At 47.3% G+C, this 57671-nt stretch carries 51 protein-coding genes and 1 pseudogene (2 of these 52 cut by a window edge); 47 read left to right on the top strand and 5 right to left on the bottom strand.

The window, feature by feature from the left end; translation table 11 throughout:
• The 6 genes from QP860_RS02725 to trxB all read left to right on the top strand — a co-directional run.
• Positions 1–31 carry the 3' portion of a PspC domain-containing protein gene (locus QP860_RS02725; RefSeq protein ID WP_070616473.1) on the top strand. It extends 266 nt beyond the left edge of the window, so 31 of the gene's 297 nt are visible here — the last part of the coding sequence; its start codon lies off the left edge, out of view; the stop codon is at positions 29–31.
• Positions 32–185: 154 nt separating this feature from the next.
• Positions 186–1121 (top strand): HPr(Ser) kinase/phosphatase, encoded by a 936-nt coding sequence (gene hprK / locus QP860_RS02720; protein WP_070616475.1) that lies wholly within the window; start codon positions 186–188, stop codon positions 1119–1121.
• Position 1122: 1 nt separating this feature from the next.
• On the top strand, positions 1123–1983 hold the full coding sequence (gene lgt / locus QP860_RS02715; protein ID WP_070616477.1) for a prolipoprotein diacylglyceryl transferase: 861 nt from the start codon (positions 1123–1125) through the stop codon (positions 1981–1983).
• Positions 1984–3057, top strand: coding sequence for an NAD(P)H-dependent glycerol-3-phosphate dehydrogenase (locus tag QP860_RS02710; RefSeq protein ID WP_070616479.1), 1074 nt, complete (start codon positions 1984–1986; stop codon positions 3055–3057).
• Positions 3058–3079: 22 nt separating this feature from the next.
• Entirely contained in the window at positions 3080–3961 is an 882-nt protein-coding gene (gene galU, locus QP860_RS02705; protein WP_070616481.1) for a UTP--glucose-1-phosphate uridylyltransferase GalU, read from the top strand.
• A gap of 4 nt (positions 3962–3965) precedes the next feature.
• A complete protein-coding gene (gene trxB, locus QP860_RS02700) occupies positions 3966–4892 on the top strand; it encodes a thioredoxin-disulfide reductase (protein ID WP_070616484.1) in 927 nt (308 codons plus the stop codon).
• A gap of 71 nt (positions 4893–4963) precedes the next feature.
• On the opposite strand, the gene QP860_RS02695 is transcribed toward trxB, so the two are convergent.
• Positions 4964–6013, bottom strand: coding sequence for a hypothetical protein (locus QP860_RS02695; RefSeq protein ID WP_070616486.1), 1050 nt, complete (start codon positions 6011–6013; stop codon positions 4964–4966).
• Positions 6014–6378: 365 nt separating this feature from the next.
• Here QP860_RS02695 and QP860_RS02690 point away from each other — a divergent pair, with 365 nt between their 5' ends.
• The 14 genes from QP860_RS02690 to QP860_RS02625 all read left to right on the top strand — a co-directional run bounded on the left by QP860_RS02690 (position 6379) and on the right by QP860_RS02625 (position 19735).
• Positions 6379–7260 (top strand): DegV family protein, encoded by an 882-nt coding sequence (locus QP860_RS02690; RefSeq protein ID WP_070616488.1) that lies wholly within the window; start codon positions 6379–6381, stop codon positions 7258–7260.
• A gap of 17 nt (positions 7261–7277) precedes the next feature.
• Positions 7278–7739: an NUDIX hydrolase gene (locus QP860_RS02685; protein WP_083294261.1), complete on the top strand. Its 462-nt coding sequence runs from the start codon at positions 7278–7280 to the stop codon at positions 7737–7739.
• Positions 7740–7766: 27 nt separating this feature from the next.
• Positions 7767–8549: a CpsB/CapC family capsule biosynthesis tyrosine phosphatase gene (locus tag QP860_RS02680; protein ID WP_070616490.1), complete on the top strand. Its 783-nt coding sequence runs from the start codon at positions 7767–7769 to the stop codon at positions 8547–8549.
• A gap of 17 nt (positions 8550–8566) precedes the next feature.
• On the top strand, positions 8567–9307 hold the full coding sequence (locus QP860_RS02675) for a YveK family protein (RefSeq protein ID WP_070616493.1): 741 nt from the start codon (positions 8567–8569) through the stop codon (positions 9305–9307).
• Between the two features lie 12 nt (positions 9308–9319).
• Positions 9320–10054, top strand: coding sequence for a CpsD/CapB family tyrosine-protein kinase (locus QP860_RS02670; protein ID WP_083272439.1), 735 nt, complete (start codon positions 9320–9322; stop codon positions 10052–10054).
• Positions 10055–10256: 202 nt separating this feature from the next.
• The gene (locus tag QP860_RS02665; protein ID WP_284912142.1) at positions 10257–11978 is read left to right on the top strand and encodes a phospho-sugar mutase; all 1722 of its coding nucleotides are present in this window, start codon (positions 10257–10259) and stop codon (positions 11976–11978) included.
• A gap of 62 nt (positions 11979–12040) precedes the next feature.
• On the top strand, positions 12041–12931 hold the full coding sequence (rapZ, locus tag QP860_RS02660; RefSeq protein ID WP_070616497.1) for an RNase adapter RapZ: 891 nt from the start codon (positions 12041–12043) through the stop codon (positions 12929–12931).
• A complete protein-coding gene (locus QP860_RS02655) occupies positions 12928–13956 on the top strand; it encodes a gluconeogenesis factor YvcK family protein (protein WP_284912141.1) in 1029 nt (342 codons plus the stop codon). The genes rapZ and QP860_RS02655 overlap by 4 nt, the downstream gene beginning before the upstream one ends.
• Before the next feature lie 15 nt (positions 13957–13971).
• A complete protein-coding gene (gene whiA, locus QP860_RS02650; protein ID WP_070616501.1) occupies positions 13972–14904 on the top strand; it encodes a DNA-binding protein WhiA in 933 nt (310 codons plus the stop codon).
• A 189-nt stretch (positions 14905–15093) separates the two neighbouring features.
• A complete protein-coding gene (locus tag QP860_RS02645; RefSeq protein ID WP_284912140.1) occupies positions 15094–15693 on the top strand; it encodes an NfeD family protein in 600 nt (199 codons plus the stop codon).
• Positions 15686–16666 (top strand): flotillin-like protein FloA, encoded by a 981-nt coding sequence (floA, locus tag QP860_RS02640; protein ID WP_067974708.1) that lies wholly within the window; start codon positions 15686–15688, stop codon positions 16664–16666. Before QP860_RS02645 ends, floA begins: the two co-directional genes overlap by 8 nt.
• The gene (locus tag QP860_RS02635; RefSeq protein WP_284912138.1) at positions 16666–17130 is read left to right on the top strand and encodes a hypothetical protein; all 465 of its coding nucleotides are present in this window, start codon (positions 16666–16668) and stop codon (positions 17128–17130) included. Before floA ends, QP860_RS02635 begins: the two co-directional genes overlap by 1 nt.
• 95 nt (positions 17131–17225) lie before the next feature.
• Complete coding sequence (locus tag QP860_RS02630; protein ID WP_067974713.1) at positions 17226–18197, top strand: GMP reductase; 972 nt, start codon at positions 17226–17228, stop codon at positions 18195–18197.
• Between the two features lie 128 nt (positions 18198–18325).
• Positions 18326–19735 (top strand): aldehyde dehydrogenase family protein, encoded by a 1410-nt coding sequence (locus QP860_RS02625; protein ID WP_284912137.1) that lies wholly within the window; start codon positions 18326–18328, stop codon positions 19733–19735.
• A 351-nt stretch (positions 19736–20086) separates the two neighbouring features.
• Here the strand turns inward: QP860_RS02625 and QP860_RS02620 are convergent, their stop codons facing one another.
• Positions 20087–20440 (bottom strand): single-stranded DNA-binding protein, encoded by a 354-nt coding sequence (locus tag QP860_RS02620; protein WP_067974720.1) that lies wholly within the window; start codon positions 20438–20440, stop codon positions 20087–20089.
• Between the two features lie 164 nt (positions 20441–20604).
• On the opposite strand from QP860_RS02620, the gene QP860_RS02615 reads away from it, so the two are divergent.
• From QP860_RS02615 to QP860_RS02605, 3 genes are read left to right on the top strand one after another with little or no spacing between them, the layout of a single operon-like run.
• Complete coding sequence (locus QP860_RS02615; RefSeq protein WP_070616511.1) at positions 20605–21348, top strand: response regulator transcription factor; 744 nt, start codon at positions 20605–20607, stop codon at positions 21346–21348.
• A gap of 1 nt (position 21349) precedes the next feature.
• Positions 21350–22789, top strand: a complete 1440-nt coding sequence (locus QP860_RS02610) for an ATP-binding protein (protein WP_284912136.1) — start codon at positions 21350–21352, stop codon at positions 22787–22789.
• Entirely contained in the window at positions 22767–23954 is a 1188-nt protein-coding gene (locus tag QP860_RS02605) for a class I SAM-dependent rRNA methyltransferase (protein ID WP_284912135.1), read from the top strand. Before QP860_RS02610 ends, QP860_RS02605 begins: the two co-directional genes overlap by 23 nt.
• A 51-nt stretch (positions 23955–24005) precedes the next feature.
• On the opposite strand, the gene QP860_RS02600 is transcribed toward QP860_RS02605, so the two are convergent.
• A complete protein-coding gene (locus tag QP860_RS02600; protein WP_284912134.1) occupies positions 24006–25274 on the bottom strand; it encodes a BaiN/RdsA family NAD(P)/FAD-dependent oxidoreductase in 1269 nt (422 codons plus the stop codon).
• A 109-nt stretch (positions 25275–25383) separates the two neighbouring features.
• Here QP860_RS02600 and QP860_RS02595 point away from each other — a divergent pair, with 109 nt between their 5' ends.
• From QP860_RS02595 to QP860_RS02520, 16 genes and pseudogenes are all read left to right on the top strand, one after another.
• The gene (locus tag QP860_RS02595) at positions 25384–26085 is read left to right on the top strand and encodes an ABC transporter ATP-binding protein (RefSeq protein ID WP_284912133.1); all 702 of its coding nucleotides are present in this window, start codon (positions 25384–25386) and stop codon (positions 26083–26085) included.
• Between the two features lie 8 nt (positions 26086–26093).
• Positions 26094–28880, top strand: a complete 2787-nt coding sequence (locus QP860_RS02590) for an FtsX-like permease family protein (protein ID WP_284912132.1) — start codon at positions 26094–26096, stop codon at positions 28878–28880.
• A 203-nt stretch (positions 28881–29083) separates the two neighbouring features.
• Positions 29084–30253 carry an ABC transporter substrate-binding protein gene (locus QP860_RS02585; protein ID WP_284912131.1) on the top strand — a complete coding sequence of 390 codons (1170 nt, stop codon included), beginning with the start codon at positions 29084–29086 and terminating at the stop codon, positions 30251–30253.
• Positions 30254–30379: 126 nt separating this feature from the next.
• Positions 30380–31258: a branched-chain amino acid ABC transporter permease gene (locus QP860_RS02580; RefSeq protein WP_284912130.1), complete on the top strand. Its 879-nt coding sequence runs from the start codon at positions 30380–30382 to the stop codon at positions 31256–31258.
• An 8-nt stretch (positions 31259–31266) separates the two neighbouring features.
• Positions 31267–32253 (top strand): annotated as a pseudogene (locus QP860_RS02575) (branched-chain amino acid ABC transporter permease).
• A 1-nt stretch (position 32254) separates the two neighbouring features.
• Positions 32255–33019, top strand: a complete 765-nt coding sequence (locus QP860_RS02570) for an ABC transporter ATP-binding protein (RefSeq protein WP_070616523.1) — start codon at positions 32255–32257, stop codon at positions 33017–33019.
• Position 33020: 1 nt separating this feature from the next.
• Complete coding sequence (locus tag QP860_RS02565; RefSeq protein WP_070616525.1) at positions 33021–33728, top strand: ABC transporter ATP-binding protein; 708 nt, start codon at positions 33021–33023, stop codon at positions 33726–33728.
• A gap of 133 nt (positions 33729–33861) precedes the next feature.
• Complete coding sequence (locus tag QP860_RS02560; RefSeq protein ID WP_284912129.1) at positions 33862–34503, top strand: glycoside hydrolase family 73 protein; 642 nt, start codon at positions 33862–33864, stop codon at positions 34501–34503.
• Positions 34504–34579: 76 nt separating this feature from the next.
• Positions 34580–35236 carry a GntR family transcriptional regulator gene (locus tag QP860_RS02555; RefSeq protein WP_070616530.1) on the top strand — a complete coding sequence of 219 codons (657 nt, stop codon included), beginning with the start codon at positions 34580–34582 and terminating at the stop codon, positions 35234–35236.
• 426 nt (positions 35237–35662) lie between these two features.
• On the top strand, positions 35663–38137 hold the full coding sequence (locus QP860_RS02550; protein ID WP_284912128.1) for a UvrD-helicase domain-containing protein: 2475 nt from the start codon (positions 35663–35665) through the stop codon (positions 38135–38137).
• A gap of 20 nt (positions 38138–38157) precedes the next feature.
• The gene (gene ligA / locus QP860_RS02545) at positions 38158–40152 is read left to right on the top strand and encodes an NAD-dependent DNA ligase LigA (protein WP_070616534.1); all 1995 of its coding nucleotides are present in this window, start codon (positions 38158–38160) and stop codon (positions 40150–40152) included.
• A gap of 67 nt (positions 40153–40219) precedes the next feature.
• Positions 40220–41353: a CamS family sex pheromone protein gene (locus QP860_RS02540; RefSeq protein WP_284912127.1), complete on the top strand. Its 1134-nt coding sequence runs from the start codon at positions 40220–40222 to the stop codon at positions 41351–41353.
• Positions 41354–41538: 185 nt separating this feature from the next.
• A complete protein-coding gene (gene gatC, locus QP860_RS02535) occupies positions 41539–41844 on the top strand; it encodes an Asp-tRNA(Asn)/Glu-tRNA(Gln) amidotransferase subunit GatC (RefSeq protein WP_067974773.1) in 306 nt (101 codons plus the stop codon).
• Positions 41844–43298 (top strand): Asp-tRNA(Asn)/Glu-tRNA(Gln) amidotransferase subunit GatA, encoded by a 1455-nt coding sequence (gene gatA, locus QP860_RS02530; protein WP_070616538.1) that lies wholly within the window; start codon positions 41844–41846, stop codon positions 43296–43298. Before gatC ends, gatA begins: the two co-directional genes overlap by 1 nt.
• Positions 43299–43309: 11 nt before the next feature.
• The gene (gene gatB / locus QP860_RS02525) at positions 43310–44737 is read left to right on the top strand and encodes an Asp-tRNA(Asn)/Glu-tRNA(Gln) amidotransferase subunit GatB (protein WP_070616539.1); all 1428 of its coding nucleotides are present in this window, start codon (positions 43310–43312) and stop codon (positions 44735–44737) included.
• Between the two features lie 304 nt (positions 44738–45041).
• Complete coding sequence (locus QP860_RS02520) at positions 45042–46295, top strand: YkvI family membrane protein (RefSeq protein WP_284912126.1); 1254 nt, start codon at positions 45042–45044, stop codon at positions 46293–46295.
• 113 nt (positions 46296–46408) lie between these two features.
• Here QP860_RS02520 and QP860_RS02515 read toward each other — a convergent pair whose 3' ends face one another.
• Together QP860_RS02515 and QP860_RS02510 are read right to left on the bottom strand one after the other, a co-directional pair.
• A complete protein-coding gene (locus tag QP860_RS02515; RefSeq protein ID WP_284912125.1) occupies positions 46409–47473 on the bottom strand; it encodes a methyltransferase domain-containing protein in 1065 nt (354 codons plus the stop codon).
• A 44-nt stretch (positions 47474–47517) separates the two neighbouring features.
• Positions 47518–47880 carry a TIGR02328 family protein gene (locus tag QP860_RS02510; protein ID WP_284912124.1) on the bottom strand — a complete coding sequence of 121 codons (363 nt, stop codon included), beginning with the start codon at positions 47878–47880 and terminating at the stop codon, positions 47518–47520.
• A 117-nt stretch (positions 47881–47997) separates the two neighbouring features.
• Between QP860_RS02510 and QP860_RS02505 the strand changes: the two genes are divergently transcribed.
• The 8 genes from QP860_RS02505 to QP860_RS02470 all read left to right on the top strand — a co-directional run.
• The gene (locus tag QP860_RS02505; protein ID WP_070616661.1) at positions 47998–48825 is read left to right on the top strand and encodes an exodeoxyribonuclease III; all 828 of its coding nucleotides are present in this window, start codon (positions 47998–48000) and stop codon (positions 48823–48825) included.
• 417 nt (positions 48826–49242) lie between these two features.
• Entirely contained in the window at positions 49243–50709 is a 1467-nt protein-coding gene (locus tag QP860_RS02500) for a C40 family peptidase (protein ID WP_284912123.1), read from the top strand.
• A 226-nt stretch (positions 50710–50935) separates the two neighbouring features.
• Positions 50936–51643 (top strand): response regulator YycF, encoded by a 708-nt coding sequence (gene yycF, locus QP860_RS02495; protein WP_067974791.1) that lies wholly within the window; start codon positions 50936–50938, stop codon positions 51641–51643.
• A 3-nt stretch (positions 51644–51646) separates the two neighbouring features.
• Positions 51647–53509, top strand: coding sequence for a cell wall metabolism sensor histidine kinase WalK (walK, locus tag QP860_RS02490; protein ID WP_284912122.1), 1863 nt, complete (start codon positions 51647–51649; stop codon positions 53507–53509).
• The gene (locus QP860_RS02485) at positions 53506–54969 is read left to right on the top strand and encodes a YycH family regulatory protein (RefSeq protein ID WP_284912121.1); all 1464 of its coding nucleotides are present in this window, start codon (positions 53506–53508) and stop codon (positions 54967–54969) included. Before walK ends, QP860_RS02485 begins: the two co-directional genes overlap by 4 nt.
• A gap of 10 nt (positions 54970–54979) precedes the next feature.
• Positions 54980–55828 carry a two-component system regulatory protein YycI gene (locus tag QP860_RS02480; protein WP_070616554.1) on the top strand — a complete coding sequence of 283 codons (849 nt, stop codon included), beginning with the start codon at positions 54980–54982 and terminating at the stop codon, positions 55826–55828.
• Positions 55829–55840: 12 nt separating this feature from the next.
• Positions 55841–57490, top strand: coding sequence for a DUF2207 family protein (locus QP860_RS02475; protein ID WP_284912120.1), 1650 nt, complete (start codon positions 55841–55843; stop codon positions 57488–57490).
• 123 nt (positions 57491–57613) lie between these two features.
• Positions 57614–57671 carry the beginning of an MBL fold metallo-hydrolase gene (locus QP860_RS02470; RefSeq protein ID WP_284912119.1) on the top strand. It continues 755 nt past the right edge of the window, so 58 of the gene's 813 nt are visible here — the first part of the coding sequence; the start codon lies at positions 57614–57616; its stop codon lies off the right edge, out of view.

Below are 57671 nucleotides of genomic sequence, written 5' to 3'. Positions count from 1 at the left end.
TGATCAACAGGAAAATTGGAATGACTTTTAACCTATAACAAAAAGAAGCTAATTTGTTTCAGCTTCTTTTTTATTTTCTTTGCCTGCCTAAGGAGCGGTCCTTGATGTCGGTGAAGCTTCTTGGGGGAATCTATGGTAAAATAGGAGAAAAACAGCATTGATGCGAAGGATGGAAGGAGTTCTACATGGCGGTAGTTACAGTTCGTGAGCTAGTAGAGGCACTCAAGATGAATATTATTTCTGGCGAGGACTATCTAGATCGAGAGATCATAGTATCAGATATTTCACGCCCGGGATTGGAATTGACCGGTTATTTTAATTATTATCCTGAAGAACGGATCCAACTTTTTGGCCGCAATGAGCATTCTTTTATGAGCAAGATGACCAGTGAAGAACGTTTATTGGTGATGCGGCGTCTGGCCCGGGATAAGACACCGGTCTTTGTTTTTTCTCGCGACTTGCGGCCGGAGTATGAGGTGATCCAGGCAGCTAATGAAAACCATATTCCGGTGATTGGAATCAATACCTCGACCACCCACCTCTCTTCTCGTCTGACGACCTATCTTCAGGAACGTTTGGCAACCCGTACCTCGCGCCATGGCGTCTTTGTTGAGGTTTATGGTTTAGGTGTGCTCATTATGGGCGAGAGTGGCGTTGGTAAGTCGGAAGCTGCCCTCGAGCTGGTTAAGAATGGACACCGCCTGGTTGCCGATGATCGGGTTGAACTCTATCAAAGAGATGAGTATACAATTATGGGGGAGGCACCCGCTATTCTTGAAAACATGATGGAAATTCGGGGCCTGGGTATTATTAATATTATGACCCTCTACGGCGCAGGAGCTGTTCGCCAGAAGCAGCAGGTGAACTTGATTATCCAGTTGAAACTCTGGCACAAAGGGGACAAGTATGACCGTTTGGGAACCGCTGCCGAAGAGGAGGATATCTTTGGAGTGAAGGTGGCTAAGATTACTGTTCCGGTTCAGATGGGGCGGAATATTTCGAGCATCGTCGAAGTGGCCGCCATGAATTTCCGAGCCAATGATCTTGGCTATAATTCTGCCAAGGAATTTGAGGATCGTTTGACGCATTTAATCGAAACTAACAGCCAAGAGGAAGGATAATATGTTGAGTGACTATGTTTTAGCAGCCATTGATCCCGTCGCTTTCGAGCTATTTGGCTGGCCCATTCGTTGGTATGGGATTATCATAGCTGGTGGAATCCTTTTAGCTATTCAATTGGGTAGCCGTGAAATTAAGCGGCGGGGCTGGTCTGAGGATTTAATTTTAGATGTCTTGGTATGGGCCATTCCCATTGGCTTTATCGGAGCCAGACTGTATTATGTGATCTTTGAATGGGATTATTATAGCCAGCACTTGGATGAGATTATCCAAATTTGGAATGGTGGGATTGCCATCTATGGGGGAGTTTTAGCAGCCCTATTGACTATTTACCTTTATTGTCGGTCTAAGGGCTGGCGCTTCCTGCTTTTGACGGACGTGATGGCTCCTTACCTCCTGCTTGCCCAAGCTATTGGTCGCTGGGGAAATTTTGTTAACCAGGAGGCCCATGGAGGCCCCGTGTCGGTAGAATTTCTTCGTGACCGCCTCCACTTACCTGATTTTATTGTGGAAGGTATGCAGATCGACGGGGTTTACTACCATCCGACCTTTCTTTACGAGTCATTATGGAACCTTTTAGGGGTTGCGGTTCTCTTGTATTTACGTAATATTAGGGGCAGACTGAGAGTAGGGGAGACGACCTTCCTCTACTTGATCTGGTATGGGATCGGACGCTTCCTTATTGAGGGGCTGCGGACAGATAGCCTCTATTGGGGCCCCTTCCGTGTCTCTCAAGTCTTATCCTTAGTCTTGGTGCTTATTGGCCTAGGCGCAATTATCTGGCGGCGCTGGAAAAAAGCTCCCACTCCCTACCAGGAAGCGAGTCTCTATGCGATTGAACAGAAGAAAACGGAGGAGAACTAAATGCAAAGTTATCGTGTTGCTGTACTAGGCGCTGGCTCTTGGGGGTCGGCTCTAGCCATGGTATTAAATGACAACCAACACCAGGTTCGGCTCTGGACCATTGATGCAAAGCAAGCAGAAGAGATCCGTCAGACCCGGATTAATGCTGGCTACCTGCCCGACCTGCACCTGGCTGAGGATATCTTAGTGACGACGGATCTAAGCGAGGCACTCAAGCAAGCTGATATGGTCTGCTTTGTGGTGCCGACCAAGGCTATCCGGTCTGTCAGTCAACAAGTGAAGGAAGTTTTAGCTTCTGATCAAACTTCGGAAGCAGACAAGCCGCCGCTTATCCTCCATGCTTCTAAGGGCTTGGAACAAGGCAGCCATTTGCGGATCAGTCAAATTATCGAAGAAGTCCTAGAAGACTGCGACTACCGTGGCATCGTGGCACTGTCTGGACCAAGTCATGCAGAAGAGGTGGCTGTCCGCCATATCACAACGATCACAGCAGCGAGCCAAGACTTAGAAGCGGCCAAGGAAGTCCAAGCCGTCTTCCTCAACCGCTATTTCCGGGTTTATACCAACACTGACTGTATCGGTGTGGAATTGGGTGGGGCCCTGAAGAATATTATTGCGGTCGCGGCCGGCGGGGTAGATGGCTTAAACTATGGGGATAACACCAAGGCAGCCTTGATCACACGTGGTTTAGCCGAAATTACCCGCTTGGGCCTGGCTATGGGTGCAGATCCTCTAACTTTTTCTGGCTTAAGCGGGGTGGGCGACCTCATTGTAACCTGTAACAGCGTCCACTCTCGGAATTGGCGGGCCGGCAACCAGATTGCTCAGGGAGCTAGCCCTGAAGAAGTAGAAGCTAAGATGGGTATGGTCGTCGAAGGGATTCCAACCACCAAGGCGGCATATGAATTAGCGGCTGACTTGGGTGTCGATATGCCCATTACCAATGCTCTCTACGCTATTCTCTATGAAGGCATGCCGGTGGAAGAAGCCCTAACCCAGCTGATGATGCGGGAGGGTAAGGAAGAAGCCCAATTACGAAGCGCATTAATTGACTATCTGGCGAAAAGAACTTAAAGTAATTTCTTAAGGAGGACTTATGAAAAAAGTACGTAAAGCAATTATTCCAGCAGCTGGTTTTGGCACCCGTTTCTTACCGGCAACCAAGGCCATGGCTAAAGAGATGCTACCGATTGTCAATAAGCCAACCATCCAATTTATTGTGGAAGAGGCATTAGCGTCGGGAATAGAAGATATTTTAATCATCACGGGTAAGAGTAAACGCCCTCTAGAAGACTACTTTGATTCGAATATTGAACTCGAGGGCGTCCTCAAGCAGAAGGGTGAGGACCAATTACTAGAACTAATTCAGGAGAACGTTGGGCTTAACCTCTACTTTAAGCGCCAATCCTACCCACTAGGCCTCGGCCATGCGGTCCTTCAAGCCAAGGCTTTTGTTGGCGACGAACCCTTTGTGGTCATGCTCGGGGACGATTTGATGGTAGATGAGGAACCTTTAACCAAGCAATTAATTGGCGCCTATAATGAGACCCATGCTTCCAACATTGCCGTGATGCCTGTTGCCGAGGAAGATACCGATAAGTATGGAATCATCGATCCTGAAGCTAAGTTCCGTGATGGCATCTACAATGTCCGTCGCTTTGTCGAAAAACCGGATCCTTCTGTAGCGCCTTCTAACTTGGCTATTATTGGGCGTTATTTATTAACACCTGAAATCTTCGGCCTTTTAGAAACCCAAAAAGCAGGAGCAGGCAATGAGATCCAATTGACCGACGCGATTGATCGTTTGAATCGTACCCAGCGAGTATTTGCTTACGAATTTACGGGCCAACGCTATGATGTCGGGGATAAGCTTGGCTATATGAAGACAACCATCGAGTATGGTTTAGGCCAAGAGAGTATCCGCCAAGGCCTGACCGACTACCTCCTGAGTCTTGAGGACGAATTAAATAAGGAGTGAGAGAATGACTGAAGAAATTAAACAATATGACGTCTTAGTTATTGGCTGTGGGCCAGCGGGGATGACCGCAGCCCTCTATACCTCACGGGCAGCCCTATCGGTTTTAATCTTAGAGCGGGGTGTACCGGGGGGCGAGCTCTTGAATACAGCTGAAGTGGAAAACTATCCAGGCTTCCCTAGCATCCAAGGGCCAGACCTGGCGACCAGCATGTATGAAGGGGCCATGCGTTTCGGGGCAGATTATGCCTACGGGAATGTTAAAGCGATTCATCCTGGCCAACCCTACCATACGATTGAAACCGATACTGAAACCTACCAAGCTAAGGCGATTGTGATTGCAACGGGGTCCACCCACCGCCTCCTGGATGTGCCTGGTGAGGCTGACTATGCTGGGCGCGGGGTTAGCTACTGTGCTGTTTGCGACGGAGCTTTCTTCAAGGATGGTAAGTTGATCGTTGTAGGTGGAGGAGACTCAGCTGTTGAAGAAGGGGCTTACTTGACCCAGTATGCCAAGCAAGTGACCATTGTCCACCGACGCGACCAGTTGCGGGCCCAAGCGATTCTTCAAGAGCGGGCCTTTGCTAATGAGAAGATTGATTTCACCTGGGATGCCCAAGTCCAAGAAATTCTAGGCGACGGTCAGAAGGTGACGGGGGTTCGAATTGTTAAGAAGGATGGGAGTTCGTATGTCGAAGACTGTGATGGGGTCTTTATCTATATTGGCCTCCTCCCCAACCAAGCTGGCTTTGATGACCTTGGCATCACCGATGAGGAAGGCTGGGTCATTACTGACGAGAACATGTTGACGAAAATTCCTGGTATCTTCGCTGCTGGAGATATCCGTCAAAAGAAATTGCGGCAAATTTCAACCGCAGTTGGTGACGGTGGTCAAGCTGGCCAAGAAGCCTACAATTATATTCAAAGCTTATAACAAAATAATGCCAACAAAAAAAGCGCCCGGCTAAAGGCGCTTTTTGTCTGCCTAGCAATAGCTAGTTTAGACTAGATATGATTTTCATTGGCTTCTTCTGTGACGAATTTTGTCCCGAAGTAACCACCAAGAGCTGAGAGAATGGCACCAAGTAAGAGTCCGACAAAGGCCCAGATTGAAGCTTGAGCAGTCGTGTCAGAAGCTTTGTTGGCTTCATTCCGTAATTGTGCAATCGCGTCTTGAGCCTCAGACTTGGTTTGGTCAAGCGCTTGGCTAGCTTGGTCAATTTGTTGACGGGCTTCGCTTGCTGCACGGTTATAACCCTCGACAATATTTTGAGTCGTTTGTTCAGCTTCCGCTTGGGATAAATCAGAGTTAGATTCGATGGCATTGGCAACGGCTTGTTCATCCACGTTTTCCGTGATGCTTTCTGTCCGTGCTTGCAATTGATTACTTAATTGGTCAAAGATAGCATCTGAATTCTCAGGATTCGTTACCAAGTCTTTAGCAGCTTGGCTGATGTCGTCACTTGCCCCTTGGAGCTGCCCCTTCAAGTATTCTGGTTGAAGCTCTTTAATATTGGTATCACGTAGGACGTCGTTGACATCGTTTTCTAGGCTTTGGATGTCGCTTTGGTTCACATCAATTTGGTCAGTGAGGGCATTAACGCCATTGGAGACACTATCAGCTGCTGAGGAAGTTACACTTTCAAGGCTTTGACCGGCTGTCTGTGCTACTTGGCCAAAGAAAGTCCCCACAGATGACAGGATCGACACGGTAGCGACTGAAAGTAAAATAAAGGTTGCGATGGTTGATACAGCCCAGGTTAAGAAACCGTGAACCACACCCACGCGACGGGCGGTAATCCCAGAAACAAAGCCAGCCCCTAAGAACGAAAGGATTAATTGGATAACGGTCCAAATCAAGACCCCGGTTCCAACGCCTGACATTGGGTCGCTCGCTTTAGGACTCACTGTCCCGAAGCCAATGGCATTACCAATAAAGCCGAGGGTGATCATTAAGGCGATAAAAGTAACAACGCCTGCAAAGATCGCTCCCCATGATAGGTTGTAGCCGGCTTCTTTGTCGCCAGCTCCTAGATAACGATTAAATCTATGCATAAATAATTCCTCCTTTTTCATTAATTTAATCTTTATGTATGATAAATTCAAGGCATAAGCCTTGCCATGACGGGCATTTGGAGCATTCTCTCGTGTAAGCGCCCTCTTTTAAGAGAATAAAAACAATAATTGTATTGAAATTGAAGAAGAAAGCCAATGAAAAAACTTGCCTCAGTGAGTATTTATATATTTTTAAAAATTAATCAGGAGGCATGAAGACAAGATTGTGCTAGACTTAGGAAGAGGCTTTACCCGCCGCTTTCATATCATTTAAAGGTCAGATTTGTTATAATAAACATATACGCTTGCTTGCAAGCGAGACTCTATGAATGAAGTTATTTTGCGATAACTTGGAAAGGTTAGATATGAAAACAGCTTATATTATTGACAGTACAGCGTCCTTACCGGAAGCTTACCAAGACCATCCCGATGTCTATCAAGTTTACCTATCGATTCATTATGCGAATGGCAATAGCTTGCGTGACACGACCGACCCCGAAGCCCTACAGCGTTTCTACGAAGACTTACCCAAAGAAGAAGAGATTCCGACGACTTCCCAGCCCCAACCCCAGCAGTTCTACGATATTATGGACGACTTAGTGGCGGAAGGCTATGAAGCAGTTTACGGTTTTTTCTTGTCTGCGGACTTGAGTGGGACCTATCAAACCGCCTATTCAGTCATGCACGAGTATGATGATCGCTTAAGAGTCCATGTGATTGATTCTAAGTCGATTTCTCTAGCTATTGAAGCCCTGCTTGACCATACGATACGGCTTCAAGAAGCCGGGGCTAGTGAAGCAGAGATCCTTGACCACCTGGAAAAAATGGTTGATCAGACAGCACTTTTATGTTGCTTTGAAGACTTGTCTTACCTGGTTAAGGGAGGGCGAGCTGGTAATGCTTCGGCCCTCATTGGGAAAATATTGAATATCTTCCCTGTGCTAGAGGTCCATAGCAAGGTAGAAGTTTTTGCTAAGGTGCGGTCGCGTAAACGTGTTTATGCGACAATTGTTGATGAAATCGAGAAGCGGATCCAGGACTATCCTGATGGGGTGGAGCGGCTGATCGTTTTGGATGCCCTCAATCCAGAAGGGGTGGCAGCCCTAGAGCAAGCTTTTACAGCTGCCTATCCCCATATTAAGGTGGAAAAGACTTATCTAACCCCAGTAATTGGTATCCATGCAGGTCGGGATGCTTATGGCGTGATTGCCGTTCCTAATTTACCCCGCCGCTACCAAGCCAATTAAAGAAGAGGAGGCAGGACTTGCAATTAACGAGTTTAGTTTATCTGATTGATGGCGATGAGGTCCTTATGCTCCATCGAACTAAGAAAGCTAATGATATCAACCATAATAAATGGTTAGGTGTAGGCGGTAAGTTCGAATGGGGTGAGAGCCCTTTAGAATGTGCCCAAAGAGAAGTGAAGGAAGAAACGGGTCAAGAGCTTCTAGAAGCCCAGGCCCGGGGCGTGATCACTTTTTTCTTTGCGGATGATGCTCCCCTCTACATCTTCCTCTATACTGGTCGCTTGGCTTCTCGGCAAGTGATCCAGACCTATGAAGGGGACTTGGAATGGGTTAAGCGCGACCAGATTCCCGATTTAGAACTCTGGGAAGGGGATCGGATTTTCCTTAAGAAATTATTTGAAAGCGACCAGTATATCGATATGAAATTAAGCTATGATGGGGAGAGCCGTTTGCTTGCTTGTGAAGATTTCTCCCAGTAGCCGAGTGACTGAGAGGAGTTGATGCGTGTGCTTGTTGATGTTCATACCCATATTCTTCCGGAAGTGGAGGAAGGCCTGCGTTTTGAAGATACCTTACCCAGGGTCAATCAAATCTTACAAGCAGGCACTAGCCATGTCTTGTCGCTAGCTCCCTACCAGCACGATACGACCACCGCGCCGCTCGCTAAATTAGAAGCTGTCGCTGAGGCCTACCAGGAGGCGCTCGACCGCAGAGGCTTGCCCCTCCTTCTTTATCCAGGGCACGAAGCCTTGTTAGAAGCAAGCTTAGCTGATGATGTCTTGGCGGGTAAAGTTTCTTTCGCAGACCTCAACCAACGCTATTTATTCATTCGTTTTCCCGACCAAGATTTGCCCGCCTGTACCCAGGAAGTTCTCTTCAGCTTGCTTGCCCATAATATTCGGCCCATTATTAGCCAACCTGAAAAGCAAGCCTGCTTTCAAAAAAACCCTCAGCTCCTCTATGATATTTGTGAGCAGGGGTGCAGTATTCAAGCTTCAGCGACTTCCTTGCTCCCCTCCAGCCCAGCTCCCGCTTACCGTTTGGCCTGGGACCTAGTTGAGCGCCGCTATCTCCATGTGATTGCCTCAGGGGCTTTCTGTGCTAGCGATTCCTGGCGAGGGGACAGTTTGGCTAGCGTTTACCAATACTTAGAAGAAAAATATGGTGAAAGTTTTAGCTTTGATTTAAAACAAAATGCCATTAGTTTATTGAATGGCGATCCCATGGTGACCCATTATCAGTTGAAGAAGAAACGGACATTTTTTGACTTCTTCAAGCGCCAAAAGTAAGAAGAAAGGTGGTTCTTATGGCGAAGAAACAGCGCAAACCTCTAACCGAGATTCTAAAAATTATGAAAAATAAGCTGGCCTTTATCATTATGGCAACGGTTATCGGGATGATCCTGGCCAGCCTTATCTCCTTCCTCGTTCTTGAGCCCAAGTATGAAGGGACTGCCCAAGTGATTGTCCACCAAAATACGGAGGAACAAACGACTGCGCCCCTAGCTGATCAGGCTAAGACACTGACAGATACTTATAAGGAAATTATCGTAACACCAGCGGTTCTGGAACCGGTCGCTCAAGGAGCGGAGGAGGACTTGTCCTACCAGGCTCTGCGTGATCGGGTGCGTGTGACGACCAATGAGGAGTCCCTCGTGCTACAAATTGCAGTGGTCGACCATTCGCCCTACACGGCTTCCAACTTAGCCAACCAGATTGCCTCAAGCTTCGGCAAGCAGGTGAATGAAATCTATCCCAATAGCCAGGTCAAGCAAGTAGCTGATGCTAAAACCCATACGAAAAAAATCCGTCCTAAACCCGTTTGGGATATCTTGATCGGTGGTGGGCTAGCCTTCCTTCTCGCCTCGCTTTGGGCCCTCTGGCAGGCCTACCGCGATAAGACAGTCCGCAGCGAAGAGATTGTCAGCGAGATGGGTTGGCATTTAATTGGGGTCCTACCCGAAATGAGCCAGACTGAAGTGCGGGAAACCCGCTTCAAACGGAAGGGCCGGTCAGCTAACTATGATGACAATAAACGTCGCATCTAGGAGGTGTTAAGAATGTTTTCTCGTTTCAAACAAAAAGAAATCGTCAAAAAGAACCGGGAACAGCGCCAAGGTTCCAGCTTGATTACCCTCCAACGCCCTAATGATATTGTCTCGGAACAGTTTCGGACTATTCGGACCAATATTCAATTCGCCATGGAAGAACAGAAATTCAAATCCATTATGTTTACATCCTCGGGAGCTTGGGAAGGGAAGTCGACCATTGTAGCCAATATTGCAACGGTAATGGCCGACCTGAACTTACGGGTCTGCATTGTGGACTGTGACCTGCGTAAGCCTACGATTCATAAGACTTTTGATGTGGATGAACCTTCTGGCCTGACCAGTTTGCTGACCCAAAGAGAGCTGAAGACCATGAATTATGTCCAATATGTCCCTGAGGCTAATCTCTATGTCTTGCCGGCTGGTCCTAAGCCGCCAAACCCTGCCGAACTCCTGAGTTCCCAGCGGATGGCAGATATCATTGATGAACTGGAGCAGCTCTTTGACTTGGTGATTATTGATACGCCACCGATCCTCTTGGTGACCGATGCCCAGATCATGGCATCACGGGTCGATAATGTCATCTTCGTATTGCGGGAGAATGTCTCCCAGATTCGTAATGTCCAAAAGTCCAAAGAGCTCCTCGATGCCGTCAATGCCAATGTCCTCGGTGCCATCTATAATGGGGCCGTAGGGGATGCGATCAACTCCTACTACGGTTACGGTTACCACGACGAAGAAGTTTAAAAAATCCTGATTAAGCATGGTCAAGAGCCTAAGTAACTAGGCTTTTGACTATGTTTTTTATTTGCTTAGGCTAATAGCTACCGTAAAAGAGACTGATTTTTGTTAAGGGCTTACATCTTTTGAAAATTAGGATAAGATTAAAAGCCTTTACGGGTAAAATTTGCTATAATATAGGAAAAGAATATGATGAGGAGTGTTAATCATGACTTGGCAAGAAAATTTTAAACACTGGGACGACTTTGAAGACCTCGATCCAACTCTAAGAGAAGAATTAGACACTTTAAAAGAAGATTCCGAAGCTTTGGAAGATGCCTTCTACCAACGAATTGCTTTTGGGACAGCAGGTATGCGCGGACTCATGGGCCCAGGAATTAATCGCTTGAACATCTATACGGTTCGCCTATCTACAGAAGGCCTGGCCCGCTTAATGGAGGACTATGGGGCCGAGGCCAAGGAAGCTGGGGTGGCGATTGCCTATGATGGCCGTCACGATAGCCAGCGCTTTGCCTATGAGTCAGCAGCGGTCTTGGCCAAGCATGGCATTCCAACTTATGTTTATGAATCCCTGCGTCCAACCCCAGAGCTTTCCTTCACCGTGCGTGAACTGGAAACCTTTGCGGGGATTATGATTACTGCCAGTCATAATACCGCTGAATATAATGGCTACAAGGTCTATGGCGCGGATGGCGGCCAGATGACGCCTGAAGATGCCGATGCCCTGGTGGCCCACACGGAAGGGGTTGACCTCCTAACGATCCCTAGCTTGTCTCAAGAAGAGCTGAAGTCGACTGATCTCTTAACCATTATTGGAGAAGAGCTTGACCAGAAATACTTGGCCCGGGTAGCGGAAGTGACCATTGACCAAGACCTGGTTAAAGAAATGGGCGACCAAGTGACCATCGTATACACCCCCCTGCATGGGACCGGCCAGATGCCTGTTTCACGGGCTCTAGACCACGCCGGTTTCGAGTCAGTTGTCTTTGTGGACGAACAGAAGAATCCAGACCCTGACTTCACCTATGCGCCAGATCCTAACCCTGAGGATGCGGCAGCCTTTGAATATGCTATCAAGTACGGGGAAGCAGAAGCAGCCGATATTCTGCTAGCAACCGACCCCGATGCTGACCGGATGGGGGGCGCTGTCCGCCTACCTAATGGCAAGTACCAAATCTTAACCGGGAATCAGATTGGGGCACTCATGACCCACTACATTCTCCAAGCCAAGAAGGAAGCGAATGATCTGCCCGCTAATGGCGTGATTTTGAAATCGATTGTTTCTTCTGACTTGCCAGCTAAGATCGCAGCGGCTTATGGGGTTGAGACTGTTAATACCCTGACTGGCTTTAAGTGGATTGCGGATAAGATCAAACAATATCAAAAGGACCAAAGCAAGACCTTCCTCTTTGGTTTCGAAGAGAGCTATGGCTACCTGGTTAAGCCCTTTGTCCGCGATAAGGATGCCGTGCAAGCTATTCTTCTAATGTCAGAAATGACCGCCTATTATAAGAAGCAAGGCAAGACGCCTTATGATGGCCTGCAAGAAATCTTCCAGGAGTATGGTTACTTTAAAGAAAAGACCATTTCTGTTAAACTACCTGGACAGGCAGGTGCCGCTAAGATTGAGCAATTGATGAAGGGCTTAAGAGAAGAACCCCTCAAAGAAATTGCGGGGGTTCAAGTTAAAGCAACTTCTGATTTTGCTGACCAGACCAAGACTTATGCGGATGGCAAGCAGGAAAGTTTAGACCAAGCCCCATCAAATGTCTTAAAGTATGAACTTGAAGATGGGACCTGGATTGCTGTTCGCCCAAGTGGGACCGAGCCTAAGATTAAGTTCTATATTGGCGTAGAGGCAGAGAATGAGTTAGCTGCTCAAAAAGCTCTCGACCAATATGAAGCAGCGATGAAAGAATTTACAGCATAAAAGTTGAATCCAAGCTAGGTCAAAGACCTGGAAAGTCCCATCTTTATTATAGGAGTGATCGAATGACAAAAAATAATATTAAACTTGTGATAATTACAGGGATGAGCGGGGCCGGCAAGACGGTCGCCTTGCAATCCTTTGAAGATATGGGATATTTCTGTGTCGATAACTTGCCCCCATCCCTCTTGACTTCTTTTTGGGACCTCTTACAAGGTTCGAATACGATCAGTAAGGTTTGCCTAGTGATTGACCTGCGTTCGCGTGATTTCTTTACCGAACTCAACCAAGTCCTCACGAATATGGACCATAAAGATTTTATGAAATTACAAATCATCTTCCTTGAAGCTAGCGACAGCAAGTTGGTATCGCGTTATAAGGAATCTCGTCGCAGCCACCCGCTCCAGCAAGACGGTACGGTTTTAAACGGTATCCAGCGTGAACGCGAGCAATTAGCTGCCGTTAAGGAAAACTCTCATTTAGTAATCGACACCTCGTCCTTGTCACCGAGGGAGTTGCGGGCAACCTTAATACGTGAATTCCATAGCGGGGATGATGCCATTTTTACGGTAGAAGTGATGTCCTTTGGCTTCAAATATGGAATTCCGATCGATTCAGATATTGTCATGGATGTCCGATTCCTACCCAATCCTTATTACCAGACAGATCTCAGACCGCTGACGGGTCAGGATGCACCGGTTTATGATTATGTCATGGCCCAGTCCGATACCCAGACCTTCTTTGATAAATTTACAGATATGATCGACTTCACTCTGCCACTCTACGAAGCAGAAGGAAAGAGCAGTGTGACGATTGCCATTGGCTGTACGGGAGGCCAGCACCGGTCTGTCGCTTTGACCGAGCGCATTGGAGACCATATCAAAGCGTTGGGCTACAATGTCCATGTTTCCCACCGGGATGCCAGTAAGAGTCAGGCGGCGGTGAAGCATTCATGATTAACCGCGACTTGCTTAACCAAGCCAAGAACGATAAGCTAAAAATTACTGTCATTGGAGGGGGGACAGGCCTCCCCATCCTCCTATCCGGTCTCAAACAGGCCAATTGTGAGATTACGGCAGTGGTTACAGTCTCTGATAATGGGGGAAGTAGCGGCAGTATCCGGACCTCCCTCAATACCATTCCACCAGGTGATATTCGAAATTGTATTGTGGCCTTATCAGAAGTCGAACAAATCTATAAGGATATTTTCCAATACCGCTTTGCACCAGAAGACCAGGAGTTTTCAGGACATGCGATTGGGAACCTGATTATTGCTGCCCTAGCCGAGATGCGCGGGGATGTCTTTAGCTCCCTCCGTCTTTTATCGGCCATGATGAAGGTCAAGGGGCGGGTACTCCCGGCAGCTGAAGAGCCGCTTGTCTTACGGGCCCACTACAGCGATGGCAAAACGATTGATGGCGAAACGGAAATTGTTGGCCAGCGCCGGCCAATTGACCGGGTAAGTGTCCACTGTATGCCAGGCAGTCCCTGCCAGGACCGGGAACCCCAAGCAGGCCGTCAAGTGGTCTCGGCCATTCGCGAGGCGGACCTGATTGTTTTAGGTCCGGGCTCTCTCTATACCTCGATCCTTCCTAATTTAGTGATTGAAGATATCCGCCAGGCAGTTCTAGAAAGCCCAGCTAAGGTCGTCTATATTTGTAACATTATGACGCAGTTAGGGGAGACAGAGTACTTTTCTGATGCGGACCATGTCCGGGTGATCAATGACCACCTCCAGGCTAAGCGAATTGATTATGCCTTAATCAACAAGGCCCCGGTTCCCTATGAATACATGGAATCTGAACTCACCCCAGAGTACTTGGTCCAGGTGGAAAGAGACCGGGCAGGGATTCTCCAAGAGGAAGCCCAAATAGTTGCAGCTGATTTCCTTGACCTCAGAGAGACAGGCGTGTATCATGATCAAGATAAACTTGTCGAAACGATCTTACGTCTTTATGAAGCGGACAAAGGTTTCGAGTAGAGAGGAATACCAGTCGTGAGTTCATTTGCTGCAGATGTCAAAAAAGAATTAACCCGGATTGAAGTGAGTGTTGCTGAGGCCCAGGCAGAACTTTCTGCCCTGGTCAGGATGAATGGCTCGATTAACTTATTGAGTCAAGGTCTGGTCTTAAATGTTCAGACAGAGAATGCGGCCATTGCCCGGCGGATATATAGTCTTTTTAAGAAAACCTACCAGGTAACTGGCGAGATTATTGTGCGCCGGAAGATGAAATTAAAGAAGAACAATGTCTATATTGTGCGTATCCATCAAGAAGCCCAGGCTATCTTGTCTGATATGGAGATCCTAGACCGCTTAATGATTATCCCCCAGGTTCCCCAAGCGATTAAAGCGGATCCCAAATTGGCCAAGGCCTATCTACGGGGCGCTTTTCTAGCGGCAGGATCGGTGAATAATCCAGAGACGTCGAGTTATCATCTGGAAATTTATTCCATCCACCAGTCCCACAACCAAGACATTATCGAGCTTATGAACGCCTATGATCTCAATGCCCGGCAGATTGAACGGCGGAGCGGCTATATTACCTATCTTAAGGAAGCGGAAAAAATTTCTGACTTCTTAGCCTTACTGGGTGCCACCCAGGCTATCCTCCGCTTTGAAGATGTCCGGGTGATGCGGGATATGCGCAATTCCATCAACCGGATTGTGAACTGTGAGAGCGCTAATTTGAATAAGACGGTCACTGCTGCCGGTAAGCAAATTGAAAATATTAATTATATCGAAGCCCGAGTCGGCTTAGGGGAATTGCCGGTCAAATTGCGGGAGATTGCAGAGGCACGCTTGAAACACCCAGGGGCCAGCTTGAAGGAGCTGGGTGAGACCTTGGAGAGCGGCCCGGTTTCCAAGTCTGGCGTCAACCACCGCCTCCGCAAAATCAACCAATTTGCCGAAGAATTGCGCCGGCAGTAGAGTGTGCAAAATCAGTACTTTAGCTATGGAGGCACCCCATACAAATTTAGAGAGTTGGTCTTTGACCAGCTCTTTTTTGTATGGGCGAACTTATAAGTCAGCTTGTGAATTGCAGGAAACTTGGCAAGTATTGTATACTCGTATCAGAAGGTAACCGTCAATGGAAGTTAGGTGGAGGGAGGTCTTAAGATGGCGCTTATCATCTTTATCATTTCTGTTCTTTGCTTGGTCTATGGCTTTCAAGGTAAGTACCGGTTGGGAGCAAGTGCCTTAAGTTTAGTTTTTGCTTTAATCGCGCTCTATCTCTGGGGCCCGGGCCATTATGCCTTTATCGGTGTCCTGGCCCTAGGCTTAGCCTTAGTGATTTTTGAAGCCTTTTTACCTTCTTTAGGAATCTTAGGGCTGATAGGTCTGGGGATGCTGGCTTTTGAACTCTTCCAGCAGCGCTTGTCCCTCGACACTTTAGGCTTTGAAATTTTGGCTGCTCTTTATTTGGGCCTAGTGACTGCTGTTTTTATGATCCGCCTGGTCCTTAGTAGTCCCCAAGCTCAAGCACTGGTCTTAGAAGACCGGCCAGGCTCTCAAGGCAAAGGAGGAGACCAAGAAGATTTATTGGGCCAGCAGGCTGAGGTAGTCGCCCCTTTGAGACCGGTTGGTAAGGTGCGGGTCTCGGACGGACAGGTACTTGAAGCGATCAGTGAGCAAGATTTCGTTGACCGTGGCCAAGCCGTTGAAATTATTGCAGTTCGGACAAAAGATGTGAAAGTGAGGAGAATCGATCATGACTAATGTGTGGTTAGCAGCTTTTCTAGTATTTTTAGCCTTTATCTTGCTTATCCTATTCTTTATCTTTGTGCCTGTGGGCCTTTGGGTAACGGCTCATTTCTCAGGAGTTAAGGTAGGTTTAGGGGACTTAGTGGGCATGCGTTTGCGCCGGGTGAATCCGTCTCGTATTATCAAACCCCTGATTAAGGCGACTAAGGCGGGGCTTGACTTGGACCTCAACGACCTGGAAGCTCATTACTTGGCAGGTGGGGATATTAACATGGTGGTGGATGCCCTGATTGCAGCCCAACGCGCCATGATTGACTTGGAATTCGAACAGGCAGCTGCCATTGACCTAGCAGGCCGTGATGTCTTTGAAGCTGTCCAAGTTTCGGTTAATCCGAAAGTCATTGAAACGCCCGTGATTGCTGGGGTCGCCATGGATGGGATTGAGGTTCGCGCCAAGGCCAAGGTAACGGTGCGTGCCAATATTGAACGCTTAGTCGGCGGGGCAGGCGAATCAACCATCATTGCCCGGGTTGGTGAAGGGATTGTGACGACAGTCGGCTCATCTAAGACCCATACCATCGTCCTCGAAAACCCTGACTCTATCTCACAAACCATCCTGCGCAAGGGTCTGGACTCAGGAACTGCCTATGAAATTCTCTCCATTGATATCGCTGACGTTGATGTTGGACGCAATATCGGAGCGAAACTGCAAGCCGAACAAGCAGAAGCTGACAAGCGGATTGCCCAAGCCAAGGCTGAAGAAAGACGGGCGATGGCTGTGGCCAATGAACAAGAAAATATCGCCAAGACCCAGGAAATGCGTGCCAAAGTCGTTGAAGCCCAGTCTCAGGTGCCTCTTGCCCTGGCTGAAGCCTTGCGTTCAGGCCGTTTAGGGGTGATGGACCATTATCAATTAGAAAATCTCCAAGCTGACACGAAGATGCGTCAGTCCTTTGGGGAAGAGGAAAGCCCAGCAGGTGACGACTAATGTGGGCGTGGGTCTTACTGGCTTATGTTATTTACCGTCTCACTAAAGCTCTAATCCAGGCACTGGGCCCTAGTCAGGAGGCAGCTGAAACAAGTGAAGAGACTGTTGGCGAAGAGGAAGCACTCACCCCCATTGAGTTAGAGGGAGGCCAGGAAGAAAAGGCGGGTGCCTATGACCTGGACCAAGATCTAGACTTGGCGCCAATGACTTCAGATACGACCAACGAAGCGATTGATGATGCAGTTGACCGTTTCCATGAAGATCATGAAGACTTTAAGGCTTACTTGGATGACCATGCCCGAGCTCTTTTGGCGGACCAGGACCAGGCTGCTGTCGATCTTCCGAGGATCAATCCGAAGAGAGACTCAGACCCTAAGCGGCGTCCAAGTAAACAAGAGATTCGCCAGGGCTTGAAATGGCAAGTTTTGCTCAACCCACCGCCCAGTCGTCGGAAGAAAAAATGAGATTGTTTTAAGGAAAACTTTGCTTTTGTGGCTAATATAGAGTAAAATATTCGGCGGACAATTATAATGAATAGCCAAGCAGAAAGGTGAAAATCGTGCAAACTTTTGATTACGAACAGGTTCAATTAATTCCCGCTAAATGTATTGTGAAAAGCCGTCGCGAATGCGATACAAGTGTTGAATTTGGTAAACATCGCTTTAAGATTCCGATGGTACCAGCCAATATGCAGACGGTGATTGACGAAGCGCTCGCTATCCAATTAGCTGAGAAGGGATACTTCTACATTATGCACCGTTTCCAACCCGAAAAACGCCTCGATTTCATCAAAATGATGAATGAAAAAGGCCTCTATGCTTCCATTAGTGTGGGAGTTAAAGATGAGGAGCGCGACTTCATCCGTGAAGTGAAGGCTTCAGGGCAGGCAGTGGATTATATTACGATCGATATTGCCCATGGGCATTCACAAACGGTGATCGATATGATCCGATTTATTAAGGAAGAATTACCCGATACTTTTGTGATTGCGGGGAATATTGCCACACCAGAAGCTGTTCGCGATTTAGAAAACGCCGGTGCCGATGCGACTAAGGTGGGAGTTGGCCCTGGTCGGGTATGTATTACCAAGATTAAGACTGGTTTTGGGACCGCTGGTTGGCAGTTAGCTGCTGTTCGCCTCTGTGCTAAAGCCGCCCGCAAGCCGATCATTGCTGACGGGGGAATTCGGACCAATGGCGACTTAGCGAAGAGTATTCGCTTTGGGGCCAGCATGGTGATGGTAGGATCACTTCTAGCTGCTCATGAGGAATCGCCTGGTGAACAAGTTGAAGAAGATGGTGTCACCTATAAGGAATACTTCGGTTCAGCTAGTCAATTCCAAAAAGGCATCTACAAAAACGTGGAAGGCAAGCGAATTTTAATTGAGAGCCGGGGCAGCCTCTTCTCTACCTTGAAGGAGATGGAAGAAGACTTGCAGAGCTCTATTTCCTATGCAGGAGGACGCGACTTGGGGGCCCTGCGTACCGTTGACTATGTGGTGGTACCAAGTATTTACAACGGCGACCGGTAATTTATAGGAAAGATATAAGCAATAAGTCGATAATTTCGGCTAAACTGTGTTACAATGAGATAACCCTAAGCTAAATGGGGCAAAAGCTTAGCGTATTCTCATTAAAATCAGAAAGAAGTGATATTGACATGACAGATTACCAATTTTATATTGATGGTGAATGGCGTAATGCCTCATCCAATGAATGGATGGAAGTAAAGAATCCAGCCAATGGTGAAATCGTGGGGCGTGTTCCTCGGGGGACTGCCGATGATATGAATGCTGCGGTTGCAGCGGCAAAAGCAGCCTTCCCAGCATGGAATGAAACCAGTGTAGAAGAACGGACTGCTTTATTGAAAAAAGTGCGTGACGGTATTGTTGATCGCCAAGATGAAATTGCTGATATTATCGTCCAAGAATTGGGCGCACCGATCAGCCTCGCTCGCTCTAAGCATGTCCAACAACCAATCAAAGAAATGGATGACATGTTCGATGACTTAGAAAATGTTCATTTCGAAGAAGATATTGATGGGACGCAAGTGGTTAAGGAAGGCCTCGGTGTAGTAGCTTGTGTGACGCCATGGAACTTCCCATTAACCCAGATTGAACGTAAGATTGGACCAGCCCTCATTGCGGGTAATACAGTGGTTGTAAAACCTGCGACCGATACCCCAATTACCGCTGTCCTCTTAGCTGAAATTTGTGAGGAAGCTGGCTTACCTAAGGGCGTCTTTAACTTAGTGACAGGCCAAGGGAGTCAAGTCGGCGACGTGCTAACTGAACACAAGGATGTTGATGTCATTTCCTTTACCGGGTCAACAGAAGTGGGCCGCCACCTCTACCAACATGCCAGCTTTACCATTAAAAAGTTAATCCTAGAACTCGGTGGGAAATCTCCATTGATTTATATGCCAGGTGGCGACTTGGACTATGCTGTGAAGAAATCCATGGATACTGTAGTCAATAACTGTGGGCAAACTTGCTCAGCCTTGACTCGTCTCTTGGTTCCTCGCGAGGAATTGGAAGCGGCTAATCAAAGTATTTTAAACTACTATGAAAAGAATGTCGTAATCGGTGATCCGACAGATCCTGATACAGTGGTAGGTCCAGTTGTTTCCGAACGTCAAAAAGAAACCGTTGAATCCTATATTCAAAAGGGTAAAGAAGAAGGTGCCCGCGTACTTGTCGGCGGTGGTAAAATCGACCGTGAAGGCCACTATGTTGAACCAACTGTCTTTACCGATGTGGATAACAAGATGGTGATTGCTCAAGAAGAAATCTTCGGCCCAGTTCTCTGTGTCATCCCTTATGACAGCTTAGAGGAAGCCATTGAAATTGCTAATGATACAGAATACGGTCTATCCGGTGCTGTAGTTGGCCCAAGCGATGAAGAAGCCATCGCAGTTGCCCGCAAGATCCGGACCGGCTCTGTCTACATTAACAAATCCGGCAAGAGCAACAAGGCTCCATATGGCGGCTACAAACAATCCGGAATCGGACGCGAAAACGGCCGCTACGGTGTCCAAGACTACCTCGAAATCAAATCCATTTATAAATAAAGGGTGAGAGCAAGAGCGCTTAGACTTGAATGATTGGAGGCTCATCGAAAAAGACTGACGCTAGTCAGACGTTTCGATGAGCTGAAATCACTTCAAGTCTGCTTTTGCGACCCCGACTAGAACAGGGTGTGAGCAAAGGCGTCTAGAAAGGGATGACTGGAGGAAAAGCGGATAAGAGCGGCTTTAGCCGGTCGTTCCACTTTTCTGAAGTCACTCCCTTTCTGCCTTTGCGAACCCGACTAAGGGTGTGGGCAGAAGCTTCTGTATCCTCGCCTCCCACATTTGAAAGTATAAAAAAGCAACAGGCTGCCTTTTCGCAGCCTGTTTTTATTAGGGGAGGGATTTTTCTAATTAGTCTTTAGCGACTTGGATAGTCATGACCTTGTCTGCGTCGCTTACTTTTTTACGTAAGAAAGTGACATCGCTGATCACAATTTCAATCGCTGTTTGATTGTGTCCTGCTTTATTCTCATAACGCCGGCTTTGGATCCGACCAACTAGGCCTAGTTCATCACCCTTTTCAAGGTATTTGGCGATTAGGCGGGCGGTACCGTTCCAAGCGACAATGGGAATAAAGTCTGCTTCTTGTTTTTGACTATTGCGTCGGTTAATCGCAATGAGATTATTTAGGACGGCATTGCCATTGGCAAACTCTTTAATTTCAACATCAACGGCTAAACGACCGATACAAGCAACTTGATTCATTTATTCTCACCTCCTATTAGATATATAAACGAAAAAAGCTGAAATTCACGAAAGAATTTTAAGATTTTTTACTTCAAAGCTAATTTAAATAGGGTACAATAGTTTTGAAGGCTCACATAGAAAATACTTATTTTTGTGAACGATAAAGAAAGTGGGGACCTCGAATGCGTATACTAATGATTGAAGATGATGCCTCGATTTCTGAAATGCTAGGCATGTACTTTGAACCAGAAGAGGACTGGTCAGCCATTTTTATTGCTGATGGTCAAGAGGGTTGGGAGTATTTTCTTAACCATGAAGAAGAAATTGAAATGATTATTTTAGATTTAAACCTGCCTTCTTTAAATGGCAAGGAAATCTGTAAGCGAATCCGCGCGCGCAATAAGATGGTACCAATTATTATGCTCACAGCTCGTGATTCTGAGAGTGACCAGATCCTAGGTCTGGGTTTAGGGGCGGACGACTATGTCACTAAACCCTTCAGCGCGATTACCTTGATTGCCCGAATGAAGGCCCTCTACCGCCGCTATCAGGAAGAACAGGACCAGTTAGCGGCTGTTGACCAGGACCAAGATAAGGGAGCAAAGCAGGACCAAGACCATATTGTGTCCACCCAATCGATTCGGATTAATACTAAGACCCGGGAAGCTTATTATAATGACCAAGAAATTAAGAATTTAACGCCTAAAGAATTTGATATCTTAGCCCTTCTTGCTTCTCATCCTAAACAAGTCTTTACCCGAGAAAACCTGCTCAGCAGCCTCTGGGAAGAGCCCTTTTACGGGGATGAGCGAACGGTTGATGCCCATATTAAGAAGCTCCGCCATAAGATGGAAGCTCTAGGGCCCCAGGTGATCCAGACTGTCTGGGGTGTCGGTTACAAGTTCGACGAGACTGAGGGGGATTAGTTTGCGTTACTTTTACCAACTCTTGTTAGCTTTTATTGTTGTGATTTTGTTTACCCTATCCGGCTTGTCCTATGTCATGATCCGTATCCCGGAAGAACGTTTTCAAAATCAAACGGCCCAACAATTGGATTCAATGGCCGATTATTTTGAAGAAACATCAGTCAACCCGGATTACTTAGCAGACAAGCAAGAGCTCTTAGAGAGCACGGGCATTAAGGTTTTTCTCTATGACCAAGATGCCCAGCTCGTCTATCCTAAGACGGAAGGCCAGGGAACAGAGCCTGTCTCTAACTATCTCGACCAACAAGATTTGGCCAGTTTAAAGAGCGGGACACGTCAGCCCATGCGTGCCTTTGATATGGGCTTTTCTAAGGAAGATGGGGATGCCTTAGCCACTTTTGTGCCCCGTTTCGACGGCGATCGCTACCAGGGCTTTGTGGCTATTGGCAAGAATAACTTTGAATTTGGCCACCGCCTCTTAGGCAACCGCATGGATACTCTTGTTGCGGCTCTCTTAGTGGGTGGAGCTGCTTTAGTCATTGCCCTGGGGATTTCTTACTTCTTGAACCAGCGGATTGGTCGCATCCGCCAGGCAACTAAGGAAGTAGCGGATGGTAATTATGCTGTCCGCTTGCCCCAAGACTATGATGATGAAATTGGTGACCTCAGCCGGGACTTTAACCGGATGGCGGCGTCTCTTGAAGGTTCGATTGAGGAGATTAACCGCCAGGAAAATATTCGCCGGCAATTTATGTTAGACGTGGCGCACGAAATGCGGACGCCGCTAACCACCATGAACGGCCTCTTAGAAGGCTTGCGCTATGGCCTAATCCCAGAAAAACATTTCGACCGGAGTATCGAACTGGTCCACAATGAGACCCAGCGTTTAACGCGGCTCGTTAACCAAAACCTGGACTATGAAAAGATCCGCTCGCAGGAAATTTTCCTTATGCCGATGACCTTCAAGCTGCGGCAAATGCTGGAAGACCTGGCCCTTCAACTGGATGAGGCAGCTAAGTCCAAGGAAGACCAGATTCTAATCGATTGTTCGGATGAGACAGAAGTTTATGCGGACTGGGACCGGCTCCGGCAAATCCTCTTTAATATTACTCAAAATGCGATCCAATTCACGGACCAAGGCCATGTTAAGCTGCAAGCCCGCGAGACGAGTGAAGCGACAGAAATTCAAATTATCGATACGGGGATTGGGATGACGGAAGAGGAATTAGCCAATATTTGGGAACGCTTCTACAAGGCAGATGAATCACGTAAGTCATCGGCCTATGGGGAGTCAGGACTCGGTTTGGCTATTGTTCATGAACTGATCCATGCCCATGGTGCCCAGGTGGAGGTTGAGAGTAGGCCTGGCCAAGGGACCCGTTTTATCCTGACTTTTCCTAAAGCAAAGGAGGAAGATTGTGACAATCAAGATGACCGTTAAATTAAAACAAGAAGCAGCTCAAGCCCTGCGCCAGGGGAGGCCTCTCTTGCAGGCAGATGATTTTATGGGGGAAGTCTCCTTTAACGAAGGGGACCAAGTTTATTTGACCGATTCCAAGGGAGACTTTCTCGCTATGGCTTACTTGGCTAAGCAGAATAAGGGCTTGGGTTGGGTCTATAGTTACCAAAGAGACCAGGTTCTCGACCCGTCCTTTTTCAAGCAAATTTTTAGCCGGGCCAAGGCTAAACGTCAAGACCTATTCGATGATGAGCTAACAACAGCCTTTCGTTTCTTTAATGGGGAAGGCGATGGCTTGGGTGGGCTAAGTGTCGATGTCTATGGGGACTACCTACTGATCCAATGGTATTCGATAGGCATTTATGCCTATCGGGCAAGCATCGTTGAAGCCCTTAAGGAAGTCCTGCCAGCTTGTCGGGGGATTGTGGGTAAGAACCGCTTCCAAAGTCAGGATCACTTAGCCAGTGAATGGTTGGCTGGAGAGGAAGCGCCTGAGCATTTTACAGTCCTGGAGGAGGGTCGTCGCTATGTGGTTCGACTTAATGACCATTGGATGACGGGGATTTTCTTGGACCAACGCGAGGTGAGAACCTATCTTCAGAGCGAACTAGCAGTAGGTCGCCGAGTCCTCAACACCTTCTCCTATACCGGCGCCTTCTCAGTGGCAGCAGCTCTAGGTGGGGCCAGCCAAACCTGCAGTGTCGACCTAGCCAACCGCAGTCGTGACTTGACAGAAGAACAATTTGCGGCTAATGGTATTTCCTTAGCCAACCAGGAAATTTACGTCATGGATACCTTCGATTACTATAAGTATGCCCGGCGCCATGACAAGTTTTATGACTTGATCATTATGGACCCGCCGAGCTTTGCCCGGAATAAGAAAAAAGTTTTCAAAGTGAACAAAGACTATCCTAAATTAGTGGCGGAGGCTTTAGAAATCCTATCCAGTCAGGGGGACTTGGTCTGCAGCACCAATGCTTCCACTTATAGCCTGGCTGCTTTTAAATCTGATATTGAAAAGGGCGCTAAGAAAGCCCAGCGCTCTTTACGTCTTATTCAAGAATTTAAATTGCCCGGGGATTTCCCTGTGCCAGCTCACAGTCCGGAAAGTGATTATTTGAAGGTATTGATTTACCGGGCCGACTAAAAAACAGCACCGCTTGAACGTTCGAGTTTAGGCGGTGCTGTCTTTATTTGATTAGGCCATGCTGAAGGCTTGGTAGGCGGCGCTTTCGCCGGCTGCGTGGCCTGTGACGAAGGCGGCGGTGATATTATACCCGCCTGTGTAGCCGTTGAGGTCGAGAAGTTCGCCGCAGATAAAGACTTGGGGATGGAACTTGCTCTGCATAGAGTAGGGGTCGACCTCATCTAGCGTGAGCCCGCCTCCTGTGACGAAGGCTTTATCGATCAATAAGCTGCCATCGACTTCAAAGCTAAAGCCCTTGAGCTCATGGACTAAGGCGGCCCACTGCTTCTTGGATAGGTCTTGGCAGGGGGTCAGGGCAGGGACCTTGGCTCTCTGGCAGAGAAACTCGGCATAACGCTCGGGGACGACTTCTTTGAGGACATTGCGGATAGCCTTGGCCTTATAGTCCGCTTGGAGGTCAGCATAGGCTTGGATGAGCTCTTCTTTACTGCGGCCAGGTAGGACATCGAGTTTCATGTGGACAGTTTTTTGCTGGCCTTGGCGGAGTAAGTTTTGAACGAACATGGAACAGCGCAGGACGGCTGGCCCACTGACCCCAAAATGGGTAAAGATCATATCCATTTTATGGCTAACGACTGGCTTTTCTTGGGCATCTAGGACGGTCAGCTTGACATCGCGCAGGGAGAGGCCATGGAGCCTTTTCTTCTTGATAAAGGGCTCTGAAGAGGTTAGGGGAACTTCGGTGGGATAGATAGCTTGGATGGTGTGGCCCAGACCTTCTAAGATAGGGTAGGCATCTCCTGTCGATCCTGTTCGCGGGTGGGCCCGGCCCCCCATAGCTAAAACCACTGTTCGCCCCTGAAATTGCCGCTGGTCTTCTAAGTGGACCGTCACTTCATCGCCTTGGATCTCTAGCTCTTTCAATTTGGCCTGGCAGATAATGTCCACTTTTAGATGCTTCAATTCATCTATAAAAGTCTGCAGGATAGTCTTGGCTGAGTCTGAGACAGGGAACATGCGGCCGTGGTCTTCTTCTTTAAGGGCGACGCCACGCTCTTCGAAGAAGGCCATAATATCGCTGTTATCGAAACGCGAGAAGGCACTGTAGAGAAACTTGCCATTGCCTGGAATATGGTCGATAATATAGCGGGCGGGACGTTTATTGGTGACATTACACCGGGTCCCTCCAGTGAGCAAGAGCTTTTTGCCGAGGCTGGGATTTTTTTCTAAGAGGAGGACTTGGGCACCAACTTGAGCTGCGGCACAAGCTGCCATGAGACCGCTAGTCCCTCCACCAATGACAATCACGTCGTAAATCATAAAGAACTCCTTAAATTTATTTATTTTAATTGCTTTTATTTTCAGCTAGTTTTTACTATTGATATACTAACAAAGTAACATATTGTATGAAGAAAGGGAATGGTCAACTATGGCATATATCGAATTCAAAGATGTCGTTAAATCCTATGGTGAAGGCCGGTCCCAGGTGAAGGCAAATGACCATATGAGCTTTGAAATTGAAGCGGGAGAATTTGTCGTCATTCTGGGACCATCAGGAGCTGGTAAATCGACAACCTTAAATATTCTAGGGGGAATGGACAAGCCCACATCGGGTGAAATATGGGTAGATGGCCAGGAAATTGGCCAGTTTAACGACCGGCAATTGACTAAGTTTCGTCGGGATAATGTTGGTTTTGTCTTCCAATTCTATAATCTCATTCCCAACCTGACCGCCCGGGAAAACATTGAATTAAGTGAGCAGATTGCCCAACAAGCCATTGCTGCTGATCAGGCTTTGGCAGCAGTAGGCTTAACGGACCGGCAGAATAACTTTCCTGCCCAATTGTCTGGGGGCGAGCAGCAGCGGGTTTCCATAGCTCGAGCCCTAGCCAAAAATCCTAAGCTCCTTCTCTGCGACGAGCCGACAGGGGCCTTGGATAATGAAACAGGTCAGCAAGTCCTCGCCCTCTTACAGAAGCAGTCTCGTAAAGAGGAGACAACAGTCATCGTGATTACCCATAACCGTGCCATTGCCCCGATGGCTGACCGTGTTATTGAGATCAAGAACGGCCAGGTGGCAGATAGCTATCTACAAACAGAGCCCAAGACCGTTGCAGAGATTGAATGGTAGGGGTGGCTATGAAGAGAACAGCTTTATGGAAAGATAGTTTACGCGAGATTAAAAATAGTTTTTCTCGCTTCATTGCCTTACTGGGAATTATCTTCTTAGGGGCAGGCTTTTTTGTAGGAATCCGAGCAGCAGCTCCAAATATGCGTCAGACCGCTAATCTTTACTTCCAAGACCAGCACTTACAGGACCTGAGCCTGCAAGCTGACTGGGGACTTACGGATGAAGATATTGATCGGGTGGATGACTTGGAAGGCATCCAGGCCTATCCCTACCGCAGTGTCGACCGAGAAGAAAAAAAACAAGAGACTCTTTTACGCTTCTTGCCGAACTTTAACCAGATGGGCGAGGTTAACCAGTACAAGTTACGGTCTGGCCGTCTCCCTGAAAATAAGGATGAAGTGGCTCTGGATGCCCGCTTAGCTGAAGAAGGGGGCTTCAACTATCAAATCGGGGATGAAATTGAACTAGCTGATCCTGACCAGGAAGGCGATGACCAAGCCTCAGGCCTAGCCTCCAACCGCTTCAAGGTGGTGGGCTTTGTGACCTCACCGATGTATATTGACCAGAGTGCCCGGGGGAATAGTCCTATCGGCAAGGGAACTATCGATGGCTTTGCGGTTGTCCAGCCCGAGGTCTTTACCGGGGACTTGTACAGCCAGCTGGCCTTCAAAGTCGATGGCCTAGAAGATTATCCAGCCTATAGCGACGCTTATGAAGAAAAAGTTGACCAGGCTAAGGCGGATATCGAAGCGGCCTTGGATGGTCGGCCAGAGGAACGCTACCAGCAGCAACAAGAAGACTTAGACCAGGACATCCAAGAAGCGGAGGAGGACTTGAAACCAGGCCAAGAAGCTATTCAAAAGGCCAAGGATCAGGTTGAGGCCCAGAAGGAAAGTTTGCAGAGTCAAGAAGACCAATTGAAGCAAGTGACTGCTGGCCTAGGAGAAGGAGCTGCTAACTTACCTCAATTCGCCCAAGCTAGAGAACAATTAAACCAAGGCAAGGAAGCCCTTAAGCAAGCCGAAGAGGATATCCAAGCTAAGGAAAAAGACTTAGCAGAAGGCCAGGAAAAACTCAACCAGGCCAAGACTTATAAGGATGAAATGGAGGCTCCTAACTACCAAGTCAATGACCGCAGCCAATTGAGCGGTTACAGTGAGTATGAGGACAATGCAGACCGGATTGCCGCCATTGCCCGGGTCTTTCCAGTCATCTTTTTCCTAGTGGCTGCCTTGGTGAGCTTCACAACTATGACGCGGATGGTCGATGAGCAGCGGATCCAATTGGGGACGCTCAAGGCTTTAGGCTACCGGTCTTCCGAAATCGCCATTAAGTTTCTATTATATGCCGGACTGGCTAGCGTTATTGGGACCTTGTTGGGAGTGGCAGTGGGCAATTATCTCTTGCCCAATATCATTGTCAACGCCTACGGGATGCTCTACGATTTAGGTCAGGAAGTCTACTATGGCTTCTACTGGAAGGACTTCCTCCTTGCCCTCAGCATCTCCCTCCTGACAACCGTTGGACCGGCCTGGTTGGTGACCCGCAATTCGCTAACCGAACCAGCGGCCGTTTTGATGCGGCCTAAGCCCCCTAAAGAAGGCCAGCGGATTCTCTTGGAACGTTGGACCTGCTTCTGGCAAAAACTTAGCTTCAATAATAAGATCAGCTTGCGTAACCTCTTCCGCTACAAGGGCCGTAATGCCATGACCCTGATTGGGGTGGCTGGGTCAACTGCCCTCCTGCTGACGGGCTTTGGGATATCGGACTCCATATCTGGCTTGGCTGATCGTCAATTCATCGATCTCGAGCATGCCCAAGCTATTGTTCAATACCAGCCCAAGCTATCGGCGGAAGAAGTGGCTGATTTAAATGAAAGTGTCCACCAGCACGACCAGGTGGCAGATGCCCTACCTCTCTATACGGCTAGCTACCAAACAACAGACGACCGGGTCAACCAACAGACCGTTTCCCTCCATGCTTTGGACCCTGATTCTAACTACCAGGACTTCTATGCTCTCGCAGATGTGGCGACAGGGGACAGAATGCCCCTGCCTGAAGATGGGGTTCTTATCAACCACAAACTAGCTAAACTTCTGGATATCAAAGCAGGTGATTCTATCAGCTTGGAAGATCCTGATGGTCAAGTGGTGGACTTGCCAGTCAAGGGGGTCTTTGAAAGCTACATCATGCACGATGTCTTTATGAGCCAGTCGGTCTACGAAGATTTAATCGGTAGCCTGCCTAGTCAAAACCAGGTGGAAATAAAATTAAAGGATAATGCGCCTGAGAAGAAGGGCCAGGTCATCGATGATTTGATGGCAGAAGAGGGGATTGTCACGGTCGTTAACATTGACCAATTCCGGAATATGTTCAATGAAACTTTGGAAACTTTGAATCTAGTGACCCTGGTCTTGATTATCGCGGCAGCTATCCTCGCTTTTATTGTGCTCTATAGCCTGACCAATATTAATGTCTCGGAACGGATCCGAGAATTATCAACTATCAAGGTACTGGGCGCCTACCCACTCGAGGTCACCCTCTATATCTATCGGGAAACCCTCTTGTTGACAGTGGGCGGTATCCTAGCCGGACTTGCCATGGGACAAATTTTGACCACTTATATCTTACAGACAGTCGAAGTGGATATCATGATCTTCCCGGCCCAAATCCAAGGCTTATCCTATCTTTATGCCAGCCTTCTAACTTTAATCTTCTCACTTATCGTTATGGCAATCATGCACCATAAATTGAAGCAGGTAGATATGGTTGAAGCCCTCAAAGGGGTGGAATAAGATTTAATTACCGTCACCGATACTAATAAGTAGATAAATAGAAAAGCAGCACCAGCGGCTGCTTTTTTATTTTTAATAGAAATATTATATTAAAAAGATAAGAAAGATGATAAAATTCTGATTGATTTCTTAAAAAAAGCTTGACTTAATTGTCTGAAAATTCTAAACTATATCTCATAGCAAAAACACAAGGAGGTTCAGGCATGTCAATCAAGAAATTTGTTTTAATAATGATGAGCGCCCTGGCGTTGGGAGCCTGCTCCACTCGAGCAACCCAACCAGCTAGTGGGGAGCAAGAAGAATACGACACCATTAAAATTGGAGGAAATCTGGAATTATCAGGTGGGGTGTCGGCCTACGGGATTGTTCAAAATAACGCCATTAAACTAGCCGTCGATGAGAAGAATGCTCAAGGTGGGGTTAACGGCAAACAAATCGAATATGAAGAGTATGACAATAAGTCTGCTCCAGAAGAAGTGACCACGGGGGCTGCTCGCTTGGTTGACTTAGAAGATGTTGCTGTACTCTTAGGGCCGGCAACGACGGGGAGTGTTGAGGCTCAGATTCCAATTGCCCTGCAGAGCCAAACCCCAATGATTACTCCGACTGCGACGGGGGATACCATCACCCTAGATAACGAAGGCAAGACCCTGCCAGAAGTCTTCCGGACCTGCTTCCAAGACTCTTTCCAAGGGGCCGCCTTAGGAGCCTTCGCCAACCAAAAAGGCTTCCAAAAAGCAGCAATTATTAAAGATAATGGATCAGATTATGGCCAAAACTTAGCCGATGAATTCAAAAATACCTATAAGGGTGAAATTGTAGCGGATGAAAGTTATGTGACCAAGGAGACGGACTTTAGCGCCATCTTGACCAATGTGAAGCGCCAGAATGCGGATGTGATCTTCGTGGCAGGTTATTATGAAGAAGCGGGTCCCTTGATTAAGCAAGCCCGGGAAATGGGCATTCAAGCTGCAATCCTAGGGCCTGATGGTTTTGGTAATGAAGAAATTGTAAACTTGGCTGGTAAGAAGAATTTTACCGATATTTACTATGCAGCCCACTTTGTTGCCGACGAGAATTCACCCCAGCGGACCAAGGACTTCATGAATAATTACAAGGCCAAGTACGGGACAGAGCCTGATATGTTCGCGGCTCTCGCTTACGATGCCGCTTACCTTGCCTTTGACGCCATGGAGCGTGCCGGTTCAGACAAGCGGGAAGATGTACGTCAAGCTCTGGAAGAAACCAAAGATTTTGAAGGGATTACCGGGACCTTCTCAATTGACGACAAGCATAATACAGTGAAGACAGCCTTCATCTTAGAGGCTAAGGATGGAAAGGTCGTTGATTCAACAGCGATTGATCCAGAATAAGACAAGTTCATGAGACCAAGTGGACAGGACACCAAAGAGAGGCGCGTGCTTTCCAGGTGAACTGTCTTCTCTCTTTGAGAGTGAGTGGTCGTAAACTGATCAGTTATAAAAGGAGGACGGATCAAAGTGGCTAATTTCTTTCAACAATTAATTAATGGGGTATCGCTCGGGAGCATCTACGCCCTGATGGCTTTGGGCTATACCATGGTATACGGCATTATTGGGCTAATTAACTTTGCCCACGGGGATATTTATATGGTGGGGGCTTTCGTTGGCTTTAGTTTGGTAACACAGACAGGTCTCGGAGTTTTGCCAAGTATCTTAATTGCCATGATTTTTACAGCAATTTTGGGGATGATTGTCGAACGTCTGGCTTATAAGCCCCTGCGTGGTCAAGCTCGGATTTCAGCCTTGATCACAGCAATTGGTGTTTCTTATCTCTTACAGAATGTCATGATTTATTTGGTGGGGCCTGAAGTTCGGGCTTTCCCAACTAACTTGCCCAACTACAGTTTACAGATTGGCTCTGTCGCCGTGAGTACTCAACAGCTTTTAATTTTAATCGTTACTATTATCCTGATGGCAGGCCCCCAATTTACCGTTCAAAAAACCAAAATGGGCCAGGCGATGCGGGCGGTTTCCGTTGATGAGACAGCTGCCCGTTTGATGGGGATTAATGTCGACCATGTGATTTCCTTTACCTTCGCCTTGGGTTCTGCCTTGGCTGGTGCTGGTGGGGTCTTAGTTGGGATTTACTACAACTCTATTTCACCGCTGATGGGGCTTACCCCAGGGATCAAGGCCTTCGTTGCGGCGGTGCTTGGTGGGATCGGCTCGATTCCAGGTGCCATGGTAGGCGGCCTTTTGATCGGCTGTATTGAAACCATGGTCTCCATGATCGGCTTGTCAACCTGGAAGGATGCCGTAGTTTATGGCGTATTAATTGTTATCTTACTGATGAAACCAACTGGAATCTTCGGTAAGACAGTTAAAGAGAAAGTGTAGGTGGTTTTATGAGAACGAACAGTTGGGCTAAAAATTTCTTTACTAAGTCGAGTCTGTCATGGATAGGTCTTATTGTTGGGGTCTTTGCCTTTATCTTAGCCTCTTATTGGACGGGACAAGTCACTGCCTTTACACAGAATATCCTGATGAAGATTGGTATTAATATTATTCTTGCGGTGGGGCTGAACTTGATTGTCGGCTATGCCGGCTAGTTCTCCTTGGGACACGCCGGCTTTATGGCTATCGGAGCTTACAGTGCCGCCTTGGTTTCCAAGGCTATCCCAGGTGTCCAAGGGATGTTCCTGGGGATGGGCCTAGGCCTCGTGATTACTTTTGTCCTCGCCCTAGTGGTTGGGATTCCCACCCTGCGCTTGCGTGGGGACTACCTGGCTATTGCTACTTTGGGGATTGCAGAAATTATCCGGATTACTATTATGAACCTCGAGATTACTAATGGGGCAGCCGGGATTGCTGGGATCCCACAAAATGTTAACTGGATCACCCTCTATGTTTTTGTTGTCATTACGACTTTGATTATTGTGAACTTTATCCACTCCAGTCCAGGGCGGGCAATGATTGCCGTCCGTGAAGATGAGATTGCCGCGGAATCAGTTGGCCTACAGACGACCCGCTATAAGACCATTGCCTTTGTCTTAGGGGCTTTGACTGCAAGTATTGCTGGGACTCTCTATGCTTCTTACTTTGGCGTGATTACACCGGGCCAATTTACCTTCCAAAAATCTATTGATATCTTAATCATTGTTGTTTTTGGGGGAATTGGTTCGATTACCGGGAGCTTTGCAGCAGCTATTCTCTTGGAGCTATTGAACGTTATCCTAGCGCCTTACGGTCAGTTGCGGATGATTGTTTATGCCCTAGCCATTATTGCCATTATGATCTTTAAACCATCTGGCCTGATGGGAGAATTTGAACTGCGTTTTTCACCTTTCTTTAAACAGAAGAAACAATATTCTAAATTGAAAAAGGAGGATTAAGATGACTTTGCTAAAAGTAAATCAATTGACCAAAACATTTGGTGGTTTGACAGCTGTCTCCGACGTCAATTTAGAAATCGAGAGTAATGAACTAATTGGTTTGATCGGTCCAAACGGGGCTGGGAAGACCACACTCTTTAACCTGATTACTGGGGTTTACGAACCGACCAGCGGCAATATTGAATTGGCTGGCCAAGATATCTCCGGAGCGAAACCTGAGAAGATTAACCAGGCAGGTATCGGCCGGACCTTCCAGAATATTCGACTCTTTGCTAATCTAACGGTTTTAGAGAATGTATTGATTGCCCTCCATACAGAACATGGGGCTGGCTTCTTAACTAGTGTCTTGCGTTTACCCGCTTACTACCGGAATCGCAACCAGCTCTACCGCCGGGCCATCGAACTGCTCGAAGTCTTTAACCTAGAAGATCTAGCTAATGAGAAGGCTAAGAACCTCGCTTATGGGCAGCAGCGGCGTTTGGAAATTGTGCGGGCCTTGGCAACTGAACCGAAGTTACTCTTCCTGGATGAACCAGCTGCCGGGATGAATCCGCGTGAAACGGCAGAATTAACCGAATTAATCCACCGCATCAAGGATGAATTGGGGATTACAGTAGTCTTGATTGAGCATGACATGTCCTTGGTTATGAATATTTGCGAACGTATCTATGTTCTAGAATACGGTAAGGTGATTGCAGAAGGGAACCCAGAAGAAATTCAATCGGATGACCGCGTGATTAAAGCATACCTAGGAGGTGTCGATTAAAATGTTAGATATCCGAGATATCCATGTCTCATACGGCATGATTGAGGCTCTCAAAGGAATTGACCTCAAAGTTGAAGAAGGACAGATTGTTTCCTTGATTGGTTCGAATGGGGCGGGTAAGACGACGACACTCAAGACCATCTCAGGTCTCTTGCGGCCCACAACAGGGGAAATTCTATTTGAAGGCAAGCCCTTACAGAAGATGTCGACCATTCAAATCGTCCGCAATGGAATTTTACAGGTACCAGAAGGCCGTCATGTCTTCCCTAAGATGACCGTCTATGAAAACCTCTTGATGGGCGCTTATTCACGGACCGACCGTTTACAAATCATTGAAGATATTGAACATATGTTTGAATTCTTCCCCATTCTAAAGGAGCGCTTGAACCAAGATGCGGCGACCCTTTCCGGTGGGGAACAGCAGATGCTAGCTATGGCCAGAGCTCTGATGGCCAAGCCAAGGTTACTCTTGCTCGATGAGCCTTCTATGGGGCTTGCGCCGATTATTATCCAACAAATCTTTGAGATTATCCAAAAGATCCACAAAGAAGAAGGGACAACCGTGCTCTTGATTGAACAGAATGCCAAGTCTGCCTTGGAGATCTCTGACTATGCCTATGTGCTTGAAGTCGGCCGGATTACGGCAGAAGGCCGCGGTAGCGAACTCTTAGATTCAGAAGAAGTCCAAAAAGCCTATTTGGGCGGCTAGTAAGTCTCCCATTCACTGCATCCTTGCAGGCATTCTGCCTGGGCAAAGGGTGCAGTTTTTTACTTGATGGGTGGGGGAGCAAAGTTTCTTTTTCTTGTTCAATTGTGTAAAATAGAAGGGAAGGAGGAATGCTATGGCAAAGCGCAAAAAGTCTCGATTAAAAAGAATTAAATTATGGAAGCAGCCAGCTCGCTCGCGGAGGCAGAAAATCCTCCTAGGGGCGCTTTTTGTCTTTGCGCTAGGGCTCCTAATTTGGCCATCTATAAGATTAGAGAGTCATGAGGAAGATCAGACGACAGAGGAATTTTTGGATGAGATTGGTCAGTATGCGGCTGCCAATGCCGACAAGTCAGGCGTCCTACCTAGCCTGGTTGTGGCTCAAGCAGCGATTGAATCGGACTTTGGCCGTAGCCAGCTCGCCCGCGACTATAATAACCTTTTTGGGCGGAAGGCTTATGGGAGTGAGCGGGCAATCAACTTGCCTACCCAGGAGTATACGTCGGCTGGTTATCAGACAGTGGAGGCCCCTTTTAAGGTTTACCCTTCTTGGAAGGCAGCGGTAACTGACCATGGGCGTTTGATGCAGGAGGGAACCGATTGGAATCGAGACCTCTACCTGCCAGTGCGTCAAGCTGAAGATTACAAGACAGCGGCTTACGCCTTGCAGGAAGCGGGTTATGCAACAGATCCTCACTATGCAGAAAAATTAATTGAAATCATCGAAAGCTATGGTTTAACAAAATATGATAACTTAGATAAAATTACAATATTTTAAACTTTGCATTTTTAATTCTTTGTGCTATATTAAAAGTAAGTTAAAATCAACTAACAGTCGATTGGAGGGGAATTTGGTGGCCAAGACGCAAAGCTATAAAGATACTGCTTATGAGTATCTTAAAGAACGTATAGATAATAATATTTTGTTGCCTGATACCCACTTGAAGGAAGTTGAAATCGCCAACAAGTTAGGGATGAGCCGGACGCCTGTACGTCGTGCAATGGCCCAACTTGAAGAAGAAGGTTATGTTAAGATTGAACCTTATAAGGGAGCGGTTGTAATCAAATCTTCTTTAACTTCAACGGCTATTGTCGAGCGGCTACAGTTTGTTGAGCTGATGGCTATGCACTTATTCCAACACATGCAAAATAAGGATATTCATGTAGACAAGGAAGAATTGCATGAGATAGTTGAAGAAATGGAACGGGGACGAGAGTCGGAAGATGATGCAACTTATTATGCGGCAGAGTTCAAGCTCTTTCGCTTTTTAGCCTTCTATCATTCCAACTCCTATTTCCGTCAAATTGGCTTAAGTACCATTGCCACCTTGCATGAACTTTACTTAAAAAATGTCAAAGCAGACCAACGGAATTTCGCCAAAGAACGGAACGAAACCTCGGACGTTTATCCCGAATTCATCCGTGCCATAGAAGAAGCAGACTATCCCAACGCCCGCAAACAAGTAAGAATCTGGATGAACCAACTCATACTCAACCAAATCAATAGTTAACGGAGGGTGTGAGGGAGCGCAGTTAGAAGAGGAGCCACTTCTGCGCGCCCGAACCCGACTATAGGGTGTGAGCAGAGGCGTTCAGAAAGGAATGACTGTAGGCAAAAGGGATAAGAGCGGGTTTAGCCGATCGTTCCCATTTGCTGAAGTCACTTCAAGTTTGCAACTGTGAACCCAACTAAGTAGGGTGTGAGAGGATGCGGGAGAAAGGGACCTCTGGAGTAAAAGGCAAGAGAAGGCTATGAGCCTTCGACGGACTTTTATGAAGAGGAGCCCTTTCTGCATCCTCGAACCCAACTAAAGTAAAGCTACCCCAAAAGAAGGCCTTTGATCAGGCCTTTTTTCTTGTCTTGATAGGCCCCTGGTGATTGAAGGGGCGAGGGATAAATGATAGACTTGAGAAGTATTTAGTGAAGGGAGACTAAGATGGCAAGCAGGGAAGATTTAATTCAAGGACTCAACGATAAACAAAAAGAAGCTGTGCAGTGTACCGAAGGCCCGCTCTTGATTATGGCTGGGGCAGGATCGGGTAAAACCCGGGTCTTGACCCATCGGATGGCCTATATTTTAAGCGAGAAGGATGTCCGCCCTTGGAACCTACTGGCGATTACCTTTACCAATAAGGCTGCAAAAGAAATGCGCGAACGGGTGGACCAGTTGATTGGTCAAGGTGCAGAGGCTATGTGGGTGGCAACTTTCCACTCCATGTGTGTCCGTATCCTCAGACGGGAAGCAGAAGCAATCGGCCTTTCGCGCTCCTTCACCATTGCTGATCCAGCTGAGCAGCAGACCTTAATTAAACAAGTGATGAAGGACCTCAACATCGATACGACTAAGTTCAAGCCACGGATGATTTTGGGCAAGATTTCGGATGCTAAGAATAATTTGCAGACGCCTGACCAGTATGCAGATAGGCATTCTGGCCTGATTGAAGATATCGTGGCTAAGTGCTATGCAGCCTATCAGAAACAATTATTGGCGGCCCAATCCTTGGACTTTGATGATTTAATCATGTATACGGTACGCTTATTTGAAGAACAGAAGGAAGTTTTGCGCTACTACCAGCAGAAATTCCAATATATCCATGTAGACGAATATCAGGATACTAATGAAGCCCAGTACCGCCTAGTCAAGCTATTGGCTGATTACTTCAAGAATATCTGTGTGGTGGGAGACGCCGACCAGTCCATCTATGGCTGGCGGGGGGCTAATATGGAGAATATCCTAAATTTTGAAGAGGATTATCCCGAAGCCAAAGTTGTTCTCTTGGAACAGAATTATCGGTCTACTAAGACGATCCTGGCTGCAGCTAACGATGTGATCGGTCGCAACCAGAAGCGCAAAGAAAAAGAACTCTGGACAGACAATGACCAAGGCGAGAAGATCCATTATTACCGGGCACAAACTGAGCAGGATGAGAGTTACTTTGTTATTGAAGAGATTAAAAAGGCCCTCCAAAAAAACTACCAGTACAAGGATATAGCCGTCCTCTACCGGACCAATGCTCAGTCACGGGTGGTCGAAGAAAACCTGGTTAAGGCTAACCTGCCTTACCGCATTGTCGGGGGCTTGAAATTCTATGACCGTAAAGAAATTAAAGATATCCTAGCGTATTTACGCTTACTGGCTAATCTCCAAGACAATCTCAGCTTTACCCGGGTAGTGAATGTACCTAAGCGGGGCGTAGGGCCAGGCAGCTTGGATAAATTGCGCCAATTTGCCAGTGACCAGGGCTTGACCCTCTTGCAGGCAGCAGGTCATGTCGATTATGCACCGATTTCTGGTAAGGCCGCTAAATCGCTGAAAAATTTTGCGCAGATGCTAGCTGACCTTAACCAGGAACGGGCTGAGCTCAGCATCCGCCAACTAACAGAGAAGGTTTTAGACCAATCTGGCTACCAGGAAGACCTAGAAAATCAGAAGACTCTGGAAGCCCAGACGCGCTTGGAGAATATCCAGGAATTCCTTTCCGTTGCGGATGAATTTGATAAGCGTTGGCAGGAGGAAGCGGGCAACCGGCAAGTCGCAGCGGAGACAGATGACCAAGGCCAGCCGGTCCAAGTGGAAGCTATCCAATTGCCAGAAGGTCCTGGGCCATCTGCTCAAAAGCAAGAGGCAATCAGTCTCTTTGGCGATGACACCTTGGACCGCTTATTGGATGAGGAAGATTTAATGGCCCCTGAACTTGAGGAAGACCGCTTACTAGCCTTTCTCACCGACCTCTCCCTGGTAGCAGATACAGGCGAAGAGGAAGAAAGCACTAGCGGCCAGGTGACCCTGATGACCCTCCATGCGGCTAAGGGATTGGAATTTCCTATTGTTTTTATGATCGGTATGGAAGAAGGTCTCTTCCCCTTGTCCCGGGCAGCTCAAGACCCAGATGAATTAGAGGAGGAGCGGCGCTTGGCCTATGTTGGAATTACCCGTGCTGAAGAGAAACTCTACCTCAGCAATAGTTACAGTCGCATGCTCTATGGTAAGCGTGAAGCCCATGCTCCCTCACGCTTTATTGAAGAGATCGATGCCGAACATCTCGACCAATCTGCTAAGCAAGCGACCAGCTTTTTCTTCGATTTTGGTCAAGGTCAAGCTACGACAGCTGGGTCCTACCGCAATTACCTCAAAGGCAAGCGCCAGGAACGGGCAGGGGCCCAGACTTATTACGACCGACAAGCTAAGGAAGCCAAGCGCTCCGTCTTTGACAAGCCGCAAAGTCAAAGCGAGTCGTCGGAACAAGAAACCGCCTGGCGGGTTGGCGACAAGGCCCAGCATAAGAAGTGGGGCCTAGGCACCGTTGTCAAAGTGACCGGCGAGGGGAATGACCAAGAATTAGATATTGCCTTTAAAGCGCAGGGAATCAAACGCTTGTTAGCAGCCTTTGCGCCGATTGAGAAAGTTTAAGAAGGAGGGGTCAAAAGCCAGTGGATGCTAAAGAAGAAATTCGAAAATTGACCGAGCAATTGAACCACTATGCCTATGAGTACTATGTCTTAGACCAACCGAGCGTGACTGATGCGGACTACGACCAAGCCTACCGACGTTTAGAGGACTTGGAGGCTCGTTATCCAGATTATATTCAGGCTGATTCACCTACCCAACGCGTTGGGGATAAGTTAGATAATCGTTTCGAGAAAGTCCAACACCCCACGCCGATGTTATCTTTGGGAGATGTTTTCGATCGTCAGGAATTAGAAGACTTCATGGCTTCCGTGGAACGGGGTTTAGGTTTTATGCCCCGCTTTGTTTGTGAAATGAAGATTGATGGTCTGTCGGTTTCGATTCGCTACCAAGCGGGCGCCTATCAAGGGGCGGCTACCCGGGGCGATGGGACGGTAGGCGAAGATATTACGGCGAATGTGAAGACGATCTCGGCCGTGCCGATGCGCTTGCGGGAGGATCAAGACCTGGAAGTGCGCGGGGAGATCTATATGCCCAAAGCTTCTTTCAAACAGTTGAATGAACAGCGTGAAGAGGCGGGACAGGCTACCTTTGCTAATCCTCGTAATTCGGCAGCTGGTTCGGTCCGCCAACTCGATCCTAAGGTCACGGCCCAAAGAAAACTGAATGTCTTTCTTTACAGCGGCGTCTTTGATGAGTCACTGGGTGTGTCTAGCCAGTCTGAACTCCTAGCCCGCTTGCCCGAGCTGGGTTTGCGGGTTAATCCTAATTACCGGATCTGTCAGACAGCTGAAGAAGTTTGGGCTTATGTGGATGAGGTCCAAGAGAAACGTCATGAGCTCGCCTATGAAATCGATGGCATTGTGATTAAGGTGGACCGTTTTGAAGACCAGGAAGCTCTGGGTTATACCGTCAAGGCACCGCGCTGGGCCATTGCTTATAAGTTCCCAGCCGAACAAGCTCAGACCGAATTAAAGGATATTGAGTGGACGGTAGGTCGGACTGGGGTCGTCACTCCAACAGCGGTGATGACGCCTGTTCTCTTAGCTGGTTCAACGGTGCAGCGTGCCAGCCTCCACAATGCTGACTTGATCCAGGACAAGGACTTGCGTTTGGGCGACCAAATCATTATCCATAAGGCAGGGGATATCATCCCCGAAGTGGTCCGTGTCTTAGAAGACGAACGGCCAGCTGATAGTCAGCCCTATGCAATTCCCGAAACTTGCCCCGTTTGCGGCAGTGATTTGATCCATTTAGAGGATGAGGTTGCCCTGCGCTGTGTGAATCTAGCTTGTCCGGCCCAGGCCAAGGAGAAGCTCTACCATTTTGTATCCCGCAATGCTATGGATATCAGTGGGGTAGGCCCCCGCTTACTAGAACAGCTTTATGACCGTGACCTAGTCGGCGACCCTTCAGACCTTTACCAATTAGACAAGGAAAGCTTACTCGATCTCGATAAGGTAGGCGATAAATCTGCTGACAATATCTTGACGGCCATTGAAGCGTCCAAGGCGAATTCTCTGGAACGCTTGCTCTTTGCACTCGGTATCCGCCATGTCGGAGCTAAGGCCGCTAAAGACCTGGCCGCTCATCTTCCTAGTATGGAAGAACTGATTGCAGCTGACAAGGCCTCCTACTTAAGCGTTGATGGGATCGGTGAAATTATCGCTGACTCACTCGAAGAATTCTTCGCTAATGATGAGGTCCTAGCCTTGATTGAACGCTTGCGCGCAAGTGGCCTTAATATGACTTATTTAGGTGCTAGCCCGGAAAGCGTCGCCGACCAGGATTCCTTCTGGCAAGGGAAGACAGTGGTACTGACAGGTAAGCTAGACCAGTATACGCGCCAGGAAGCTAAGGCAGCCATTGAAGCCTTGGGTGGCAAGGTGACCGGATCTGTCTCTAAGAATACGGATATTCTCGTTGCTGGCGCTGATGCAGGGAGTAAGCTGACTAAGGCTCAGGATTTGGATGTGACGATTTTTACAGAAGGCGATATGGTTGACCGTCTCGATTAAAGACCTGGCCAGAGAATTATGCTAAAATAAGAGAAACTAGTTTTTAGAATAAGGGGAAAAATGAGTCATGAAACGATTACACCATAAATTGGGCTTGCTCGCCTGTCTGGCCCTGGCTCTCGCGGGCTGCCAGGGCCCAGACCAAGTCGAGGAAGGTCAGGCCCAGGAGAACAGTGGGCAAGCCTCGCAAGCTGAAGAACAAGATGTCCCGGCTCTTTCCATTAACCATTACCCAGCTGCGATTGAAGATGGCCATTATAAGATGAGTGAGAGTCGGGGCTTGATGGCCCGGCCAAGTTCAGAAGCCAACCTACGCAACTTTGAAGAGGGCCTCTACCGGATCGCAGAGGGGCAATTCTCGACGGAAGAATATTATTTCCAAGAAGGTCAGTTGATTACACGAGAAATGGCCAACCAGTGGTTAGGGGCTAAGACTAAAGACAATCCAGAGGGGCTCAACCCCGAAGGCAGTGCTTCGGATAAGCGAGAAGATTACCAGCCTAAGTATCTCAACAGTATTCTAGAATATAATTTTATGAAAAAAGACGATGAAGATAACTATCAGCTGGAAGGAGTCACTATTGGTTTAGCTCTCAATTCAGAAGATACCTTCAGCAATGGAGAAAGCCAGGAAAAAATAAGTATCGACAAGGACCAAGCCTTGGAACATGGCAAGCAGATTGCAGAAGAAGTGGTGGCACGGATTCGCAAGGATAAAAAATATGCCAAACTTCCTATTCAAGTGGCCCTCTTCTACAACGGTCCTACCGATAGTTTAGCCGGAGGATCTTATGCTTCCGAAGTGGTTTCGGTAGCCGGGACGGCCTTCTCGGACTGGGAGAACTATGACACCCAGCACTTGGTCTTCGGCGTTGATGATGCAGCGGCTGAAGAGGATAATGTAGCCTTTGCGCGTTTCACTTCCGAAGTTGAAGATTTCTTCCCTCGCCTGAGTGGGATATCTGGGGTAGGAACATATGAAGAAGGACGCTTGAGCCAGATTGATATTGAAATCAATACCCAGTTCGATAGCTATTCAGAGCTCGTTGCCCTGGTCCAACATACCATGAACACGGCCAATACAATCTTTAGGAACAATCGAGGAAGTATTAGCATCCGCGTGGAAGGACCGAGTGGCATACGTGCCATTATGGAAAGACAAGCGGGCGAGAATAACTTCACTTATGAAATGATCTCCTAAAGACTTGTAGGATCCTTGCCGTTGTGACCCTTTTCTGATTATGATAAAATAAGAAGGATGACAGTCTTTGCTGGAGTTTTTCCAGTTAAGATGTGGCCTTGAACCACCATCTTTTGCTCAACCAGCTCATTCAAATTTTGACCTAAATGTAATGTTATAGAGTAAGCAACTAAGGAGGCGACAACATGGAAGTAAACAAAGATTTAATTCAGCATGTTGCAAAATTAGCAAAATTATCCTTTACGGATGAGGAAATTGATAAAATTACCGACAAATTCGAAAATATTATCCACATGGTAGACCAGTTAGAGGAAGTGGATACAACGGATACGCCGATTATGACCTGGGGGATTGACCTGGAAAATGTCTTGCGCGAAGATGAGCCTGTACCAGGCCCTGGCGCTGACGTGCTCTTGAAGAATGCGCAAACCCCTCGTGATGGTTTTATTGGTGTACCAACAGTTATCGATGAAAGTGAGGACAATGCCTAATGAGTAAGAGATTTGAGGAAACAATCCGTGGCCTGAACCAACAATTAGTCGATGGCGACATTACAGCTGTTGAACTAGTTGAAGAGACCATCGCTCGCATCAAAGATTTAGATGAAACTTACAATGCTTTTATCACTCTGAATGAAGAAGCGGCACTCGAAGCCGCTAAGGCGAGTGATGAAGCGGGCTACAGCACCGACCGTCCCCTACAAGGGATTCCTTTGGGGATTAAGGACAACATCGTGACGGAAAACTTGCGGACAACAGCCGCTTCCCGGATGTTGGAAAATTTTGTTCCAGTCTATAATTCAACGGTCTGCGACCGCTTAGAAGCTGCTGGGGCTATTATTATCGGTAAGCTAAATATGGACGAATTCGCTATGGGCGGGTCTACGGAAACTTCTTATTTCGGTCAAACCCGCAACCCATGGGATACCGACCGAGTTCCTGGTGGCTCTTCCGGTGGTTCAGCTGCGGCTGTCGCTGGGGGCGAAGTCGTTGCTGCTCTAGGTTCTGATACTGGGGGGTCTATCCGCCAACCGGCTGCTTTTACAGGGATTGTTGGTCTAAAACCAACTTATGGCCTGGTTTCTCGTTGGGGGCTAATTGCCTTCGGGAGCTCTTTTGACCAGATTGGGCCAATGACCCGGACTGTGGAAGATAATGCCATTATTCTCGAAGCCATTGCTGGCCATGATGACCACGACTCAACGACAGCTGACTTGACAGTACCTAAATACAGCCAAAACCTCGATGACGGTATTGAAGGACTCAAGGTCGCTGTACCAAAAGAATTCTTCGCTGAAGGCGTCGATGAAAAGGTACAAGAAAATGTCCGTCAAGCCATTGCTAAATTAGAAGAATTAGGGGCTATTGTTGAAGAAGTCAGCATTCCCCACTTGAAATACGGCATTCCTGCTTACTATATCCTTGCTTCATCAGAAGCTTCTTCTAACCTCCAACGTTTTGACGGTGTTCGCTACGGCTACCGGGCAGAAAATGTTAAGGACTTGGAAGATCTCTATGTGCGCACACGGTCTGAAGGTTTCGGATCAGAAGTTAAGATGCGTATTATGTTGGGGACTTTCGCCTTATCATCCGGTTACTTCGATGCCTACTTCAACAAGGCAGGCAAGGTGCGTTACCTACTCCGTCAAGAGCTGGCTTCTGTCTTTGAAAAATACGATGTCATTGCAGGACCTGTTTCCACAACACCCGCTTATAAGTTGGGTGAGCGTGTCGATGATCCGCTACAAATGTACATGGCTGACCTCTTAACCGTGCCGGTCAATCTAGCTGGCCTGCCAGGCATGTCGGTTCCAGCCGGATTTGATGAAGATGGCTTGCCAATTGGTCTCCAATTAATTGGTAACTACTTCGATGAATCCACGCTCTACAAGACGGCTTATGCCTTCGAACAAGCAACTGACTACCAAAGTAAACACCCAGAATAGGAGGAAACAGCGTGAATTATGAAACAGTCATTGGTCTGGAAGTCCATGTTGAATTAAAGACCAAGTCTAAAGTTTTTTCTAGTGCTCCTACCAGTTTCGGAGCTGCCCCAAATGAGAATACCAATGTGGTGGACTGGGGCTATCCAGGCGTCCTGCCTTTCACTAATAAAAAGGCTGTTCATTATGGCTTAAGAGCTGCGACGGCCTTAAACTGCCAAGTGAACCCTCGTCAATACTTTGACCGGAAGAACTACTTCTACCCAGATAACCCTAAAGCTTATCAAATTTCTCAATTAGACAAGCCACTGGGTGAACATGGTTATGTCGATATTGAAGTTAATGGAGAGACCAAGCGGATCGGGATCGAACGGATCCACTTGGAAGAAGATGCCGGGAAGAGTATCCACTCTGGCCAAGGCTCTCTGGTTGACTTAAACCGCCAAGGGACACCCCTTGTTGAAATTGTTTCTGAAGCAGATATGCGCTCGCCTGAAGAAGCCTATGCCTATCTTGAAAAGATTCGTGAAATCATGATGTTTATCAATGTTTCCGATGTGAAGATGGAAGAAGGGTCCATGCGTTGCGATGCGAATATTTCCCTCCGTCCTTATGGGCAAGAAGCTTTCGGAACTAAGACCGAAATTAAGAACTTGAACTCCTTTAACAATGTGCGTCGCGGCCTGGCTTATGAAGAGAAACGCCAAGCTCAAGTTCTTAACAGTGGTGACCAAATCTTACAATCTACCCTGCGTTGGGACGATGCCAATAACAAGACAGTCTTGATGCGTGTTAAGGAAGGAGAAGCGGACTACCGTTACTTCCCAGAACCTGACCTACCTCCATTTACAGTCAGCCAGGAAGAATTAGACCAAATCAAGGCTGACATGCCTGAGATGCCAGACCAACGCCGTAAACGTTACATTGAAGAATTCGGTCTGCCAGAATACGACGCCAAAGTCTTAACCTTGACCCGTGAAATGTCTGAGTTCTTCGACGCCGCGGTAGCTGCAGGGGCTGATCCGAAGCAAGCTTCGAACTGGTTAATGGGCGAAGTCTCTGCTTATCTAAACGATAATGCTAAGCGGCTTGATGAAATCGGCTTAACACCTGATAACTTAGCGGAAATGATCCAACTTATCCAAGACGGGACGATTTCTAGCAAGATCGGGAAGAAAGTCTTCAAGCACCTCGCTGAAGAGGGCGGGTCTGCTAAGGCATATGTTGAATCAGCAGGACTGGTTCAAATCTCTGATCCCGAACAATTAGTCCCAATGATTAACGACGTCATTGATGCTAACCCTCAATCCTTGGAAGACTACCAAGCTGGTAAGAAGAAAGCAATGGGCTTCTTAGTTGGTCAGATTATGAAGGAAACACGTGGTCAAGCCAACCCACAAGTTGTCAACCAACTGCTTAAAGAAGAATTAGATAAACGTTAAGTCTGATTCAAATAGGAGAGGGTGACAAAAGTCGATCAGGCCTGACTTTTGGAGCATGTTTTTGAAAAAAGTTCGCTATTTAAAAAGAGGCTGGAACATTTGTCCCAGCTTCTTTTTTTGCTTCATTTTCAAATCGGCTGTCCTGTCTATTAAGCGATAGCTGGCTCGCTAATGGGTCTCTCTAAATAATAGGTCGAACAGTTTTTCCAAAGAGCGTCTTGCCCTTATTACTGGCATTAAAAGAAATTGCCATTATAATTAAAGTTAAGAAAACGTTAATGTTAAGGAAGGGAAAGGGCTTACTATGGATGCTAAAATAAAAAATATGTTCCACATCGGACTGGCCTACTTGGGTGTCATCATTGGGGCTGGATTTGCGAGTGGTAAGGAGATGCTGCAGTACTTTGTTAGTTTTGGCAAAGAGGGAATTTGGGGTGTGGCCCTGTCGGCATGCCTCTTTATTATTGGGGGGATCGTCCTCCTTCAGTTTGGTTCTTACTACAAGGCCCAGGAGCACAGCGAACTTTTCAACCATATTTCTTCGCCCCTGGTGTCAAAAATTATTGATTTTATCATTAATATGAATCTCTTCTGTACGGGCTTTATTATGATTGCAGGAGCGGGGACTAATCTCAACCAGCAGTTCGGCTTACCCATCTGGATGGGAGCCTTGATCTTGTCGCGCATGGTAATTGTCACTGCCTATATGGATGTGGACCGGGTGACGACTTTGATTGGTGCCATTACGCCTTTTGTCATTGTTTTTCTGATTGGGATCCTTATCCATACCCTGATCCAACAGCCTCTGACCTTTGACGAAGCGATGGCACTATCAGCTAGTCAACCGACGACTCTGCCGAATTGGTTGATTTCGACTCTGAATTATTCCTGCCTGGCCTTGATGCTAGCCTTGTCCATGGCAGTTGCGATTGGTGGGGAACAGTACAGTCCCAAGCAGGCAGGTTTCGGCGGGCTCTTCGGAGGCCTCTTGGTTGGTGCCCTCCTCTTCGCTTCCTTTTTCTCCATTAGCTTGAATATCGACCAGGTGGCAGGGTCATCCATGCCCCTCTTAGCCCTCTTCAACGTTATTAATCCAAGGCTGGGCTTGGTCATGGCGCTGATTATCTTTGGTATGATTTACAATACAGCCATCGGAACCTACTATGCCCTAGCCAAGCGAGTATCGCGGGCCCATCCAGAAAAATTCAGCCGCAATATGATTTTTTTAGTAGCGGTTGGTTTTGTCCTTTCCTTTATCGGATTTGAAACCTTAGTGGCCTATCTCTTCCCCTTTATTGGCTATTGTGGCTTCTTCGTGATTGCCTTATTAATCATCCAATGGGCCCTCCGCTACCGTCACATTCATAAAGAAAGCGGGATTCGCGATCGTTTACTGGAACATGAGGAGCGGCGCTTATCGGAGGACTATGACTTTGACCGGGAAGACGCTGCCCAGATGCGTGACCTTTACGACGAATCGCGTGTGGATAATAAGGAACTATATGATGAAGTGACTGAAATTGGTCAAGAAGAATTTGGTGAAGATGGCGATCAGTAGATTTTCGACATAGTCCTTATTTTAAAGATGAAAATAGCAACCTAGAACAAGTTTTTCCTATTCTAGGCTGCTATTTTTGGTATATTCAGATTTAAGTTTAGCTGACTGCTTGCCTAGCAGCAGCAGGAAGAAGTGCTCTGGTCTTCACTTACTGGGGTCCTTGCGCTTCCCCCTTGGCAGTCGAAGGCACCGAAGTGTTGGCTGCGGTCGCCGATGATTTTAAAATAAGGGGCAAAACGGCTGTGCTCCAGCATGGCGCAGGTATTTCCACAGACCTTGGCTGGCAGGCCCTTGTCGAAGGGGTGGTCTAAGTCCAGGTAAAAGCGGTCTTCATGGCCTGGTATGCCACCTTGGTAGATGGCAATCTGCCCATATTCTTCGCAGGCATCTTCAAGGAGGTTAGGCAATTTAAAGGCCCGGACGGTGGCGGAGACAAAGCCAATGTTGCCAATCAGCTTTTCAATCCGGCCATTACCAATAGGAGCTGGGACATTAGCCGTGTAGCGGAAGTCTAGCCAACCAAGTTTTTGCATTAAACGTCGGAAGTCGGCTTGGTACATGGCACCGGCTAAACATTCGCCGAGCAGGACAGTGTTTTGGCTGAGCTCTTCGGGTAAGCGGCGGTCTGCAAAGATATCAGAAAAATAAAGTTCACCGGAGGGCTTAAGTATCCGCCAGATTTCGCTAAAGACTTCCTCCTTTTTAGGTGAAAGATTAATCACACAGTTTGAGACGACGATATCAATCGAGTCATCATCAATGCCTAGAGCCTTTAGATCTTCAATATAACCCTGCTTAAAGCTGACATTGGATGATTGATAGCCGAATTTGCGGGCCATCTTATCTTGGTATTTTTGGGCAATAGCTAGTTGGTCAGGGTTCATATCTACTCCAATTACTCGACCCTTTTCGCCGACGAGATAGGAGAGGGTATAGACGTCGAGCCCGGTTCCACAGCCTAGGTCGAGCACAGTGAGTCCTTCGAGCAGGTCGGGGATAGGGGATCCACACCCATAGAAGCGCTCCTTAATTTCTTTAGGGATTTTGGAGCGAATACGCTTAATTTCCCGAGGCAGGTCTTGTCCGGCTAGTGAACAGATCTGTGTAGCCATCTCGCCTTCTTGCTCAGTCGTGATTTGGCTGTAATAGTCTTTAACTTGCTTTCTTTGGTCTGTCATGGTCTCCTCCTTAGTTGAATTAAAATACTAACTATATGAAAAAACTATAGGGTGATTTCCTTACTCTTTAAATTAGCTAGGCACTCGTCCATATAAGCCGCATCGTGTTCGGGATAGATGGGCTGGCTGATAGGAACTGCTTCTAAATTAGAGTAGGGCGCACACTTCTTGCCCCGATAATTCTTATCTTCCCAAGCCGGGTCAGGATGGTAGCCCCGAGCCTTCATTTCACCGATAACGAGCTGGTGGTAGGCATAGAGCCGGTAGGGGGAATAGTTAAAAACATAGTCGACCGTCGCGTGTTTCTTCCCCCAGCCGCCTCCCCGAAGCGCCGCACACTCTCGATGCTGGCCTAGGAGCTGTTGGCGGGGTAAGGCTGGAATCAGGCCCTGATGCCAGAGTCGCATATCAAACGCCCTCCTTTGTAGATAGTTTAACATAGTTCTGTTCGAGCTTTAATTAGAAGAGGTGGAGAATTTTATGTTAAACTGGATGCACGATTAGACGAAGGAGTTATTTAAATGATGAAATTTATTTCTTGGAATATTGATTCGCTGAATGCAGCACTGACGAGTGATTCGAACCGCGCTCAAATGTCCCGGGATGTCTTAGCGACGATCCAGACTTATGAGGCAGATGTTATTGCCATCCAGGAGACCAAGCTATCGAGCAAGGGACCGACCAAGAAGCACCAGGAAGCCTTGGCTGACTGGTTCCCTGGTTATCGCTATGCCTGGGTTTCGTCGGTTGAGCCTGCCCGCAAGTCCTATGCTGGCAATATGGTCCTCTTTAAGGAAGCTTTTGATCCTATCATTAGCTATCCCGAAATCCAAGCACCGGATACCATGGACCAGGAAGGCCGGCTGATTACCCTAGAGTTTGAAGATTTTTATTTCAACCAAGTCTATACCCCAAATGCAGGGAATGGCCTCAAACGTCTAGCGGACCGTCAAGTTTGGGATCAAAAATATGCCGACTACCTAGCTAGCTTGGATGAAGACAAGCCGGTGATTGCGACGGGAGATTATAATGTTGCCCACCAGGAAATTGACCTGGCCCATCCTGAGAACAACCGACGTTCAGCTGGTTTTACAGATGAAGAACGCCAAGGCTTTACGCACTTGCTAGACCGCGGCTTTACGGATACCTTCCGCTACCTCCATGGCGATGTGGAAGGGGTCTACTCTTGGTGGGCCCAACGTGTCAAAACCAGTAAAATCAATAACTCTGGTTGGAGGATCGATTACTTCTTGACCAGCGATCGCCTCAGAGACCAGGTTCAAAAATCGGAAATGATTCATTCTGGTGACCGTCAGGACCACACGCCAATTTATCTCGAAGTCGACTTATAGAAAGGATGCACCATGCAGAAACGATATCCTAAATTCTTCCTAGCAGTTTTCATTATCCTCGTTCTCGCGACCATCTTCTGGCAAGCCCGGGGCTAAGTCATTTTTCGGTCCCATTAAAGCCTAGACAAGCAAAAAATTAGGGGCTAAGTTTACAGTTGTGTTACAAAAAAGTGAATTTTCTTTGAATTTCAAAGCTTTTAGCAAGAATTTGTAAAAGTAAATAAAGACTTTTAAAAGCTCAGACCAGGGAAAAGAGGCTGTCATCAGCTTTGTCCGCATATTATTTAAAAGCCGTCAAGACTTTTTTTGCAACAAAGTGAAATAATTTGTAATCTAACTGTTATCCCAATTTGGGGAAAAGATGGTTATAATAATAGAGAATTAAATTTTGAGTAAAACTCAGGGGGTTAAATTTAAATGAGTAAATTGAAAACTATGGTAGGAACTTCATTAGCAACGACCACAGCTTTACTAGCTTTCGCACAGACCGCGTCTGCTGATGAATTATATAAAGTAAATGCTGGCGACACCTTGTCAGCTATTGCAAACAGCTTCGGAACAAGCGTTGATGCTATTGCTAAAGAAAACAATATTAAAGATGTTAACCATATCTTAGTGGGCCAACAATTCAATATCCCAACTGAAACGGTTAAAATCGACACCCAAGCTAGCCAAGCTGCTAGTCAAGCTGCCGATGCTGTTTACCACGTTCAAGCTGGTGACACCTTAAACCAAATCGCAGCTAAGTTTAATACAACAGCTGACGCTCTCCGTCAATTAAACCAAATCAGCGGGGACCTCATCTTAGTTGGTCAGCAATTAAAGGTTAAGGGTCAAGTTGAAGCAGCTCAAAATACCCAAGCTGACCAAGCAGAAAACGGTAAAGTAGTGGCTGACACAGTAGCTACAGAAGCTCCTGTTGTTGAAAAAGAAGCTCATGTGATTACAATTAACGGCAATACCTATACTGTTAAGGCAGGGGATACCCTTCCAGCAATTGCTCAAGCTGCAGGAACAAGCGTTGAAAACTTGCGTGCCTTAAATGGTTTATCTAGCGACTTTATTTACGCTGGCCAAGTTCTTGTACTTTATCCTGAAGCAGAAGAAGCTCCAGTAGCCGCTTACCAAACTGCTCCAGAAGACGCTGAAGCAATTGTGATCGATCAACCTGCTAAAGAAGAAGTTGTGGCTCAACCTGCTAACCAAGTAGCTCAAGAAGAAGTAGTTGCCCAACCAGCAAGCCATAACCAAGAAAAGGCTCAAACTGAAGCTCAAATAGCTGAAGCTAAGGCCCAAGAAGAAGCCCAAGCAGCCGAAGCTCAACGCCAACAAGAAGCTCAAGCGGCTGAAGCTCAACGTCAACAAGAAGCTCAAGCAGCCGAAGCTCAGCGTCAACAAGAAGCTCAAGCAGCCGAAGCTCAACGTCAACAAGAGGCTCAACAAGCTGAAGCTCAACGTCAACAGGAAGCTGCTCAAGCTCAACAACAACAGCAACAACAAGCCCAACAAAATAAGCAAGGGAACCAAAATGTCGTAGCAACTGCTCGTCAATACACTGGTGTTCCTTATGTATGGGGCGGTAAGACACCTAATGGCTTTGACTGCTCAGGTTTCACTAACTATGTTTACCGTGAAGCAACTGGCCAAGACATTGGTGGCTGGACAGTTCCTCAAGAATCAGCTGGTCCAACTATCGCTGTTAGCCAAGCTCAAGCTGGCGACCTTTACTTCTGGGGGAACCATGGTTCTAGTTACCACGTAGCGCTTGCTACTGACAGCCAAGGGGGCTACATCCACGCACCTGCTCCAGGCCAAACCGTAACAGAATCTAACGTTCAATACTTTGCACCACATTTCGCAGTAAGCATGCAAGCTTATCAATAAGATTTAAATCAAAAAAGTCGAGACCTACCCCGCTCGACTTTTTTCTATGTATAGTCCATCGGCTGGCATCTGCCAAGTCACCCGATGGACTTTTTTTGTGCTATCATGGGAGGAGAGTCCTTGGCTCCGGGTGAAGAATTGAACTTTAGCTGGGCTCAAGGTATAATAGATTAATGAAAAAAGCGCTTGAATCGTCTGTTAATTCATGAATTAAAGGAGTGCAAACATGAAAAAGGTGTTAATCGTTGATGATGAAAAAGCCATTTCTGATATCATCAAATATAATTTAGAAAAAGAAGGCTATGAGACCTATGTCGCCTCAGATGGTGAGATGGCTTTGGATTACTTTGAAGAATATGAACCAGACTTGATCTTATTGGACCTTATGCTGCCTAAGAAAGATGGGATTGAGGTTTGCCGGGAAATTCGCAAGGAGAGCCAAGTTCCTATCATTATGCTGACGGCTAAGAGCGATGAAATTGACAAGGTGCTAGGCCTTGAAATGGGCGCGGATGACTATGTGACCAAACCCTTTTCCAACCGAGAACTTTCTGCCCGTGTCAAGGCTAACCTACGTCGTTCAGCTATTGCAGCTGAACCGGAAGCTAAGGAGGAAAAGACCCACAACATTGAAGTAGGTGACTTGGTCATCCATGAAGAGGCCTATATGGTGTCTAAGAATGGGGAAGATATTGAGTTGACCCACCGTGAATTCGAACTTCTCCACTACTTAGCCCGCCATATTGGTCAAGTGATGACCCGGGAGCACCTCCTGCAAACTGTTTGGGGCTATGACTACTTCGGGGATGTGCGCACCGTGGATGTTACAGTCCGCCGACTCCGGGAAAAAATTGAAACGTCACCTTCCCATCCTGAAATTTTGATGACTAGACGGGGCGTCGGTTACTTCATCCAAGACCTCAATCAGGAGTAGGCCATGGCGAAGAAAGGCATCCCATTTTATAAATCGGTCCTCTTTAAGATTCCGATGATCTTTATCCTTGTGGTGCTCCTCTCGCTCCAAATTATTGGGGCTTATTTTATCAAGCAGCTCGAATCTGAAATGCTAGCTTCTTTTGATGAGCAGGTTAGTGTGCAGATGAGCTTCTTGGAGGAATCTGCCCGGCCCATATTGGATGATGACAACTTGGATAACCGGGAGAAGGCGGACCGTCTAAATACGATCTTTCACCGCTTCAATTCTAATAATATCCTGGAGTCTCAGATTTTGGACCGCAATGGTTTTTTGGTGGCGAGCTCCAGCCCCAACAGTCAGGCGCACTTGGGTCAACGGGTGACCAGGGAGGATATCGACCAGACTCTCTACAATAATACAGCTTCTTCGCGTGAAATTTATGATACCGAGCAGAATATCCGGGTGAAACAGTATGTGGCGCCTATCCTATCTTCGGATTCCTCAGGGCAATTGGTCGGCGTATTAAATCTGCGGGTCAATATTGAGAGCGTTTACCGGCAAATTCAAAACATTATTATCATCTATTTGACCTCATCGGCTGTTTCCCTCTTATTTACTATTGTCTTGGCCTTCTTAATTTCAACTGGGATTACCCGCCCGCTCAAGGCCATGAAGGACCAAGCCGAAAAAATTGCGGATGGGGACTTCAATGGTCAAGTACAAGTTTATAGTGATGATGAAATCGGCAATCTTGCGGAGTCCATCAACTACCTGTCTGTCCGCGTTAAGGAAGCTCAAGAGTCTACTGAGTCGGAGCGCCAGCGTCTGGATTCGGTGCTCAAGCACATGACCGATGGGGTAATGGCAACGGACCGGCGGGGGCGAATTATCCTAACCAACCGTAAGGCCCTGGACTTTATCTCAGCCTCAGAAGAGGAAGTGATGGGGCACTCCATTATGGAAGTCCTCAAATTACAGGACCGCTATACTTTCCGTAAACTCTTTGATAGTAATGACGAGATTCTAATCGATATGTCCACCCCTGACCAAGAATCGGTGATCAAGGGTGAGTATTCGATCATCCAGCGGGACAGTGGCTTTATCTCTGGACTAGTCTGGGTTTTGACAGATGTTACCGAACGGGAAAAGATTGAGTGTGACCGTCGGCAATTTGTTTCCAATGTTTCCCATGAATTGCGAACACCTTTGACCAGTGTGCGGTCTTATAGTGAAGCATTGGCAGATGGGGCGATAGCTGACCAAGACCTGGCGGTAGAATTTTTGGGCGTTATCCAAAACGAAACCGACCGGATGATCCGGATGATTGGCGACCTCCTCCACCTATCTAATATGGATTCGGGTAAGGAGCAATTGAACTTTGAACTGGTTTCTTTTACGGCCCTGGTCTCCCATGTCCTCGACCGTTTCGATATGATGATGCAGTCTGGGCAATTTGGGACTGACCGTTCCTTTACCATTGTCCGTGAATTGACAGGGGATGATTACTTTGTCGAGATTGACCAGGACCGAATGACTCAGGTCATTGATAATATTATTAATAATGCCATTAAGTATTCACCGGATGGCGGAACGATTACGGTCCGACTGATGTCGACCCACAATGAAGTCACCCTCAGTGTCCAGGACCAAGGTTTGGGCGTGCCACAGAAGAGCATTCCTCATCTTTTTGACCGCTTCTACCGGGTAGATAAGGCCAGGTCTAGGGCCCAAGGTGGGACTGGTCTGGGCTTAGCCATCGCCAAGGAAGTGATTGAGATGCACCATGGCCGCATTTGGGTCAACAGTATTGAGAATAAGGGGTCGACCTTCTTTGTCAGTCTCCCTTATGTTGAATTCTATGGAGAGGATGAGTGGGGCGAATGAGAAAACATTGGGGACGTTTTGTTAATATCATTTTGATCTTGCTCGTTGCCTTTAGCCTCTTAGCAACTTTTGCTATCTTTAGTCCGACTTTTCGGGTCTTCAATGCCTTCCCAGGCTTTGGGCAAAATAAAGACCAAGACCAACAGCAGGTGGCTACTGGGACACTCAATGTGACCCAGCCCAGTTCAGCTCCCTTACAGGTTGTCTTCTCGCCTAAGTCTGTGGTGCGTCACGACAAGGAAGAAGGCTATGTGAAATCTTTCAATCCCGACCTGATTAAGCAGCTGACCCAGCCCCTCTTTGATTTGTCGAAGACCATTGATGCTGGGAAGATCAAAGAAGAGTCGGAAGACCTCCGCCAAGCCATCGATAAGAAAAATTTTGTGGAATTTGAATTCTCGGATGAAATCCCCATGGCCTTCTTGCTTAAAGGGGCGCCCGAACTCGATAAATCCCACCGCGATTATGTCTTTGACCGGATTATTATGACAGTCGACGATCCCAAAATTTATTTATTGAGTGAAAAAAACGACAAAGCTTTTACTGTGGAGGCCCAAGAAGAAGGCCCCATTCAAACTATCCAAGACCAGCTCAACCAAGATAAGTCGACTTTTTATGCCGTCCAACCCTTTGAGTGCCGAGAAGGGCGCATCTATTTAAGCAAGGAAGCTCAAGAATTGGATATCCTGACTTATATGGTTGAGCGGCAACCGATTAATTTTTACTTGAACAAGCTCTTTCCTTCACCGGAGAATATTCATGATTATAGTGATGCTAACTATTCCCGCTATTTTTCCGATGGTAAGAGCCTGCTTCTGGACAATAATACCCTGGAATTGGTCTATGCGAGTGACGGTAGCGATGGGGAAGCCCTTCAGCAGGATGAAGCCATCCAAGAGAGCTTTAACTTGCTAAAAGACTTCCAACCTGCCTATGATTCTTGGAAGTTTACGGACTTTAGTGGGCAAAGCCAGCAGATCGTCTTCCGTAAATTTATTGCGGGCCTCCCTGTCTTCGGGCCCCACAATGTGTCGAAGATCAAGCTGAAGATCTCTGACCAGGGCTTACTAGGACTGAACTTGTCAGCTTTGACTATTCAAACGCCTGTGACGCCCTTGTCGGCACCCGTCCGCCTAATGAGCGGCAAGGATGTTGTTAGAATACTGGCAGAGAATAACTATTCGACCCAGGAGATTGATATGATCCAACTCGGCTACCGCTGGGTGAGAAGCGATAAGTCCAACGCCCTGGTGGAACTGGTGCCTAGCTGGCATGTCAAGCTGAAGGGGCGCTGGCATATGTTGGATAACTTGGTGGATATGTCCAAGTACAAGGACCTCCAGACCATCCACCTAGACACTAAAGAAAATATCAATATGCAGGGACTCACCGATCACAAGGACCGCGAAACTGGCGAAGAATCTGAAGATATTTCGCTTGATCAAGAACAAGAAGATTAGGAGGAAAGTCATGGATTTTAGACGTATACAGTACATACTCATTGTGGCTTTCTTAATTTTAGATCTTTTCTTATTGAATATCTTTGTGGGAAAGAATTCCGTTTACTTTCTCAATGACTATAACCGGTCCACAGCCCCTAGCGTGCAGAAGGAAATGAATCTGGAAGAGCTAACAGAAACCTCGGTATCAGATGAGACGGGAGAATTGCCTTTCGTTGCTGGCCAATTAGACTTAGAAGCCTGGCAGGAAGAGGCTGAGAAGTTAACGGACCAGGAAGTCACGGTGGATTCCAAGGGCCGGCTCTTTAGTAAATTAGACCGGCCTATTCCGGTCGCTAGTCTCCAAAAAGGAACGGCAGAAGATTCCTGGTCTGTCAGTGATTTTAAAGAAATCAATGACTTTAAGGACAGCTCGCAGCTTTTAAATGGCAAAGATTACCAGTTCGCCTATTATAATCCCCGCAAGTCGACCATTACCTACTACCAAGAAGCCTATGACGGTCACGGTATTATTGATGGGACCGGGGACTTGATCTTCCACCTTAATGACAAGCAGGAAGTCGACGCCTATGAGCAGAGTTATGCTGGGGAGACCCAAGTCCAGGGCGAAGACCGCCCCTTAATTTCTGAGAAGCAAGCCATTGAGAACCTCTACCTCAATGATGAGATTCCCAATAAGGCAACGGTAGTTAAGGTTAAGATTGGCTACCGGACCAGCTTAGCCTTAGACCAGCTTCATATGTACAAACCCATTTGGACTATCTATATTAGACACAATGATGATGAAATTGAAACAGAATATGTGGATGGTATCAATGGAACAATTATTCAACCGCAGACCACCAATACCGGGACCTAGGAAGGAGCAGCCATGATCAAAACTTATCTCAAAATAGGCTTTAGCTTCTTAGTTTTATGCTTAGGGCTCTTCCTGGCTGGCCCCGCTCAAGCTAAGGAGCTGAAAATTACAGATTATCAAGTCGAACTGGCAACGGATGAACATGGCGTGATTAAACAAAATGAAGTAATCACTTATGATATCCAAGGTCAAGTGGACCAGCTCCGCCACCAAATTGCCCTAGGCGATGTGGGGGAAGTGGAGACTTTGAAGATTGACATGCGGAGTGCCGATGCCAAGTCCGCCTTTCCCTTTGCTTTGAGCGATTCCCACGAGGTTGGCACCTTCTTTGCCCAACAGGATGATAGCATGCTCCAGGTCAATGTCTTCAACAAGATGAGCGACAGTCAGCAGATTGCCCGCTACCAGTCCACCATCAACCGAACTTGGACGAACTATGGCAACTATGCGATCTTGAGCTTGCCCCTCCTATCAGCACCTGGGACTGTGGACGAAGCCCGTATCCGCTTGAAATTTCCTAAGCCCATCAAGGCCCAGGATGCTCAGATCTTAACGACTCCCCAGCAGAAGACCCACTGGCGCTGGGTCAATGACCAGGAGTTAGAGATCCAAGTCCGGGATAAGGGAGCGGGCGATAGCATTCTTCTGGAAGCCTATATTCCTTCTCAAGTCTTGGCCAACAATCCGACAGTTGGCCCTGAAAGCAAGGGCCAGTCTATTGTTCAAGAGATGGACCAAGAAGCCGCGCAAAGAGCCAGCAAGCTCAGACGCCAGTCAGTCTTTATTTGGGGTATGGCAGTTCTCTTGGCCATCCTCTTAATTATTCTAGCTTATTTCCTAGGCCGGGATAAGCACCGTTTAGCCCAAACAGCACCGGCTAGCCATTTGGCTTTAGACCAGGTCCATCCCTACCAAGTCTTGGCTTTGAACACTAAAGCAAGGTCTAAGGAGCGCTTTTATGGCAGCCTCTTTAGCTTGTACCAGGATGGCTTGATAGATCTAGTGGCCCAAGCTCCATCTGGCAAGAAAAAAGTGGACTTATTAGTTGTTCGCCAAGCTGACCAGGCCACCAGGGGCCAGGACCAGGCCTTGTTGACTGCAGGGCAAAAGTTAGGTGAGGGGCAAAGCTTTTATGTTTCCGATTTATTAGCTGACAAGTCCCTTAAAGGCTCCTTAGCCAAAGCCCAGACTAAAGCCTTTAAGAGAGTAAAAGCCAAGTCTTTCCCCGTCTCTCGCCGCAATAAGTGGTACCGGCTCCTGCTTGTGGGCTATTTAATCTTAGCTATGGCAGCAACACTAGCTGCCCTTCTCTTGATGTTGGAGATGGATACCTCTTATGGGGCCCTCATCGTCTACGGCCTTTGTCTGGTCTTGGCTCTGGTTTTCTACCGGCGCGCTTTGCCGATCTATACACCCCAGGCTCTCTCTAAGCGGCGTGCCATCAAAAAATTAGTCCATTATTTAACCCAAAAGGAATGGACTGACCAAGAGATTAATCGATCCGAAAGAGAGCTAAGCCAGCTTTACTTGCTCTCTTGGTTTACAGGGACCAATGCTTTGTACTATAATAAACTAGTAGCTAGCGGACGTTTATCGCGCCAGCTTCAGAACTGGCCGGACGTCCTGTACGATAAAAAATTAAGTGATATGATTTGGAAATAAAGCGAGAACCATTCAGGGGAGACCGAGTGGAGGAGAGCGGGACCATAAGCACTCCTTAAAACTGACGTCTGCCCTGACTTTTTTATAGGGCTTACTTAGTCATTATCACTGAGAAGGGATGTTATGATGAGTTCAGAAGATTTTTCAATGCGGATTTCGATGTTAGCCAGTGGCAGCTCCG

Source organism: Aerococcus sp. UMB1112A (genome assembly GCF_030230715.1).
Lineage (GTDB): Bacteria > Bacillota > Bacilli > Lactobacillales > Aerococcaceae > Aerococcus.
The sequence above is the reverse complement of the archived record's forward strand: the minus strand, read 5'-3'. Positions and strand labels throughout refer to the sequence as shown.

Coding starts and splice junctions, on each gene's coding strand:
- QP860_RS02690 (WP_070616488.1), top strand. CDS start 6,379: ATGAAAACAGCTTATATTATTGACAGTACAGCGTCCTTACCGGAAGCT.
- QP860_RS02585 (WP_284912131.1), top strand. CDS start 29,084: ATGTCAATCAAGAAATTTGTTTTAATAATGATGAGCGCCCTGGCGTTG.
- QP860_RS02540 (WP_284912127.1), top strand. CDS start 40,220: ATGAAACGATTACACCATAAATTGGGCTTGCTCGCCTGTCTGGCCCTG.
- QP860_RS02500 (WP_284912123.1), top strand. CDS start 49,243: ATGAGTAAATTGAAAACTATGGTAGGAACTTCATTAGCAACGACCACA.
- QP860_RS02590 (WP_284912132.1), top strand. CDS start 26,094: ATGAAGAGAACAGCTTTATGGAAAGATAGTTTACGCGAGATTAAAAAT.
- QP860_RS02645 (WP_284912140.1), top strand. CDS start 15,094: ATGGCGCTTATCATCTTTATCATTTCTGTTCTTTGCTTGGTCTATGGC.
- QP860_RS02695 (WP_070616486.1), bottom strand. CDS start 6,013: ATGCATAGATTTAATCGTTATCTAGGAGCTGGCGACAAAGAAGCCGGC.
- QP860_RS02550 (WP_284912128.1), top strand. CDS start 35,663: ATGGCAAGCAGGGAAGATTTAATTCAAGGACTCAACGATAAACAAAAA.
- QP860_RS02635 (WP_284912138.1), top strand. CDS start 16,666: ATGTGGGCGTGGGTCTTACTGGCTTATGTTATTTACCGTCTCACTAAA.
- QP860_RS02600 (WP_284912134.1), bottom strand. CDS start 25,274: ATGATTTACGACGTGATTGTCATTGGTGGAGGGACTAGCGGTCTCATG.
- QP860_RS02675 (WP_070616493.1), top strand. CDS start 8,567: ATGGCGAAGAAACAGCGCAAACCTCTAACCGAGATTCTAAAAATTATG.
- QP860_RS02480 (WP_070616554.1), top strand. CDS start 54,980: ATGGATTTTAGACGTATACAGTACATACTCATTGTGGCTTTCTTAATT.
- gatC (WP_067974773.1), top strand. CDS start 41,539: ATGGAAGTAAACAAAGATTTAATTCAGCATGTTGCAAAATTAGCAAAA.
- gatA (WP_070616538.1), top strand. CDS start 41,844: ATGAGTAAGAGATTTGAGGAAACAATCCGTGGCCTGAACCAACAATTA.
- walK (WP_284912122.1), top strand. CDS start 51,647: ATGGCGAAGAAAGGCATCCCATTTTATAAATCGGTCCTCTTTAAGATT.
- rapZ (WP_070616497.1), top strand. CDS start 12,041: ATGACAAAAAATAATATTAAACTTGTGATAATTACAGGGATGAGCGGG.
- lgt (WP_070616477.1), top strand. CDS start 1,123: ATGTTGAGTGACTATGTTTTAGCAGCCATTGATCCCGTCGCTTTCGAG.
- QP860_RS02595 (WP_284912133.1), top strand. CDS start 25,384: ATGGCATATATCGAATTCAAAGATGTCGTTAAATCCTATGGTGAAGGC.
- QP860_RS02485 (WP_284912121.1), top strand. CDS start 53,506: ATGAGAAAACATTGGGGACGTTTTGTTAATATCATTTTGATCTTGCTC.
- yycF (WP_067974791.1), top strand. CDS start 50,936: ATGAAAAAGGTGTTAATCGTTGATGATGAAAAAGCCATTTCTGATATC.
- QP860_RS02570 (WP_070616523.1), top strand. CDS start 32,255: ATGACTTTGCTAAAAGTAAATCAATTGACCAAAACATTTGGTGGTTTG.
- QP860_RS02710 (WP_070616479.1), top strand. CDS start 1,984: ATGCAAAGTTATCGTGTTGCTGTACTAGGCGCTGGCTCTTGGGGGTCG.
- QP860_RS02565 (WP_070616525.1), top strand. CDS start 33,021: ATGTTAGATATCCGAGATATCCATGTCTCATACGGCATGATTGAGGCT.
- hprK (WP_070616475.1), top strand. CDS start 186: ATGGCGGTAGTTACAGTTCGTGAGCTAGTAGAGGCACTCAAGATGAAT.
- QP860_RS02620 (WP_067974720.1), bottom strand. CDS start 20,440: ATGAATCAAGTTGCTTGTATCGGTCGTTTAGCCGTTGATGTTGAAATT.
- floA (WP_067974708.1), top strand. CDS start 15,686: ATGACTAATGTGTGGTTAGCAGCTTTTCTAGTATTTTTAGCCTTTATC.
- QP860_RS02670 (WP_083272439.1), top strand. CDS start 9,320: ATGTTTTCTCGTTTCAAACAAAAAGAAATCGTCAAAAAGAACCGGGAA.
- QP860_RS02515 (WP_284912125.1), bottom strand. CDS start 47,473: ATGACAGACCAAAGAAAGCAAGTTAAAGACTATTACAGCCAAATCACG.
- QP860_RS02560 (WP_284912129.1), top strand. CDS start 33,862: ATGGCAAAGCGCAAAAAGTCTCGATTAAAAAGAATTAAATTATGGAAG.
- QP860_RS02655 (WP_284912141.1), top strand. CDS start 12,928: ATGATTAACCGCGACTTGCTTAACCAAGCCAAGAACGATAAGCTAAAA.
- QP860_RS02510 (WP_284912124.1), bottom strand. CDS start 47,880: ATGCGACTCTGGCATCAGGGCCTGATTCCAGCCTTACCCCGCCAACAG.
- QP860_RS02615 (WP_070616511.1), top strand. CDS start 20,605: ATGCGTATACTAATGATTGAAGATGATGCCTCGATTTCTGAAATGCTA.
- QP860_RS02475 (WP_284912120.1), top strand. CDS start 55,841: ATGATCAAAACTTATCTCAAAATAGGCTTTAGCTTCTTAGTTTTATGC.
- QP860_RS02665 (WP_284912142.1), top strand. CDS start 10,257: ATGACTTGGCAAGAAAATTTTAAACACTGGGACGACTTTGAAGACCTC.
- QP860_RS02625 (WP_284912137.1), top strand. CDS start 18,326: ATGACAGATTACCAATTTTATATTGATGGTGAATGGCGTAATGCCTCA.
- galU (WP_070616481.1), top strand. CDS start 3,080: ATGAAAAAAGTACGTAAAGCAATTATTCCAGCAGCTGGTTTTGGCACC.
- QP860_RS02505 (WP_070616661.1), top strand. CDS start 47,998: ATGAAATTTATTTCTTGGAATATTGATTCGCTGAATGCAGCACTGACG.
- trxB (WP_070616484.1), top strand. CDS start 3,966: ATGACTGAAGAAATTAAACAATATGACGTCTTAGTTATTGGCTGTGGG.
- QP860_RS02520 (WP_284912126.1), top strand. CDS start 45,042: ATGGATGCTAAAATAAAAAATATGTTCCACATCGGACTGGCCTACTTG.